Origin of the sequence: Clostridium sp. AM28-20LB (assembly GCF_003480665.1) — a bacterium.
Taxonomy (GTDB): domain Bacteria; phylum Bacillota; class Clostridia; order Lachnospirales; family Lachnospiraceae; genus Otoolea; species Otoolea fessa.
The window spans coordinates 1-51680 of the sequence record NZ_QUJN01000003.1 but is presented as its reverse complement, the minus strand read 5'-3'; the positions used below and the strand labels follow the sequence as shown (position 1 = coordinate 51680).

32 protein-coding genes, 6 tRNA genes and 1 riboswitch are annotated in these 51680 nt (G+C 49.2%); of the genes, 31 read left to right on the top strand and 7 right to left on the bottom strand.

Going from position 1 to position 51680, the window contains the following annotated elements; all coding sequences use genetic code 11:
• The 5 genes from DW739_RS07750 to DW739_RS07730 all read left to right on the top strand — a co-directional run.
• The coding region (locus tag DW739_RS07750) for a calcium:proton exchanger (protein WP_118742934.1) at positions 1 to 298 on the top strand (298 nt) is incomplete at its 5' end.
• A 127-nt stretch (positions 299 to 425) separates the two neighbouring features.
• Positions 426 to 2498 carry an aminopeptidase gene (locus DW739_RS07745; protein WP_118538148.1) on the top strand — a complete coding sequence of 691 codons (2073 nt, stop codon included), beginning with the start codon at positions 426 to 428 and terminating at the stop codon, positions 2496 to 2498.
• Positions 2499 to 2567: 69 nt separating this feature from the next.
• Positions 2568 to 3848, top strand: a complete 1281-nt coding sequence (locus DW739_RS07740) for a D-alanyl-D-alanine carboxypeptidase family protein (protein ID WP_118538146.1) — start codon at positions 2568 to 2570, stop codon at positions 3846 to 3848.
• Positions 3849 to 4072: 224 nt separating this feature from the next.
• Positions 4073 to 4666 (top strand): hydrolase, encoded by a 594-nt coding sequence (locus DW739_RS07735; protein ID WP_118491577.1) that lies wholly within the window; start codon positions 4073 to 4075, stop codon positions 4664 to 4666.
• Positions 4667 to 4680: 14 nt separating this feature from the next.
• Complete coding sequence (locus DW739_RS07730) at positions 4681 to 5700, top strand: glycosyltransferase family 2 protein (RefSeq protein WP_107000480.1); 1020 nt, start codon at positions 4681 to 4683, stop codon at positions 5698 to 5700.
• Positions 5701 to 5988: 288 nt separating this feature from the next.
• Here the strand turns inward: DW739_RS07730 and DW739_RS07725 are convergent, their stop codons facing one another.
• The 3 genes from DW739_RS07725 to DW739_RS07715 form a co-directional block, all read right to left on the bottom strand.
• Positions 5989 to 6654 carry a phosphatase PAP2 family protein gene (locus DW739_RS07725; RefSeq protein ID WP_107000973.1) on the bottom strand — a complete coding sequence of 222 codons (666 nt, stop codon included), beginning with the start codon at positions 6652 to 6654 and terminating at the stop codon, positions 5989 to 5991.
• A 332-nt stretch (positions 6655 to 6986) separates the two neighbouring features.
• Positions 6987 to 7060, bottom strand: a tRNA-Met gene (locus DW739_RS07720).
• A gap of 18 nt (positions 7061 to 7078) precedes the next feature.
• Positions 7079 to 7151, bottom strand: a tRNA-Val gene (locus DW739_RS07715).
• 241 nt (positions 7152 to 7392) lie between these two features.
• Here DW739_RS07715 and DW739_RS07710 point away from each other — a divergent pair.
• The 9 genes from DW739_RS07710 to DW739_RS07670 all read left to right on the top strand — a co-directional run bounded on the left by DW739_RS07710 (position 7393) and on the right by DW739_RS07670 (position 12582).
• Positions 7393 to 8340: a YegS/Rv2252/BmrU family lipid kinase gene (locus DW739_RS07710; RefSeq protein WP_243023750.1), complete on the top strand. Its 948-nt coding sequence runs from the start codon at positions 7393 to 7395 to the stop codon at positions 8338 to 8340.
• 97 nt (positions 8341 to 8437) lie between these two features.
• Positions 8438 to 9013: a 2-C-methyl-D-erythritol 2,4-cyclodiphosphate synthase gene (gene ispF / locus DW739_RS07705; protein WP_107000479.1), complete on the top strand. Its 576-nt coding sequence runs from the start codon at positions 8438 to 8440 to the stop codon at positions 9011 to 9013.
• Positions 9014 to 9031: 18 nt separating this feature from the next.
• Entirely contained in the window at positions 9032 to 10441 is a 1410-nt protein-coding gene (gene cysS / locus DW739_RS07700) for a cysteine--tRNA ligase (RefSeq protein WP_107000478.1), read from the top strand.
• A complete protein-coding gene (locus tag DW739_RS07695) occupies positions 10426 to 10863 on the top strand; it encodes a ribonuclease III domain-containing protein (protein WP_107000477.1) in 438 nt (145 codons plus the stop codon). Before cysS ends, DW739_RS07695 begins: the two co-directional genes overlap by 16 nt.
• A gap of 19 nt (positions 10864 to 10882) precedes the next feature.
• Entirely contained in the window at positions 10883 to 11647 is a 765-nt protein-coding gene (gene rlmB / locus DW739_RS07690) for a 23S rRNA (guanosine(2251)-2'-O)-methyltransferase RlmB (protein ID WP_022358985.1), read from the top strand.
• A 234-nt stretch (positions 11648 to 11881) separates the two neighbouring features.
• A tRNA-Thr gene (locus DW739_RS07685) sits at positions 11882 to 11954 on the top strand.
• A 103-nt stretch (positions 11955 to 12057) separates the two neighbouring features.
• Positions 12058 to 12130 (top strand) — tRNA-Ala (locus DW739_RS07680).
• Between the two features lie 277 nt (positions 12131 to 12407).
• Positions 12408 to 12487, top strand: a tRNA-Leu gene (locus DW739_RS07675).
• Between the two features lie 11 nt (positions 12488 to 12498).
• Positions 12499 to 12582: transfer RNA gene (locus tag DW739_RS07670), tRNA-Leu, on the top strand.
• Positions 12583 to 12731: 149 nt separating this feature from the next.
• On the opposite strand, the gene DW739_RS07665 is transcribed toward DW739_RS07670, so the two are convergent.
• Positions 12732 to 13067 carry a cyclic-di-AMP receptor gene (locus DW739_RS07665; RefSeq protein ID WP_022358984.1) on the bottom strand — a complete coding sequence of 112 codons (336 nt, stop codon included), beginning with the start codon at positions 13065 to 13067 and terminating at the stop codon, positions 12732 to 12734.
• Between the two features lie 188 nt (positions 13068 to 13255).
• On the opposite strand from DW739_RS07665, the gene DW739_RS07660 reads away from it, so the two are divergent.
• The 11 genes from DW739_RS07660 (at position 13256) to DW739_RS07610 (ending at position 42609) form a co-directional block, all read left to right on the top strand.
• A complete protein-coding gene (locus DW739_RS07660; protein WP_107000476.1) occupies positions 13256 to 13870 on the top strand; it encodes an HAD family phosphatase in 615 nt (204 codons plus the stop codon).
• Positions 13871 to 14174: 304 nt separating this feature from the next.
• On the top strand, positions 14175 to 14420 hold the full coding sequence (locus DW739_RS07655) for an NAD(P)H-dependent oxidoreductase subunit E (protein ID WP_107000475.1): 246 nt from the start codon (positions 14175 to 14177) through the stop codon (positions 14418 to 14420).
• 37 nt (positions 14421 to 14457) lie between these two features.
• On the top strand, positions 14458 to 16173 hold the full coding sequence (locus DW739_RS07650; protein ID WP_107000474.1) for a [Fe-Fe] hydrogenase large subunit C-terminal domain-containing protein: 1716 nt from the start codon (positions 14458 to 14460) through the stop codon (positions 16171 to 16173).
• Positions 16174 to 17358: a SpoIIE family protein phosphatase gene (locus DW739_RS07645; protein WP_107000473.1), complete on the top strand. Its 1185-nt coding sequence runs from the start codon at positions 16174 to 16176 to the stop codon at positions 17356 to 17358. It begins immediately after the preceding gene.
• Between the two features lie 15 nt (positions 17359 to 17373).
• Positions 17374 to 18825, top strand: a complete 1452-nt coding sequence (locus tag DW739_RS07640; RefSeq protein WP_107000472.1) for a 4Fe-4S dicluster domain-containing protein — start codon at positions 17374 to 17376, stop codon at positions 18823 to 18825.
• A gap of 925 nt (positions 18826 to 19750) precedes the next feature.
• Positions 19751 to 20980 carry a DUF6273 domain-containing protein gene (locus DW739_RS07635; protein WP_147353102.1) on the top strand — a complete coding sequence of 410 codons (1230 nt, stop codon included), beginning with the start codon at positions 19751 to 19753 and terminating at the stop codon, positions 20978 to 20980.
• A gap of 116 nt (positions 20981 to 21096) precedes the next feature.
• Positions 21097 to 24999, top strand: coding sequence for a peptidase A26 (locus tag DW739_RS07630; RefSeq protein WP_118742872.1), 3903 nt, complete (start codon positions 21097 to 21099; stop codon positions 24997 to 24999).
• 106 nt (positions 25000 to 25105) lie between these two features.
• A complete protein-coding gene (locus DW739_RS07625) occupies positions 25106 to 26050 on the top strand; it encodes a hypothetical protein (RefSeq protein ID WP_118742871.1) in 945 nt (314 codons plus the stop codon).
• 59 nt (positions 26051 to 26109) lie between these two features.
• Positions 26110 to 39705: a prealbumin-like fold domain-containing protein gene (locus DW739_RS07620; protein WP_118742870.1), complete on the top strand. Its 13596-nt coding sequence runs from the start codon at positions 26110 to 26112 to the stop codon at positions 39703 to 39705.
• Between the two features lie 142 nt (positions 39706 to 39847).
• Positions 39848 to 40831, top strand: a complete 984-nt coding sequence (locus tag DW739_RS07615) for a hypothetical protein (protein ID WP_107000467.1) — start codon at positions 39848 to 39850, stop codon at positions 40829 to 40831.
• A 120-nt stretch (positions 40832 to 40951) separates the two neighbouring features.
• A riboswitch (glycine riboswitch) is annotated at positions 40952 to 41056 on the top strand.
• A gap of 149 nt (positions 41057 to 41205) precedes the next feature.
• Complete coding sequence (locus DW739_RS07610) at positions 41206 to 42609, top strand: sodium:alanine symporter family protein (RefSeq protein WP_118742869.1); 1404 nt, start codon at positions 41206 to 41208, stop codon at positions 42607 to 42609.
• Between the two features lie 285 nt (positions 42610 to 42894).
• On the opposite strand, the gene DW739_RS07605 is transcribed toward DW739_RS07610, so the two are convergent.
• Positions 42895 to 43833 carry a DUF4392 domain-containing protein gene (locus DW739_RS07605; protein WP_118570162.1) on the bottom strand — a complete coding sequence of 313 codons (939 nt, stop codon included), beginning with the start codon at positions 43831 to 43833 and terminating at the stop codon, positions 42895 to 42897.
• Between the two features lie 533 nt (positions 43834 to 44366).
• Here DW739_RS07605 and DW739_RS07600 point away from each other — a divergent pair.
• The gene (locus DW739_RS07600; RefSeq protein ID WP_182427958.1) at positions 44367 to 44885 is read left to right on the top strand and encodes a MazG nucleotide pyrophosphohydrolase domain-containing protein; all 519 of its coding nucleotides are present in this window, start codon (positions 44367 to 44369) and stop codon (positions 44883 to 44885) included.
• A gap of 93 nt (positions 44886 to 44978) precedes the next feature.
• On the opposite strand, the gene DW739_RS07595 is transcribed toward DW739_RS07600, so the two are convergent.
• Entirely contained in the window at positions 44979 to 45407 is a 429-nt protein-coding gene (locus DW739_RS07595; RefSeq protein ID WP_118293863.1) for an Rrf2 family transcriptional regulator, read from the bottom strand.
• 549 nt (positions 45408 to 45956) lie between these two features.
• Here DW739_RS07595 and DW739_RS07590 point away from each other — a divergent pair.
• The 5 genes from DW739_RS07590 (at position 45957) to sdaAA (ending at position 51076) form a co-directional block, all read left to right on the top strand.
• Positions 45957 to 47240, top strand: a complete 1284-nt coding sequence (locus DW739_RS07590) for an O-acetylhomoserine aminocarboxypropyltransferase/cysteine synthase family protein (protein WP_107000465.1) — start codon at positions 45957 to 45959, stop codon at positions 47238 to 47240.
• A 348-nt stretch (positions 47241 to 47588) separates the two neighbouring features.
• Positions 47589 to 48461 carry a phosphoribosylaminoimidazolesuccinocarboxamide synthase gene (locus DW739_RS07585; protein ID WP_022359439.1) on the top strand — a complete coding sequence of 291 codons (873 nt, stop codon included), beginning with the start codon at positions 47589 to 47591 and terminating at the stop codon, positions 48459 to 48461.
• A 200-nt stretch (positions 48462 to 48661) separates the two neighbouring features.
• Positions 48662 to 49438: an SDR family oxidoreductase gene (locus DW739_RS07580; RefSeq protein WP_118570159.1), complete on the top strand. Its 777-nt coding sequence runs from the start codon at positions 48662 to 48664 to the stop codon at positions 49436 to 49438.
• 21 nt (positions 49439 to 49459) lie between these two features.
• Positions 49460 to 50119 (top strand): L-serine ammonia-lyase, iron-sulfur-dependent subunit beta, encoded by a 660-nt coding sequence (gene sdaAB / locus DW739_RS07575; protein ID WP_118742868.1) that lies wholly within the window; start codon positions 49460 to 49462, stop codon positions 50117 to 50119.
• Between the two features lie 42 nt (positions 50120 to 50161).
• On the top strand, positions 50162 to 51076 hold the full coding sequence (gene sdaAA, locus DW739_RS07570) for an L-serine ammonia-lyase, iron-sulfur-dependent, subunit alpha (protein WP_118742931.1): 915 nt from the start codon (positions 50162 to 50164) through the stop codon (positions 51074 to 51076).
• Between the two features lie 417 nt (positions 51077 to 51493).
• Here sdaAA and DW739_RS14995 read toward each other — a convergent pair.
• Positions 51494 to 51680, bottom strand: a 187-nt coding sequence (locus tag DW739_RS14995) for a hypothetical protein (protein WP_207662806.1), incomplete at its 5' end; no start/stop codon positions are given.

The window sequence follows — 51680 nt, the reverse complement described above, 5'->3', positions numbered from 1 at the left end:
TTATACCCAAAAGCCGATGGCAGAACACGGCTATCTCTGTCTGGGACTGGCGGGAGTCGGTCTGCTGCTGTGCGTGGCAGGGATGGCATTCAGTGTCCGCAGCCAGGGCAATACGCCGGTCGGCGCGCTGTCGATGTGCTTTTCGAGCATATTATTTTCCGTGGCGTCGCTGATGTACGGATGGAAATCTTTTAAAGAAGAAGAAAAAAATTATATATTCGCGAAAATTGGTACGATTTTGTCGGGGCTTCTGGTCATCTGGTGGATTGTGACGATTTTGATTGGCATCCGGGGCTAAGAATGAATGGTTTTTATGCGTGGCTTGCCTGGAATGCCGGACCAATGGAACGCCAGTAAGAGCCTTTGCGGCGGGCGTGGTTTGAAAGTGAAATTTGGCGATGGCAGAAGGAGGGAAATATCTGAACATGAAATATTGGGAACTTTTGAAAGAAGAAAATGAGGCGGTTGCGGAGCGCCATGAGCTCGCGATGGAGCGCATCGGCCATATGAAAGAAGAAGCGACGGTTGGCGAGCCATACCGGGCATTTTTTGAGCGCACCGTCCAGTTTATCGAGCTGATAGAAGAAACCTTCCAGAAACAGATGGATGGGACGCTGGCGGCGATGAGCCAGGAAGAGGCGGCAGAATTTAACCGGACACTTTATGCGGATATACTTCCAGGGGCGTATGGGAAGAGCTTTGCGAACCCGGACTATGCGGCAAAAGAGCTGGGAGAGAACTATGGTCCGTGGCTGTCATTTCTCTATACGGAGATCCGCAGCGCGATCGTTTACGCCTATGAAAGCCGTCTGGTGGATGTGACGGTGTTGGAGGAACTGTTTATTGAGGTTTACAATCTGTTTGAGGGCGGGACGCCGGAGCTGGCGGAGCTTCGCGAGCCGCTTTATTATTTTGTCAGCGATTACTGTGACCGGATGCTTCCGTGGCGGGTGCGTGAGACGCTGGATCCGTCGCTGGATTTTGGAAAATCGATCATCATGGACAGTGATTTAAACGATCTGCGTTATCTGTACCGGTTTGGCGAATATATCTCGGAGACAGAGCTTGCGACGGCACGTTTTATGAATGAGCTGCCGGAGGAGACGGTACGCCGGATGGCAGATACCTACACAGAAGGCTACCGCAAGGGATTTGCGGCGACCGGACGCAGCTATGAGGGCAAGAAAACGGTGCAGATCCGTTACCACATCGGATTTGAGCGCATGATCCGGATGGCAGTGGAAAATTTCCGCGAACTCGGTCTGGAGCCGATCATTGCCCGCGCCTCCATCGGCACGGTGAACCGGATGGCGGCGCGCACGAACGGTTACTATGGCACACCGGCAAACCGCCAGTACGAGTATGATCACCGCTACGACAATGCGGTTTACCTGGACAAGGCCTTTCGTGAGCGGAAACTGTCTATTTTGAAGGTGGCATATGAGACATACAAGGATCTGGCGTCGGTATATGCCGGTCCGGCAGTGGTGGAAACCTTCGGCGAGGCCGGATTTGAGCCGGTCAATGCAGCAGCAGCCTTTTCTTTAAGTGAAAAACAGGAGAAACTGCTGTTATCCTACAGCAATGAGGCGATGCAGATTGTGGACGCGTATATTCCGGGAACGGAGACGAGCTTCACAATCATTGCATTCCCGCTTCCGGAGATCGGAGCGGAGTTTGAGGCGATTTTTAAGGAGACGATCCGCATCAATACGCTGGACTATGAGCTGTACCGCGACATCCAGCAGATCATGATCAACGAACTGGATCAGGCATCGCAAGTCCACATCAGCGGACGCGGCGGCAACCGTACCGATCTGACCGTACAGCTTCACACGCTTGCTGAGCCGACGAAACAGTCGAATTTCGAAAACTGTGTGGCGGATGTAAATATTCCGGTTGGAGAAGTCTTTACCTCCCCGCAGCTTGCTGGGACAAACGGGCTTCTGCATGTCGGCAGCGTCTATATTGGGGAATTTCAGTTCAAAGATCTGGAAATCCGGTTTGAAAATGGTATCGCTGTCTCCTATACCTGCAAAAACTTTGAGACGGAAGAGGAAAATAAGGCGTTAGTGAAACAGATGATCCTCAAAAACCATGAGACGCTGCCGATGGGCGAGTTTGCGATTGGCACCAACACAACTGCGTATGAGGTAGCGCTGCGCTACGGCATTCTCGACAAATTCCCGATTCTGATTGCCGAGAAGATGGGACCGCACTTTGCGGTAGGCGATACCTGCTACAGCTGGATGGAGGACTGCCCGGTCTTCAACCCGGATGGACGCGAGATGGTGGCGCGTGAGAATGAGATTTCAGCAAAACGCAAAGAAAACCCGCAGGAGGCATATTTTGGCTGCCATACAGACATTACAATCCCGTACTCCGAGCTGGATACGATCGAGGCGATTCATCCAGATGGAACGAGTGTAAAGATCATCGCGGGCGGACGGTTTGCGCTGCCGGGGACGGAGAAGCTGAATGAGCCGCTGGAAAAATAAAAAGAAAAAGTCATAGAAAACAGGTTTATTCTCATATAATCTCCTGAAAAGGGATTCCGGAGCAGCCGGATGGGAGATAGAATCAGAAAATGGATAGCCGTTCTGCTGGCAGGAAGTATACTGGCGATGATTCAGTTGGTTCCGGCCGGCGGGGCGGTTTTTGTTCGTGAAAACATAGAAAATAAAGAGATTCTGGGAGAGAAAGAGACTTCTCTACAACAGACCCTTCACGCCCGCGCCTGGGTTCTCATGGATGCGGACAGTGGGCGTATTCTGGCGGAGAAAGATGCGGATACCGCTTATCCGATGGCAAGCACGACGAAGATTCTGACCTGCATTCTCGCACTGGAACAGGGAAATCCCGATGACTGGGTCGGGGTATCAGAGAAAGCGGCCTCCATGCCGGATGTCCAGCTCAATATGCGGGCGGGGGAGCGGTACCGCCTATCGGATCTACTCTATTCCCTGATGCTGGAATCCCACAACGACAGCGCCGTGGCGGTGGCGGAGCACATCGGGGGAAGCGTGGAAGAATTTGCGGAGAAAATGAACCGGAAAGCGCGGGAGATAGGATGTAAGAATGTTTGTTTCGTGACACCGAACGGTCTGGACGTTGCGGATGCGGATGGAAACGAACACAGCGCTTCGGCGGCGGATATGGCGCGGATCATGCGCTACTGCGCGTTCCAGTCGCCGTGCCGCGAAACATTTCTGGAAATTACCCGTACGGCATCACGGACGATTCAGGATGAGTCGGGAAACCGTTCATTTTACCTGGCAAACCACAACGCGCTTTTAAGCCAGTGCGCGGAGGTGCTGTCGGGCAAGACAGGATTTACCGGGAAAGCCGGGTACTGTTATGTAGCGGCGTTAAAAAAAGAAGGAAAAGCATTTACGGTGGCGCTTCTCGGCTGCGGGTGGCCGCCGCACAAGACGTACAAATGGGCGGATATGCGGAAACTCGATCAGTATGCATTTGATACATATAACTGGTATGATATATTTGACCGGGAGAAAACATTTCCGGAGGTGGAGGTGAGGCGGGGCGTGAAAGGAACGACGGCGCTCACACTGAATCTGCCATCGGAAAAACAGACGTTTCTGATGCTTCTGCGCGCGGACGAGAAGCCAGACATCCGTTATGAGTACCCGACCGAGCTGGAAGCACCGGTTCATGAAGGACAGGAGGTCGGGCAGGCATCCTATTATATTAATGACGAGCAGGTGGCTGCTTATCCGATCTATGCGGCAGAAACAGTGGAGAAGATTGATTATGGGTGGTGTTTAAGACGATGCGTAACTTATTTTGAAAGAGAATTTCAGTCAATGTGGAAGACGTGGGGAGTTTGAGTTGTTATTACTGGGCACGTATGCGTGAACAGCAACGACTTGTTCACAATACGTTTACAAAAATCTGCTTTATTTTGCTGGTTAATTTTGTTATAACTATAGATAGTGTGAATTACTGAGAATCTTGAAAAGAATGTATTTTTTGCACAGAAAAATATTTCCAATCAGGACTCAAACAAGGATCTGGACACGGAAACGTGGAAAGAGAAAGAGAGGCACGGAGGATGAAACAGACATCACTGAGCAGAGAACAGGGGCTTGCGCTCCTTCGCAAGTATAATAAAGAACCATTTCATATTTTACATGGATTGACCGTGGAAGGCGTCATGGAGTGGTATGCCGAGCAGCTGGGATACGGGGACGAAAAAGCATTCTGGGGCATGGCAGGACTGCTGCATGACATTGATTTTGAACTTTATCCGGAAGAACACTGCGAGCGGGCACCGGAGCTTCTGCGCGACGGAGGCGCAGAGGAAGATTTAGTCCATGCGGTTGTCAGCCACGGCTACGGCATACGGGTGGATGTGGCTCCGGAACATGAGATGGAAAAGGTGTTGTTTGCAGCCGATGAGCTGACAGGGCTTATCTGGGCGGCGGCGAAGATGCGCCCGTCCAAGAGCACCAAGGACATGGAGCTTTCAAGTCTTAAGAAGAAATTTAAGGACAAGAAATTTGCGGCTGGATGTTCCAGAGATGTGATCCGCCGCGGGGCTGATCAGCTTGGCTGGGAATTAGACAAACTGATGGAACAGACGATTCTCGCCATGCGCTCCTGTGAGGATCGGGTCAAAAAAGAGATGGAGGAACTGGAGTTTTGAGAGAAAATAAACCAATGAAACTGTTGTCGGTAGCGATTCCGTGCTACAATTCGGCGGCATATATGCGTAACTGCATCGAATCCCTGCTGCCGGGCGGCGATGAGGTGGAGATCCTGATCGTGGATGACGGTTCCACAAAAGATAATACGGCGGAGATTGCCGATGAGTATGAGAGAAACTATCCGGGGATTTGCCGGGCGATTCATCAGGAAAACGGTGGTCACGGCGAGGCCGTCAATGCGGGACTGCGCAATGCGACGGGCGTCTATTATAAGGTCGTGGACAGCGACGACTGGGTCAACGAAGAAGCGTACATGGAGGTCCTGGACACGCTGCGCAAATTCGTCCATGATAATGTGACGCTGGATATGCTGATCACGAATTTTGTCTATGAAAAACAGGGCGCGAAGCACAAAAAAGTTATGAACTACAACATGGCGCTCCCAAAACGCCAGCTCATCGACTGGAACGGTGCAAGAGGCTTCCGTCTGGGACAGTATATCCTGATGCATTCGGTCATTTACCGTGTGGAAATGCTTCGGAACTGCGGCTTGGAACTGCCAAAGCATACGTTCTACGTGGATAATATTTTTGTATATCAGCCGCTTCCACACGTAAAATCCATGTACTACCTGGATGTGAATTTCTACCGCTATTTCATCGGACGCGACGATCAGTCGGTCAATGAAAAAGTCATGATCAGCCGTATTGATCAGCAGATACTCGTCACGAAGCTGATGCTGGGATATTACGATGTGACCAAGATCAAGAATCCAAAGCTGCGCCACTACATGGTCCGCTATCTGGAGATCATGATGACAGTTACTTCAATTCTGGCGATTCGCTCGGAGACAGAGGAGAATCTGAAGAAGAAAAAAGAACTGTGGCAGTATCTGAAACAGCAGAATTTCACGCTGTATATGCGCCTGCGCTGGGGCTTCCTCGGACAGGGCGTAAACCTGCCGGGAAAAGGCGGACGGAAGGTGTCGATCGCCTGCTATAAGATTTCGCAGAAGTTTTATGGGTTTAACTAGAAATTCATTATAAAAATTGAAATAATATGGATTAGAAAACGAAATCAAATCTATCATAAAAGTGAAATTAAAAGATCCGATCGTCTGGAAAGTCGAGTGTTTCCAGATGGTCGGATTTTCTGATTCTATGTCAATCATTAGATATGATTCGATAAGGGATTACCACGTGATGAATGTTAGAGACCTAGTTTTCGTAATGGCTGCGGCAGGGGGGATTTATCGCAGATAAAAAGCTGGCACCTGTCATACTTTGGCGCCAGCTTATGTTTACTTGTCTTGAGAAATCCTTTAGCGAATATATTCTGGTTCGTTCTCTGTCTCTTCCTGCGTGCTTCCCGCATATACTAACGGATAGATAGCTGCGCTTAAAAGAATCGCGCCTGCGACGTCCAGAACCGAGTGCTGTTTCAGCGAGACAGTTGCCATGCAGATAGCGACCATCAGGATACCGGAAAGAATCCGGATTACTTTGTGCTTTTTCAGAGACTCACTCTTCATGACCGCGATGTGGGTTCCGATGGAATTGTACACGTGGATGCTTGGAAATACATTCGTGTTCGTGTCAGCCTGGTGGAGCATATAGACCAGACGGGAACAGAGGTTCTTGTCCGGGTTTACGGCGGTCCGCAGGTCAGTTCCATTCGGGAACAGGGTGCAGATTAAGAGTGACAGCGTCATACCGGTAAATAAAAATGCACATAACCGGTAATATTCTTCCTTGTTCTTGAAGAACAGGTATGCAATCGCAGCGGTCACATAGGCGAACCACAGTAAATATGGGATGACGAAGTATTCATTAAACGGAATCATATCATCCAGCGATGAGTGCATGATATGGTAATTGGAGGTCACGGTTTTTTCCAGATGCATAAACCACGGAAGATAGATAAATCCGTATCCCAGAATCCATATATGCCCGTATTTCTTCAGGAGTTCCTTCAGAAAATGTTTCATATCAATCAACCTCGATTTTCTTTTTATCATAAATAAATTAACATTATTTTAACATCTCTCCAAGTTCGTCTGATTATAGCACACTCACCCGCCAACTTCAAGGCTAAATAGGGATTGTTATAAATATTAAGAAAAAGGTTATGGAATGTGAAATTTGTTAAACAAAAATTTTATGGATGGACAGGGACTTTGGATTTATATATTTTATGCGGCTGTATATATGTGTCAACCGTGAGGGTATATGCGCTATCGCCTTTCACATAGGAAGTTAGTTTTAGAGTGAATTTAGGCAAAATAAAAACAGCTTGCTCAACTGCAAGCTGCTTCATCAATAGCGAGAGGGGGATTCGAACCCTCGACACCGCGGGTATGAACCGCGTGCTCTAGCCAACTGAGCTATCTCGCCATATTAAATTTTAAAAAGTGGGACCTACAGGGCTCGAACCTGTGACCCTCTGCTTGTAAGGCAGATGCTCTCCCAGCTGAGCTAAGATCCCGCTGACACTCGCACAAATCACGACTGCTTTGCAAGTATAATATAAATTTTCAAGATTGTCAACACTTTTGAGAAAATAATTTATAGAAATTTTCTTATCATTTAAAAGGAAGTATGGTATACTTATCTCATGCAAAATTGTAATGGCGCTGTATCCTGTGACAGGTATTCTGGCAGGGTAAAAGATAAAATATAACGCCCCGGCAGGGGAGTTTCTGTATTTTCGGAAAGCAGGGGACGTTATGGCAAAATATGAGGATGGAGTAATGTATTATTTCATTATTAATCCCGCTTCACAGAGTGGCCGCGGCTATAAGATATGGAAGAAAATAGAGCAGCGGCTTGTGCGGGACGGGGTTGAGTATCAGGCATATTTGACAGAATATGCGGGGCAGGCGACAGAGTATGCAAAGAAGCTGACGTCCCACTGCAAGGAGGCACGGGTGATTGTGGTCGTGGGCGGTGACGGGACGATGAATGAGGTCGTGGACGGAATCGTTTCCTGCGACATGGTGACGCTGGGCTATATTCCGGTGGGGACAGGCAGTGATCTGGCGCGCGGGCTCCGGCTTTCGAGAAGACCGATGCGCGGACTGCGCCGGATTTTTAAGGCGCGGCGGATCCGGCAGATCGATTATGGTGTGATTGCATACGGCGATGATGTGCTCCGACATCGGCGTTTTATCGTCAGCGCGGGGATCGGGCTGGATGCGGAAGTGTGCCAGCATATGCAGCGTTCGGCGATCAAAAATATCTGCAACCGGATTCATCTGCGGCGATTGTCGTACCGGATACTGGGATTTATACAGTATTTGAAGGCGAAACCGATCCGGGGGTATATTTTGCTCGATGGAACGCGCCGGGTGGAATTTAATTATATTTATTTTATCAGTGCACAGATTCAACCCTGCGAGGGCGGCGGATTCTGGTTTGCGCCGAAGGCGGACAGCAGCGACGGCAACCTGGAGGTCTGCATTGTCAGCCATGCCTCGAAGCGGCAGGTGCTTGGAACCCTGCTACGGGCGTTGTTCCGGCGCTCCCACAACCGGGGGCTTCGGTGCTTCAGCTGCCGGGAGGTCCAGATCTACACGGAACGCCCGATGGCAGTTCACGTGGACGGCGAGAGCTGTCAGTACCAGAGCAATCTGGAAGTCCGCTGTATTGAGCGTAAATTAAAAATTGTTGGATAAGTGTATATTTTTCAAAAGTATAAAATAATTTATCAAATAAAGTAACTGCGGGCAGTCCGGACAGTTACAAAATGACCAAGAAAGGAACTGGAATACGATGAGAATAGGACAGGGATATGATGTGCATAAACTTGTTCCGGATCGGGAACTGATTTTAGGCGGCGTGACGATCCCGTATGAGAAGGGGCTGTTAGGACATTCGGATGCGGATGTGCTGGTGCATGCGGTGATGGATGCGCTCTTAGGGGCGGCGGCACTGGGCGACATCGGACAGCATTTTCCGGACACGGATCCGGAATATGAGGGTGCGTCGAGCATCGAGCTTCTGAAAAAGGTAGGGAAACTTCTGCAGGAACGCGGCTATGTGATTGAAAATATCGATGCCACGATCATTGCGCAGCGCCCGAAGCTGGCTGCATACCGCCCACAGATGGCAGAAAATATTGCAGATGCGCTGGGGCTTCCGGTCAGCCGTGTGAGTGTCAAGGCGACGACCGAGGAAGGGCTTGGTTTTACAGGCAGCGGCGAGGGCATTTCCTCACAGGCGATTACCCTGTTGACGGAAGTGGAGAATTACTGTTATGATAGTGAAATGATGACGCAGGCAGCGGCTTGCGGTGGATGCGGCGGCTGTGGCGGCTGTCAGGCAGCACCGGAAGCAGATTTAAAATAGAAGAGGAGTAATGAGGTTATGAAAATTTTCAACACATTGTCCCGCAGAAAAGAGGAGTTTGTGCCGATCGAACCGGGCAAGGTTAAGATGTATGTGTGCGGACCGACCGTTTACAATTTTATTCATATTGGAAATGCAAGACCGATGATCGTATTTGATACGGTCCGCCGGTATTTTGAGTACAAAGGATACGAAGTAAACTATGTATCTAACTTTACTGATGTGGATGACAAGATCATCAGGAAAGCCATCGAGGAGGGCGTGGATGCGGAGACGATCTCCAAGCGCTATATCGCAGAGTGCAAAAAAGATATGGAGATGATGAACGTCAAACCGGCGACGAAGAATCCGCAGGCGACTCAGGAGATCGGCGGTATGATCGAGATGATCAATACGTTGATCGAAAAAGGACATGCGTATGTGGCAGCTGACGGCACGGTTTATTTCCGCACCAAATCCTTTAAAGAGTACGGAAAACTGTCCCATAAAAATCTGGACGATCTGCAGTCCGGCTTCCGTGAGATCAAGGTAACCGGCGAGGAAGGCAAGGAAGATCCGACCGATTTCGTTCTCTGGAAACCGAAAAAAGAAGGAGAGCCGTTCTGGGAGTCTCCGTGGTGCCAGGGCCGTCCAGGCTGGCATATCGAGTGCTCCGAGATGTCCAAGAAATACCTTGGCGAGTCCATCGATATCCATGCAGGCGGAGAGGATCTGATCTTCCCGCACCATGAAAATGAGATCGCGCAGAGCGAGTGCGCGAATGGCAAGACCTTTGCCAACTACTGGATGCACAACGCATTCTTAAATATTGATAACCGCAAGATGTCCAAATCTCTTGGAAACTTCTTTACTGTGCGTGAGATCAGTGAGAAATACGATTTGCAGGTTCTGCGTCTCTTCATGCTGAGCGCCCAGTACCGCAGCCCGCTCAATTTCAGCGCGGATTTGATGGAAGCTTCGAAAAACAGCTTAGAGCGCATCCGCACTGCGGCAGAGCATCAGGCAGACTGCCTGAAAGCAGCGAAAGAGGGCGAGATGACGGCAGAGGAGAAGCAGAATCAGGCAGCAGTCGAGGAGTTGGTTCAGAAGTTCGAGACGGCGATGGACGATGATTTCAACACCGCAGATGCGATTTCAGCTATTTTTGAGATTGTACGACTGAGCAACTCCACGATTTCGGAAGCATCGACGAAGGCATACGTTTCCTATGTTAAAGAGACGATGGATAAACTCTGCGATGTGCTCGGTATTATCACGGAGAAGAAGGAAGAGATTCTGGACAGCGAAGTAGAAGACTTGATCGCAAAACGCCAGCAGGCGAGAAAAGACAAGAATTTCGCACTGGCGGATGAGATCCGTGGACAGCTTCTCGATATGGGAATTATTCTGGAAGATACGAGAGAGGGCGTCAAATGGAAACGGGCTTAAATGCGTTTAAGGAAGCGCTGCATTTAAAACATGTTGAGGCGGGGGAGTATTCCCCGCTGGCGCTGGCGTATATCGGCGATGCGGTCTATGAGCTGGCGATCCGCACCCTTGTCATGAACCGCGGCAATATGCAGGTCAACAAGATGCACAAGAAGACGGCGAACCTGGTCAAGGCGGACGCACAGGCACATTTTTATCTGCTTCTGGAGGAAGAGCTGACGGATGCGGAGAAGGCGGCATACCGACGCGGACGCAATGCGAAATCTTTTACGATGCCGAAGCACGCGACGATGAAGGATTACCGGATGGCGACCGGATTTGAGGCGCTGATGGGCTATCTCTATCTGACCGAGCAGTTTGACAGGATGGCAGAACTTCTGGGAAAAGGGCTGGAACAGATGGGAGAATTAATATCGTTATAAATCATGATGAGGAAGATAGATGGAACAGGAAAATAAGCAGGAAAATAGATTTGAAGAGACGATGATCGAAGGCAGAAATGCCGTTTTAGAGGCATTCCGTTCGGGCAAGACGGTGGATAAGCTGTTTGTGCTGGATGGCTGCCAGGATGGACCGGTCAAGACGATCACGAGAGAGGCAAAAAAGCAGAATACGATCATCCACTATGTGGCGAAGGAGAGACTCGACCAGCTTTCTGAGACCGGCAAGCATCAGGGCGTGATTGCACAGGCAGCGGCATACCGCTATGCAGAGGTGGAAGATATGCTAAAGCTGGCAGAAGAGAAAGGCGAGCCGCCGTTTCTCTTTATTCTGGATGGCATTGAGGATCCGCATAATCTGGGTGCGATCATCCGTACTGCCAATCTGGCAGGCGCACATGGCGTGATCATCCCGAAACGCCGCGCAGTGGGACTGACATCGACGGTTGCGAAGACCTCGGCGGGAGCGCTGAATTATACGCCGGTGGCGAAGGTAACCAATATTTCAGCCACGATCGAGGAGCTGAAAGAGAGAGGACTCTGGTTTGTTTGCGCCGATATGGGCGGAGAGAGCATGTACCGCCTCGACTTAAAAGGACCGATCGGTCTGGTGATTGGCAATGAGGGCGAAGGTGTCAGCCGTCTGGTGCGGGAAAAATGTGATTTCATCGCATCGATCCCGATGAAGGGAGATATCGACTCCCTGAACGCATCGGTGGCAGCTGGTGTGCTGGCATATGAGATTGTGCGTCAGAGAATGATGTAGGGTAAGTGAAAGGTATCGGGCAACCGATTCCGCTACTCCCCTCCCCGTTGGAATCATATAAAAATATGAAAAGATAGGAAATGAGAATCGGATGTCTGCGAATGAAAACGGAGGCATCCGATGAAAAAAACGGGAAATTTAAAAAAATAAAAAAAATTCAAAAAAACCGTTGACAAAACGATTGTATCATGATAAACTAATCGAGGCTTAGAGATGAGCCAAAAACAAAAAGATGCTGCTGTAGCACAGTCGGTAGTGCGTCGCATTGGTAGTGCGGAGGTCACGGGTCCGATTCCCGTCAGCAGCTCTGCTAGAAAAGAACGGAAGCCTTTGATTTACAAGGGTTTCCGTTTTTTTTATTCTCTACTTGCAATTCATTCCAGTTGTGCTATAATGATAACAGTTTGGACGGGGACATAGCTCAGCTGGGAGAGCGTTGCGTTCGCAACGCAAAGGTCGCGGGTTCGAATCCCGTTGTCTCCATGATAGAGAAAGCCTTGAAAACACTGGTTTTTCCTTTGTTTTCAAGGCTTTTTTGTGTTTTTAAGATTTCAAGCGGAACAAAATATTCCGTTATAGGTACAAACTTTTCGGTACAAGGATCACACGAAAGATCACACGGACTTTCAGTATCGATGAATTTGCCGCACATTTTTTAAAAAAGAACTTTCGAAAAAATTCAAAAAAATAAAAAAAACTCTTCCATTTTGAACTACCCTATGTTATAATAAACTCACTTGTGAGTCAGAAAGACAAGCAAGCGGGCATGGCGGAATTGGCAGACGCGCCAGATTTAGGTTCTGGTACGAGAGTGTGCAGGTTCAAGTCCTGTTGCCCGCACTAGAAATTACGCAGAAGTGGCGGAATTGGCAGACGCGCACGGTTCAGGTCCGTGTGATGGCAACATCATGAGGGTTCAAGTCCCTTCTTCTGCATGATTAGCTGCAGAACCTGAGTGCAGCGTGGAACTCCCAGAGATGATTTCTCCGGGAGTTTTTCTTTTTCTATACAAGGAATCAAAAAGGGGCAGACGCGCAAGCGAAAGCCCCTTTTGTAATTCGAATTTGTAATATAAATCAAAAAATTAGAATTTCTGAAATTCTTCTACATTTATTACAAATACGGTTGCTCCGCCGACTTTCATGTTCATCGGAACGGTCATATTAACGGTCGGGCAGCAGTTTCCGGCCATGGTCGGCGGCGTGTATACAAGCTGCTCGCGGGCACCGGACATTTTTTTGATGATGGAGATGGCGTCCTCGACGCGTTCATCTTCGACACCGAGCATCAGGGTTGTACTTTTCTTTTTCAGAAAGCCGCCCATCGTGGAAAGCTTGGTGACAAAGAAGGAGTGCTGGTTTAATTCATATACTAAATCATCGGCGTCCTCACTGCCAATGATTGCGATAATCATTTTCATAAGCGGTACCTCCTGAAAAATTTTCTATTATTGTACCATTAATTTATGAAAATGGAAATAAAAAAATGAGAAATTTATGTTAAAATATAAATGATTATGATTGCTTGCAGGTGAGAATTTTTTGGACTGAAAATTCCATCTGCCGCAGGAATGGCGGCAGATTTGCGGGATGAGAGAAAGGCAGAAGTATGATTCGAAATATAGTATTTGATATGGGAATGGTTTTACTGGAGTATGATCCGGTCAAGGTGTGCTGGGAGTACACAGATAATCCGGAGGATGTGGAGTGGATGCACCGCGAATTGTTTGATTCGAAGGAGTGGTCGCTTTTAGACGAGGGAACGCTGACGGATGCACAGGCGCTGGAGCGGGTGCAGAAACGCCTGCCAAATGAACATCTGCGCTGGCTGGCGAAGGAAAGTCTGGAACACTGGCATGAGTACAACATCTGGGCAAAGCCGGGGATGGGAGAGCTGGTGAAGGAACTGAAAGAAAAGGGCTGCGGCATCTACCTCTGCTCGAATTGTTCCGTGCGCCTGCGTGTGTTCGAGTATGAGATTCCGGGCATTGAATATTTTGATGGCACGCTTGTCTCAGCGGAGGAGAAGCTGGCGAAGCCGAATCCGGCGATCTATGAGAGATTGTTTGAAAAATTTCATCTCAAAGCGGAAGAATGCTTTTTCATCGATGACCGTCAGGATAACATCGATAGCGCGAAGGGCTGCGGCATGGATGGTTACTGTTTTGCGGACGGGAATGTGGAGAGGCTGCGGGCGTACATGGAGGAGATGGAAATATTATAGAAAAGCAGTGCAAGGTGGCCGATAAAAAGATTATTTTCCTAAAAAACACCGGGAGAGTCATAAGCTGATGAAAAGAAAGTGAAAAGGTTTTGGAATCAGGCACTTATGGTCTAAAAAAAATACAAAATCAGCAAGAAATTTGATTGATAATAATATCACAATATGAGATAATGAAGAAGAATGGGGAAAGATGCATTTTTAGTAAATTCCCCTGGAAGATGCATGTGAACAGGCAGTTTTTTGACCGGGAATCTCCGGTGAAAGGCTGCGTCTGTTTTATAACGGATAGTGAGGAGGTCATTATATGAGAGTATCGATTTGTATCGGAAGTGCCTGTCATCTGAAAGGATCCCGTGAGGTAATCCAGAAGCTGCAGAAGCTGGTTTCAGAGAATCATCTGGACAGTGAGGTAGATTTAAATGGAGATTTCTGCAGCGGCAACTGCCGTAAAGGTGTCTGTGTGACGATAGACGGAGAACTGTATTCCGTAAAACCGGAGACAACCGAAGAATTTTTCCAGAAGGAGATTCTGGGACGCCTGAACGCGTAATCGTTTACATATAACGGCAAAAAGAGAGGGAGAGTCTATGCCGATTATTGATTTTAAGGCGACGATGTGTAAGCATTGTTATAAATGTGTGCGGGGCTGCGAAGTGAAATCAATCATGATCCGGGATGGTCATGCATATATCATGCCAAATCGCTGTATTCTCTGTGGGCAGTGCCTTTTGAACTGCCCGCAGTCGGCAAAACGTGTTCCGAGCGAACTTTCCAAGGTCAAAAAGCTGATTGAGAGCGGCGCACCGGTCATTGCATCGCTGTCGTCTTCCTATATGGGGGTTCTGCCGTATAAAAAGCGGGGGCAGGTCAAGTCAGCATTAAAAAAGCTGGGATTTACGAATGTTTGTGATGCGGCGGAGGGCGCCGCGCTGGCGACGGAAGAGTATGTCCGTTTATTAGAGCAGGGCGAGATGAAAAATATCATCACAACTGCCTGTCCGAGTATCGTGAACCTGATTGAGATTCATTATCCGGAACTCATCAAATATCTGGCACCGGTGCTGATTCCGTCGGGGATCCATACGCGCATGCTGCACGCGGAGTTCGGCGAGACGGCGAAGGTAGTTGTGATCGGACCGTGTATCGCGGAAAAAGAGAAAAACAGGGTTGTGAAGCCGGATGCAGTCCTCACATTTGAGGATTTAAAACAGTGGCTGTCAGAGGAACAGATCGAGATCGAAGCATGTGAGGAAGAACCGTTCGAGGATCGTGAACCGGGCGCGAACCTGCGTTATCCGGTCAGCGGCGGACTGCTCACGGCGGTGACGGCGACCCAGAAGAAACCGGACAAGTACCGCAAGTTCTACGTCAGCGGCGTGAAGGACTGTCTGGATGTCTGTGAGGCGATGAAAACCGGCGAGGTGGCTGGCTGTTTCATCGAGATGAACGCCTGTCATGGAGGCTGTGTCAATGGACCGTCCACGGCGACCTCGGTGTCGAGTTTTAAAGTTAAGCTGGATCTGGAAGCGATGCTTCCGAAGGAACCGGCAGATTTGTCCCTGATGCATGAGGCGGCGCGTCAGGTAGAGATTCACCGGACGTTTGCGGACCGTTCTCAGAAGGAGCGGATTCCGACCGAGGAAGAGATCCGGGAGATCTTGAAAAAGACGGGCAAGACGACACCAGAGCAGGAATTAAACTGTGGTGCGTGCGGTTATCCGACCTGCCGGGAGAAGGCGATCGCTGTTTTCCAGAAAAAGGCGGAGGTCGATATGTGTATTCCGTACCTGCATGACCGGGCGCAGTCGCTGTCCCATCTGGTGATGGATACATCCCCGAACCTGATCATGATCATCGACGATGATATGCGGATCCGAGAGTGTTCGGTGGCGGCAGAAATGTATTTCGGCGTCAAACCGGAGGCGATCAAGGGAAAACCGCTGGAGGACTTTATCAACGCCGAGGATGTACGCGAAGTATTCCGGACGCACACAAGCGTCCACAGCCGGAAGGTGATCTATCCGGATCGGAATCTTGTGACGCTTCAAAACATTGCGTATATCGATGACGGCAATTTTGTCATTGCCACGATCATTGATGTGACGCGCGAGGAAAAACAGGCAAAACAGGAATATGCCAAGAAAAAGGCGACCATTGATCTGGCACAGAATGTCATTTACAAACAGATGATGGTTGCACAGAATATTGCCGGACTCCTGGGTGAGACGACGGCGGAGACGAAGACAACCCTGATGAAGCTTTGTTCCCTGATTGACGATGAGAGCGAAAGTGAGGTCCGATAAATGGGAGTAACCGTAGATGTCACGTTTAAAAGTCTGAATAAGTATTCAGAGATCCTGTGCGGCGATACGGTAGAGTGCCTGAAAACGGAAGATTCGGACGTTATCATTCTGGCGGATGGCATGGGAAGCGGCGTCAAGGCGAATATTCTTTCGACGCTGACGGCAAAGATTCTGGGTACGATGTTTTTAAATGGAGCCACGCTGGAGGAATGTGTGGAGACGATTGTGCAGACGCTTCCGATCTGTCAGACGAGACAGGTGGCGTATGCGACGTTCTCGATTCTCCAGATTTTCAACAACGGCGAGGTATATTTAGTTGAATATGATAACCCGCGATGCATTTTTTTGCGCTGTGGTCATGTGGTGGAGCTGCAGAAATACAAGCGTCTCGTCAAGGACAAGGAGATCAGCGAGTGCCGGTTCCAGGTTCAGAAGGGTGATGCGCTGGTACTTGTCAGCGACGGCGTGACGCACGCGGGAGTCGGAAAGAGCGGCAAATATAAATTTGGCTGGCCGTGGGAGTCGGTGGCAGAGTTTGTTTCGGAACAATGCCTGACCTCTCTTTCGTCGGCACGTATGGCGGCGGCACTCTGTGCGGAATGCAGCCAGATTTACGAGGGAAAACCGGGCGATGATACGACGGTTGTGGTAGCTCGGATCATTGACCGGAAACCGGTCAACCTGATGACGGGACCACCGCTCGACCGCAACGACGATGAGACGATCACGGCGGATTTTATGAAAGATGAGTCGGCAAAGCACATTGTATCGGGCGGAACCAGCGCGACGATCCTGTCGCGGGAGCTGGGACGACCGCTGCGGGTATCAATGGATTACAGCGACCCGGATATTCCGCCGATCGCTTTTATGGAAGGCATCGATCTGGTGACGGAGGGAGTCCTGACGCTGCGGAAAGCGATCGAACTTCTGAAACGCTATCTGATCGAATGCGATTTAAGTTCTGAGTTTTTCAGCGAGTTGGACAAGAAAAATGGTGCGTCCATGATCGCGAAGATTTTGATAGAAGACTGCACGGAATTACATATGTTTGTGGGAACGGCGGCGAACAGCGCCTACCAGAATCCAGGGCTGGCGTTTGATCTGGGAATCCGCCAGAACCTGGTCAAACAGCTAAAAGAAGCAGTCGAAGGTATGGGAAAGAAAGTTACGGTAACGTATTATTAATAAGGAGGATAAAACATGGTAACGAATGACGCGACAATTCTGCGCATCAAACATGAGATACTTTATGAGGTAGCAAAGCTTGCCTGGAATGATCAGTTAGAGGACGGAAGAGACGATATTCCGTACAAAATCAGCCCTGGTCCGCAGGCACAGTACCGCTGCTGTGTATACAAGGAGAGAGAGATTGTCCGCCAGAGAATCCGTCTGGCAGAAGGTAAATGTCCGTCTGACCGCAATACAAACAACGTCGTACAGGTTATCAATGCAGCCTGTGAGGAGTGCCCGATTGCGTCCTACACAGTCACCGATAACTGCCGTAAATGTATGGGTAAAGCCTGCCAGAACTCCTGTCCGTTTGGAGCGATCAGCATGGGAAATACCAAGGCGCACATCGACCCGGATAAATGCCGCGAGTGCGGAAAGTGTTCCCAGGCATGCCCATACAATGCGATTGCCCATCTGGAGCGCCCGTGTAAGAAGGTCTGCCCAGTGGATGCGATTACCTACGATGAGTATGGTGTATGTGTGATCGATGAGAAAAAATGTATCCAGTGTGGCGCCTGCATCCATTCCTGCCCGTTCGGTGCGATCGGTTCCAAGACCTTCATGGTCGATGTGATCCGCCTGATCAACGCAGGCAAAAAGGTCGTAGCGATGCTGGCACCGGCGACCGAAGGCCAGTTTGGACCGGACATCACGTTTGCAAGCTGGAAAACAGCTTTAAAGAAGATTGGATTTGCAGATATGATCGAGGTTGGTCTGGGCGGCGATATGACCGCGGCAGCCGAGGCAGAAGAGTGGGCGGAAGCTTACAAAGAGGGCAAGAAGATGACGACCTCCTGCTGTCCGGCATTTGTCAACATGATCAAACAGCATTTCCCACAGCTGCTTGACAATATGTCCACGACGGTTTCCCCGATGTGTGCGGTCTCCCGTATGCTGAAGGCGCAGGATCCGGAGGTTGTCACTGTCTTTATCGGACCGTGTATCGCGAAGAAGAGCGAGACGCTGGATCTGAATATCCAGGGCAATGCGGACTATGCGATGACTTACGGAGAGATCCGTGCGATGATGCGGGCGAAAGACGTAAATCTGGAGCCGGAAGAGAACAGTATGCAGGAAGCCAGTGTATTTGGAAAACGCTTCGGCAACGGCGGCGGCGTAACAGCGGCGGTATTAGAATGTCTGAAGGAGTCTGGTGAGAATACCGATATCAAGGTAGCGCGCTGCAACGGTGCGGCTGAGTGTAAGAAAGCCCTTCTTCTTCTGAAAGTGGGACGTCTGCCGGAGGACTTCATCGAGGGTATGGCGTGCGTCGGCGGCTGTGTCGGCGGACCGAGCAAGCACAAAGCCGAGCTGGAGGCGAAGAAGTCGAGAGACAAACTCATCGCCGAGGCAGATGCAAGAGAAGTACATGAGAACCTGAAGGCGTATGATATGTCGTCGTTCTCGATGCATCGGCATTGATGTGGGATACCCTTGGGAGAATGTGGCTGAGATAAAATAAATAGGAATTTATATATGAGTTAGTGGGAAAGTGCCTGCTCTGGAAAATGAAATTTGGGATATGAATTTTATTTTCTGGGGCGGGCGTTTTTCGTTGTGAAAATTCCAAAAGAGTTCTTGCATTTAGAGAATAGATGTGTTAGACTCAATATATCTTATCGAAATGAACTGCGGTCGCAGGTGGTTTCGTTCTAATTTATCTTTTTATTCTGGTAATTTGTGAGGTGCGTTTCGCACAGAATTCGATGATTTAGGAAAATTTGGGAGAATCGGATAACTGTATCGTTATAAAAAATGTGCAATATATTATATGATATATGCAATGCAAAATGAAAGCTTTTTATAGACGGAAAGAACCGTTGTTTAACTCAGAGTGAGGATGTGTTTTGAATTAGAAGAATGAAAATAGAGAATAGAAATTTGATATAAATTAGAACTTATATAACTTGCGAAAGAGGATAAGAAAAGAGATGTGAAAAAGGTTTGAGGGGGGAGGTTTGAGTTGTTAAAAATAAACATGGGGGCTCATAAAGGGCGTCGCTGCCGGAATGGTACCATTTTGGGAATATCACTGATATTGATATTTTCATCCGGTAGAATGGCGCTGGCAGCTGAAAATGCAGTGAAACAGGCAGAAACAGCTGTCATAGTCGGCTACAGCGTCTCATTTATAGATGCTGAGAATGCAAATCATCTTATATTTCATACGCAAACGGGCAAAGTTTTGGAAGGAACTTCCCTGAATGTATCTTTCCCAGAGCAAATCATAGGGAGCGACGGGCATATCTGGAAATCAGCGGTACAGTCACCGCAAATATTTGAACTGTATGGAACAGGAACTGAAAAAATTTATATCAAATATGAAAGAGGCGGCAAGGTCCCAGAAATGGGAGCAGAGGAGGATGCCGCCATGCTAGCGCTTCGGAAACGCCTGGAACGATGGAAACAGAGGGCATGGGAGGCAGAGTGTGCCATATTTGGGCGCGAGGATGCGGCGGTATCGGGCAGCGATTCCGGTCTGACCGTTCAAAATCAGTCGGAAAATGATGCCAGGATCCGGAATCTGGTATCTGCGATCGGGGATGCAGCGTGGCATGAATTTTATCTGATTGGTCAGGATTTTACACCATCGGCAAAAACAATCGGGGTGGAATACGACGCGGTTTATTCTGAGGTGGAAGAGGATTCCTTTTCGGTGGATGGAAAGGAATATATCATCACGCGCATCCGGGTGCGGAGAAAATGGGATGACCGTACTTGTACGCATCAGTGGAGCCAATGGGAGTGGGAGGAAAATGATTGCTTAAAGAATGGGCGGGCAGTGTATGTCTGCGGACGATGTCAGAAAGAAAAGATAGAGCGCCTTCCGGCGCTGGGGCACCTGGATGAAAACGGGGATCAAATCTGTGACCGCTGTGGAAGCGTGGATTGGAGTGAAAGTGAAATGCCCGAAAAAGTGATCTGGAAGGAGGGCGATGTCCAACTGCGCGAGGTGGGCGGAGAGATTTTGTCATTTACCTGTATCGACGACGATTACCATGACTGGCAGAATGAACACCGGAAAGCAGCGCTGTTTCTCTGTGACCGCGTGATCCGGGCGGATGTGGACACGGCACCGGGAAAAAAGATGAAGATTTTCTCGTTTGGCAAAGACAATAATTATAAAACTTCGCAGGTGCGCGCATGGCTGCAGAAAAACAGTCAGAACAGCAGCTTCTGTCTGGAACCGATCCATACGGGAATCCAGACCGCGTACATGGGAAGCACGGCGGCTGGTGCATTTTCGCAAACGTCCGGGCGGGAACTGGCGCGTCATGATATTGGTTTTCAGCTTATGAACGACCAGCTTTTCTGCCTGTCATTGGAAGAGGCACTTGCGTACCGGGAATATCTATGGCGGTTTGATTCCGGGGATGATAACCCACAAAGTCAGGTCAGTGCCTATTCACAGGGATATTATCTGCGGACGCCTTTTTATTTGCAGGATGAAAACGGGAAATTCATTTATAATCAGCAGATTTATGGCGTTGATCTGGTAAATGGCTGTCTGCGTCCGGTGAGGACGGACAGTGAGACATATGGAGTACGTCCGGCATTTGCACTGTCACAGATGTAAAAAAGAATACTTGTTGAGCTTGGAAAGCGGGAGTGAAGCTGTTTGGCAGTTTGATTAGGAGAAAAGATTGGACAAGGGGAAATCAATCTAATGTTTGGGGAAAGAGGGGAACGTGTATGGGGAAAAAGAAGATGAAAAAAGTGATTCCATTTGCGGTGATGACGACGATGCTTTTGTCGGCGACGCTGCCGGCGTTTGCGGCGAGCGGGTTTGTGTTTGAGGATTGGGATTTGGGGATTGTTTCGGAAAGAAAGGAAAAGTTGGATGATACAGACGATGCCATAAAAAGTCAGAAAGAATGGCAGAAACTGGCTGCATCGTCCAGTGAGCTTATGAATGCGGATGTGAGGGCAACTCCCTCAGAATTACGTTCTTCCAAAGTCATAGAGGCAACTCATTCACAATTAATCATGCCGCGCGTTATCGTCAGCGCCAGCCTCGGAAATCTCTGGGAAAACTGGGATGTGGCGGATTTGAGCTTTCTGGATGGAACACATGGACTTGGAACGAAACAAAAACCGTATCAGGTACGCACGAAACATCAGCTGATGGGACTTAGCTTTTTGGCGGCATTTGGCATGCAGCCGGATCACGGCGAGGTGGAAGAAGAGATCGTAGGGGATTACCGGGGCGCATGGTTTGAGCTGACGGCGAACATCGATCTGGGAGGAATGGACTGGAATCCGATCGGTTATTACCGGGATGATTCGGAATTTTCAGGGGAGGTGACGCACCCGTTTATGGCAAATCTGGATGGAAACGGTTATAAGATTTCAAATTTCCGGTTTGCAGGAGGCAGTTCGCCGAATGTTGGATTTTTTGGTGCGCTGGATGGGGCGGAGATCCGAAATCTGACTCTGGAACCAGGAAAGCCGGTCAAGGGAGTGCGTCAGGTGGGAATTTTGGCAGGAAATGCGAAGAATTCCAAGATTTTTAATTGTCAGGTAAAAGGCGATGTGGAAGGAACCGGAGCGGTCGGTGGAATGATCGGGCACATGGAAGGCAGCACGGTGGAAAACGGAATGGCACAGGTAACCGTCCGAACGACGGGACGTGCAGCCGGAGCGCAGGCGCTTGCGGGCGGAATCGCCGGGGAAGCGGCGGATGATTCTCGTATCATTGACTGCCAGGTCCGCACCGGGGATAACAGTACCTCGCGGATTCAGGGAACGGATGCGACTGTCGGCGGAATTGTGGGGCTTCAGAATGGGGCGGCTCTCTACAATACCTATGTAAATGGCACGATCGGCGGTTCTGGCAGCCAGAATGTCGGAGGACTCGTTGGAGAACGAATCAGCGGAGACTTGAAAGTGGGGCGGTTTGAGGGAATGATCGGTCAGTCGGGAACCGGGGTTGCCGGACACAGAGGAACCTTCATCGGATACCGCGCACCAGCTAATTATTTTAAATATGGGGATGACATCGCGTACCTGTTTGCGGATACGGAAGCGAAAATCGCAAACAATGTCTGTGGAAGCGGCATTTCAGATGATAACCAGTATACATACGCGGCGCACATCGGATATTCCCACGCGAAGGACAATTTCTTCACGCTGGTATCCGGCGGTGTCACGCGGGATGTGGACGAGCGATATTTTTATGAAGAACTGGAACAGGGGATTCTCTCGATTGTGGATGAAGAGCTGGGCGGGGAGATGGATGCGGAGTCGGTCGGGTATGATCTTGACCATTTTGCACCAAATGATGCGGGACGCCCGGTCCGTGGTTATCTGATTACGATTCCGCAGGTCGATACCGTCTCCAATGGAACGAATTATTACGATGTGGCAGTGCTGGAAGCGCGGGGAAATGGCGCGTATTACCGGACACTCGATAAAAAACACCGCGGTGCGGTGGCACCGGGAAAGACGGTGACGGTCAGCACCTCGGCAAAGCAGGCGGAAAAAGCACGCTTTCAGATGGAGGGAGTTCCGACGTATACGCGTGGGAAGAGCCGGAAAGATACTACTTATGTAAACGGCGGCGAGTATTGTTTTACGATGCCGGAGGAAAATACGCAGGTGTCGGCGGTTTATAAAAAGGTGGCAGTTTCGGTCGGGCTGACGCCGGGCGTGACGAAATTCCAGGTGGTGCAGGAGCGGACCGGAAACCGGAAACATCCGACGAAAGTCACACGCGTGATGGATGGAAATGGAAAATTAATTGCGACGTACATCCATGGAAATCTGCAGGCGGGAACACAGGTGCAGCCGGTGACGGTGCAGGCGATTGTGGATCGGAATAATGATGTGGCGGATGCATCGGTGCGCTGGAGTATCGATGATTCAGATTTGATTACGTTACTTCCAAATGACGATGAGGAAAATGGTTATACGAAAAAGAGCGCGTCGGTTCAGGTAAATTTAAATAGTTCGTTTATCACTGATATAGTACGGAAGCTGGAAAAAGAGCAGGCAGACCGCGGATACCAGTATGCGATCGGAAGCGACATATACGGAGCAGGGTATCAGAACGGCGGCGTAGCGGTGCTGACGGCAGAGACGAAACCGGCGGCGAGCTTTGATGGGAAGCCGTGCCGGGGAAATGCGCGGATTGAGGTTACGTTCCAGATCAAGGATCAGACCTATGTAGCCAATGAAGGTGCGGCACTAAATCAGGATCAGTTGAAATTTGAGGTGGTGCGGACATTAAACGGAAATCGGAAACATCCAGATGAAATGATCCGGGTTACGGCACCGCAGGTCTTGAGTGCGTCTTTTACACCCGATTATTTTGACCGGAAAGATATATCGTGGACTGTCGGTGACGCAGCACTGATTTCGGTGGACGGCGAGGACAAGTCTGCCGGTGTGCAGGCGAAAAAGGATGCAAAATGGATCCGGGATCTGATCGCGGCAGATCAGGGCAGACATGTGAATACACCATATGAAATACAGACAGCTTCCGGCAGCCGCACGACGAAGGTGACAGTGATCGGCGATGATATGCTTGGAAACCGGCAGACGGCATCGTGCAGAGTACAGGTGGATTTCCGGACAGTGGACGAATCGAAGATTTGTGTGGAAGGCATCAGACTTATACCGAAAACGCTGCAATACGAGATCAAACGCACACGGACGGGGGCGGGTTATCGTCCGGTGGAGGCATGGACGGGAACCGGTGCGAAAAAGCTGGCAGCGTCGGTATTTCCGGCGCAGGCGTTTAACCAGAAAGTGACATATCAGGCAAGTGATGATTCGCTGTATGTATCATCGGATGGAACCGTGACGGTCAATACGACGGCTTCCTGGATACAGGAGCTTGACCGTCAATACTTAAAATCAGGCAGCCATACGGCATATGTGACCGTGAAAACCGAGGATGGTGGCTTCACGGACCGGGCGGCAGTCACAATTCAGTATGAGGCGGTCGATCAGACATACAGCGGAGGTTCCCATTCGGGCGGAGGTTCTCATTCGGGCGGCGGCTTGGGTGGAGGCTCTTCTTCTGGAAAGGGGGCAGCGGCAGGAAGCAGTGCAGCGAATGCAACCGGACCGGCATCGGGGTTCAGTGATTTGACAGGAGCGGGTATTGGAAATCTGACAGAAGGACAGGCAGGCCCCGGGCAGAATGCGGATGCGGCAGTCATACCGGAATATGTAGTAGCTGGAAACTGGCGGAAGAATGCAGATGGAAGCTGGCAGTTTGAAGCGGGCGGTAGAAGCTATGCTTCTGAATGGGCGGCTGTCCACAATCCATATGCCGATCCGGCAAAGGGGCAGAGTACGTTTGACTGGTTCCGATTTGATGCAGATGGCAGGATGGTGAACGGCTGGTATACGGATGTGGATGGAAACACATATTATCTCTGGAAGGAAATAGATGGAACACAGGGGCGTATGCTGACTGGCTGGAACTGGCTGCCGGGAAGCGATGGAGTGTTTCATTGTTACTATTTTCAGGAAAAATCTGATGGAATGAGGGGACGTTTGTATCGAAATACGCACACGCCCGATGGAAATTTAGTCAATGCGGATGGTGCCTGGGTGCTGGACGGAATAGTACAGACGAGAAGCTGAGAGAGGAGGAAAGAAGAAAACAGAGGTAAACAGGAAAAAGGAGGGATTTTTTCCATAAAAATGAAGTGGAATGAGACAAAAAGAATGAAAAATGGGGGTATAAAAAATGAAACAGGATAAGAAAACAACCAATAAATCGGGATGTACAGCCGTACTGGCAGCAGCCATGATCGCAGCCGGAGGTTTCAGCGCTTATGCGGGCAATCAGGGGACGCATGGCGGTGAATGGAAGGACACAGAAAGCCTGATATGGGAGTGGCAGAATGGAGAGATGAGTTTTTATGGAAATGGAAGTATTTTTTCAGAGCAGCACCCAGAGATCACCGATCCGGAATATTACCTGAAAGAGGCAGTCCGTTATCCGGGGGAAGCAAATCCAGGGTGGAATACGAAAGGGGAACCGAAAGCAAATTATAGCTGGGCTTCGCTCGAGGAACTGCAGAAATTTGTCAATAGCTTTGACTGGCTTCATTCGGATGAAAAAACGCGTCTTCTGTATGTGCATAACCGGATTGCAAACGGAGAGGGAGGCTTTAACCAGAATCATTACGGTTCACCGGAAGAAGCAAAGGATTTCCCGGTTTTGGAAGGAGGCGTTGGCGTCTGCCGGGATTTCGCGGAAGAATTTCAGTTCCTATGCCGGATCGTAGGGCTGGAGTGTGTGACCTACACGCCGGAATATCTCCATGATGCGTGCCTGGTGCGGATCGGCACACAGTGGTATGCGACGGATCCGACCTCCAGTCTGCCGCTATTTTCAAATGCGAAAACGTACCCGGTTGACTTTGAGACGGAGTTTTACCGCTATGAAAATAAGGAGCGGGAGCAGAGAAGAAAGGACTATGAAGCGGATCCAGACAGTCTTGCCAATGTGCTGGCGCTGACCTTGAGTATGCGGGGAGAGGGGACGATTTCCGAGGCTGCCTGGGAGAAAATACAGGCACCGATGGGGCAGATAGAAGAAAAGTGGGGACGACAGGAAATACCAAGACAGGAGTATGAAACGGGGATTATCTCGCTACTGAAATCAGTTTGGGGAACTGAAAAATAAAGAAAACGAGGGACTGCCGGTGTTAAGGGGCGCGGGCAGTAAAAATGAGGAGGAAGTTTATGGGGGAGTATCGGTACAGAGAGAATGTGAAACGGGGGATGGCGTTTGTACTGGCAATTATATTGGGAGGAATGGCTTTTTTGCCAGGATTCCCGGTTTTTCCGGCGAAAGCGGCACCTGCGAGCGGTCAGCAGACAACACTGACGACAGCCCATGGCGATACGCTGCTGGGACACAAGCTTTATTGTATCGATAAGGGCGGTTATGCGATCTGGGGAATTGCAGAAAAAGGGGATCTCTATGAAGCACACCGTCCCTCCCAGGCATCCGTTCCGCTGAGCAGTCAGGAACAGAAATATGTATTTTGGGCGATGCTCTCGCTCAGAGCAGCGCTGGGGGATGAAAAGGCAAATACATTTATCCGGGCGATCAATGTGGCAGCAAAAGCGCAGGGAAAACCGGAAATTATCAAGATGGTGTCCGAGGAAGATCTGAAAACAATCCTCTATGTTCCAGCTGTGCGGGCAAAATATCCGTGGCTGGAGGCAGCTGCGTCAAATAGTGAGGCGTACATGCAAATGGGAGGAATGCTGTCTGGCGGAGGCAGCGGAAAGGAAAATACCGGTGTCGGCGGCGGAAAGATTCCAAATGTGATAGCTTCCAGCACCTCGCTGGGAACGGCAAAACAGGTAGATGCGGCGACTCTGACGCTGTCGTTTGCGCCGGATGGCTCGGATTGGGATTTTATCCGTTCTGTACCGCTTGAATTTTCAAACAATAACGGTGTTTCATTCAGTCCGGTTCCGACCGATGGATGGACGTATACAAAAACCGACTCGCAGATTGTATTTAAAAATCCAAATCCAAAACCGTCGAAAGCCCTGATTCGTTTCCGGGTGGAAGGAACCCCATACGCTTCGGGCGGCGGGGGATATGCTTCGGCGGAGGAGGCGATTGACCAGTCGCTTCAAATCTGGGAGTGTGTGACCTGTTCGGGGACACACGGAGGCGGAACGCCTGCCAAAAGTGATCCGTGGATTCATCAGCGGATGGCATGGATGGAGCTCGGAATGGTTCCGGTCAATTATTTTGCTGCATTGGCGGGCGATCCAACCCCGGTACCGGAGCAGGGAGGCATTCAGTTTGAGGTATTTAGGCATGAAGAGGATTTTACTTCCACCTATAATCTGCAGATGTATAAATACGATCATGAGACAGGGAAAGCGCTGAAAGGGGCGCGGTTTGGCTTCTTTGAGCGCTTTGACGATAAAAACAGGGTAAATACTGAGCGGGACGGAGCTGCCGAATTGTATGAGGGCGGAGAACCATATGCCAGTCATTATCAGGATGAGCCGGTTCTCTGGGATGGTTTCAGACAAGCGGGTTCGGTGGTAACAGATGGCGATGGCTACGCCTCCCAGACAGTGGAACACGGTTATCACTATGATAAGACGTTCTGTGACGGTCATCCGGCACCGGCCTTTGTACCTGTTCCAGAGGAAGAGGAGGACGAAGAGGGAGAAGTCATCAATGAGGATGAGATTGAGGCGGCGCAGGCAGAAAATATCCGCCTGGCAAATAGCTGGCTTTTGTGTGAAGAGGAATGTGAAGGAAAGGCGGGCGGAGACTTTGAGGGCGTCCATTTCCACTGGATAATGGAGGAGGTCGATGCAGGGGAGATAGAAGGTATCGCGTCAGACGGCGGCTCCGAGGGAGAAACACCCGATGCGGGACCGACGACAGGGGCAGACGGGGAAACTTCGTATGCAAAGTCTGGCTGCCAGGAGGACTGTGGGCAGACGTATGAGAAGTTCATTTCCATGAAGTACAGTTATACTTGGAAAGAATTTAAAGCGCGGGATGGATATATTCTGCATGATGGACATGCAGATGACCTGCCGATTGAGATTATCACAACCGATGCATCTGAGCATGGGGCAAATGCAGCCTTTGGAGGCGGATATTCGCGTGATGTGGTGCTGGGAACGAAGAGTGTGAGAAAGAGTCAGGGCATCGGAGAGGCTTCCGAAAATCAGAATGGAGAAAGTGCGGGGAAGACAGGAATTTCTGGAAAAAATGGCTGGGAGCGTCGAAGTGCGTCTGGCTGGACAATCCGGGAAGATTTAGCGGCTTTTCTGGGGGAGAGTCCTGTATTTCCAGGGCCGTTAAAAATGCGTGCTTTGCCGCAGCGGATCGTTTTGTTTACGGCATTGGATGCAGCCCTTCTGGGGAAAGCGACACCGTCGGAGGCGGAGATAGGAGAAAAACCGCAAGATACAGGAAGCAAAGCGGGGAGAAATAGGAGTAAGACAAGTGAAAACGAACAGGACATAAATGAAAAAGGCAGAAAATTGACACAGGAGAAGAAGGACGCAACTGCCTCGGAGCTGAAAGTATCTATTTCGGACCATCTGGTAAATCGCGTCCAGAAAGGTTTTGTGTTTATTGATGAAGCGGATGATGATTTAGAAGAAGCAGAAAAAGCGGAACGTGAAAGTATTCGGCGATATATAGCAACCGGCTCAGATTTATTGACAACCGAGGCAGGTTTTTATACAAGCTGGCATTCACCTTCTTTGTTATATCAAAATCCTCAGTTGTCACAAAGAACGGAAACACTGGCGGGTGCGGCAGCAGAGTCTCTATTTTTCCCAGCCTATGAATCGGCGCTTGTTTCCGCGAGTGTGGGTTCAGCGATAGAGCCGGGAAGTGCTGGCAATTTCAGCCATTGCAATGGGGCAGACGGCGAGAAAGATGCCTGGAGGATCTACGATCACCGGACAGAGGGCGAGGTACATATCAATAAAAAGGATCTGGATCTGAAAAAGGGCGAAAATGAGTCTTACAATGCGCTTGGGGACTCACAGGGGGATGCAACGCTGGAAGGCGCAGTGTATGGCTTGTTTGCAGCAGAAGATCTGTTGCATCCGGATGGGAAAACAGGGGTAGTTTACCGGGCCAATCATCTGGTGGCGGTGGCGACGACAGACAAAAATGGAGATGCCTCGTTTCTGGCATGTACAGAGGCGCCGGGGCGAACCTATGATTATTCGAAAGGGTCGATTGCGGATGCAGCGGATGGATGGCGAAAGAAAGCGCCGGGAAATCTGTATACACAAGATGCGGCGATCGATGACTATACGGCAGATAAAGCCTGGGAGCGGATTTATTATAACAATACGTCAAAGAATGGGAATGCCTGGATTGGACGCCCACTTCTGATGGGGGAATATTATGTCAAGGAATTAAGCCGATCCGAGGGCTTTGAACTTTCGGTTGGAAATAAACTTCACGCAGTTACAAACCTGGGACAGGATCTGGAGGCGGCGGTCCTGGAACCGGGAGAAGGATATGCCCATATTTCCATGCAGATGTATGGGGAAGAGCAGGCAGGCGATGGCGGAGCTGACACGAATGAAATTTTCTTTTCGGCAGAGTCAAAGGACACGAAAGAGGGAGTTTATGAGATTGTGGTGTCAGGGCTGCCGGAGGGCGTGAGCTTTTATCGAAAAGACGAGGGAAAAGGAACGGTTTCGGTGGAAGCTGGGACAGGTGAGTATGAAAAAGTTTATACCGGGGAACTGGCAGTGGCAGAGAACGACTATCAGTATCCAAAGTACAATGCGGATGGCACGCCGATGAATAAAAAAGTTCCGATTGAGTATGCGGCGGGGTGGATGCGCCAGGTCCGGGTGCAGGAACTTGTGCCGGAGACAGTGGAATCAGTTCTTTTGCAGGCAGAAACGGGAATGACCGAGGAAGAAAATGCGGACAAGCTGGCAAAGATATTTGATGTGGATGACTTTTGTTATCTGAAAGGGAAAGCCGAGCGGGTACTCCGCAGACATGCGAAAATAACACCGAGGACACCGGGAGCAGGAGAAAATGCATATTCCAGTATCTATACCGGCGTATTTGACCGGGGCGTCCGGGAAGGAGAGCGGGACGTGTACGGCGTCAGCGGTGTGACACCGGGAGAAAAGGCAGAAAAAACGGTGTATGGTTCGCCAGTCCAGACGATTGCGGTGCCGAAAACAAAAGATGGAATCTCAATAACAGTGGGAGACGTGATCACTTCCATTCTGGATTTTTATCATACCCATCCATATATCAGCTATGGCGGTCTGGACGCGGTGCAAGAGTATTCGGATTCGTTTGAATTTACGGTATATGCAGGAATTTTAGGAATACCGGAAAATTTTATGGTACTGGGAAGTGATCCGGAGAAAGACAGCTTGATTTTTCACCGGGCAGAGTGGCTGCCGGAGAATATGGAAATGTGTCCGCGTTATGTGTATATACCATATTCAAATAATCGAGGTCGGGACGCATTTGGAACGTATACTGATTATAGGGAAACTACCGCTGGAAATCAGGTGATGGCGTCGGCACTTTTGCAGACAGATGCTGTGATTGAGGGAGATGGTACGATTGTTCCGAAGGAAAATGAGGTAAATGTCTATTACAAAACCGGGGAAATTCCGTATGATGCGGATGGGCAGCCGATCCAGGTAGTTGTTTACCGGGAAAAGACAGAAACACAGCAGCGGGAGGTAACGGAGACAAAATGGGTTCATCAGGCAGCAGCCCGGAATGCAGATGGGAGATACATACTGCGGGTCAACGCGAATTTTACCGACAGTTTTGGCGTGAAAAAAACAAATGCAGGCGTGCTGGAAGAGCTGGGATTTAAGGCGGTATTGAAAGAGAAGAAGGTTACACTGAACGAGGAAGAAGCCGCAATGCTTGGAAATGGTTTCTTTGCCGGCCACCAGATGAACAGTTCCAGCTATTACACGTGGATAAAACAGGCGCGGGCAAAGGCATATGTCGATTCTGGAGGTCCTGGCTTGACAGGGGATGATTCCTATGTGGTCCCGGTGGCACTGGCGTACCCAGGGCAGGAGACCACCTATCAGGATGCCGGGACAAGGAAAGAACCGCTGGGTGTACTGGAGCGAGTGATCCGCCAGAAGATAAAAATCGTCAAAAATATAGCGACGACATCGGAGGGCACCTATGCACATAACACTTATGCGGAAAGTGGGCACACCGATCTGTTTACGGAAAAAGAGGGAGGAAACGAAAATGTCGCTTCAGCACTGCCAAATTTCCGCTTTAAACTCTATTTGAAATCCAATCTGGAACGTCTGTACCGAAATACGGATGGCGAAATCGTGTGGATGAACCGGGATGGGGAAGTCGTCTCGTTGCCGGAGGTAAAAAAGAATTTTCCACTGCTTAGAGAATCCTTTGCTCCGGTTCAGAAAATTTTCACGCAGGTAACTCATAAAAAAGATTCCCAGACGGCTGGTTCCGTCAATAACAATGTCTGGGACAGCGCAGTGACGGCAAAGGAACGTCTGTACGAATATGGAAAAGACGGGCAGATCGCGGATTCGAAAGAGGTCAATCAGGGATATACAAGACTTCTTGAGACGGTCATGCGGACCAAGGAAGATGGAGCGGGAGCGGTACGGGAAGTTTCCGGCTATCAGTATGAGAAATTTTTCGATGCGATGGCGGTGGCGAACCGGGATAAATGGCAGCGGGCAGATGCAGCAGATACATCCTTTAAGCCGTTTGCGTGGATCCGTACGGGCATTTTTGGAACCGGTGGCGGAGAAATAAAAGATCCGGTGCATCATAACAATGCGGCGATACAGAACCAGAGCCGTACGTCAGAAGCAGCCATAGAAAATGCAAAACGGTCGGATGCTGTCCGTCAGTTTGCGATGGACTGGTATTTGAAGGATGAGGTAAAGAAGCAGAACATTCAAGCATCGGGCGGACAGGAAGGCTACCCGGATTATATCTATGATGAAGCATTACATCAGGCAATTTTAAAAGCAGAGGAATATTTGAAGCCGTTTTTCTCCTATGATTTGGACGATTTATACGCGATTGAGTGGGACAGCGCGGAAAATGGAGGTTCCGATCGGGACAAAACAACGTTGTCAGCAGAAAAATTAAAAAAATCCGAGGAAGGTTATTATTATGGCGTTTCGAAATACCTTCCTTACGGAACCTATGTGGCAGTCGAGCAGCAGCCGTATTCGGGAGCACTGGAAGATTTCAAAAACCAGCATTATCGGATCGACCAGCCGAAAGAAATAGAAGTCCCGTCGGTTTATGAGGCAGGTGGAAACCTCGTATCTCCGGAAAAAAAGTTAGCGGATTATCAATATGACGCCTCGGCATCGCCGGAAACGCTGGCGGCGAACTATCAGATCCGGATGAATGAAGAGTGGGGAGATACGAATCAGGCGGATTTGAGGAAATATGTGATCCGCGCACATGGACAGGATGGAAATTATGAGATTTATAAGTATGGTCTGGATGCGGATAAACGGCAGGGAACGATCTCCTATCCAGGCGGAAGCTATGACTACAGCGGATTTTCGCCCGCTCAGAGGGAAATGGCGCCGTACAAGGACATTTATCGGTCTGAAAATGCAAACAGCCGGTACCGGAGCAACGAGAAGGTAGAAAGCTATTACCGCTATGGTTCGGTCTCAGAGCAGGCAGGGTGGGCAGATTCAGTGGAATATCCGTATGGAGAGAAGACGGATGATAACAATCCGGCGGGATTTTATCTGAAAGATCATGTCAGGACAATCACCGGGGCGCTGACCGGGTTTGACGGGCGGTATTTTCAGGGATTGGTGCCTTACAGTGTGACAGAACCGGCGGCGGAGTCTGCCTATGATGCGTTGGGATTTACCGGCTACGCGGATGGAAAATACCGGAATACGTTTTATGCTGCAAAGCTTCGGATTGAAAAACTAGATTCGGAGACGGGAGAGAATATTCTGCATGATGATGCGGTGTTCGCTATTTATGCCGCCAGCCGGGACACGTCGAAGTACAGCGAGGGGGAGGTGCAGTTTTATGAAAAAGATACACAGGTGACAGCCAGCCGGGAATTTTTGGAGGCAATGGGGGCAAAGAAAATCGCGCCGGTTGATTTGAAAACGCTAATTCCGTCAAAATACCCCTGGAAAGCACCTTATACAGGAAAATATACAGGCATAATCCCGGCAGGAACTCCGATTTGCAGTGAAACCGATCAGGTGGTGATGCAGGATGCCTTTGGGACGCGGACGGGCACATTCCGGGTTTATTCGACGCTGCAGGATTTTGGTGGTTTGGGGGAAACTCTGCCGTCCAACCAGAATACAGGATATCTGATCACGCCGCAGCCGCTGGGAGCAGGAGCCTATGTGTTGTGTGAATTATCTGTACCGGAAGGATACGTGAGAACGAAACCGATAGCGGTGGAAGTGTATTCGGATGAAGTGACGTATTATCGGGACGGAGAGCGCGGTCAGCGGGTGGCAGCTGCCGTGTATAGAGAAATGGTAACCCGGATAAGCAGCAACGGAGAAGCAGTCCAGAATCCGGATGGAACGAAGCCAAATGGCAATAAGCCGCAGGACCGGGGGGATGTGGCGCGGATTTATGTAGGAAATACGCCGATCCGGCTGGAAATCGCGAAAGTAAAACAGGAGGAAAAGGAGATTTTGTTTGAGTTGAGCGATCGGCGAGAGGGAACTTTGACCGAGCTTTCGAACCGTTATGGTCTTGAAAATCTGGAACTGGCGTACAATGCGTCGGGAACGTTCCTTGGATATGGGTGGTCAAAGGGCTGGCTGGATAGTCTGAGGGCAAAACAGGAAGCCGGGGAGTGGATTGACCTGATTTATGAGGATCAGGTTTTTACTGGAAAGGCGATCTGGCATCGGGTTCCAGATACGGCGCACGCACTCAACCGCTATCTTCCAGGTGCATCGATGTGCCTGTATGATGCGATCGAGGTAAAGAAGAACGGGGACAGTGAGGATCGGGCGTATGCCGGTGTCAATGTGGTGCGCGATTCGTTTGGAAATGTGATCCGGATGTATGTGCAGAAAGGTTATGCGGGAAACCGGCTTCTGTATGTGAAGGATAAAGAACAAGAGGGGGAAGATAACAAAGGAGAAAATAACAATTATACACGATATACGCAGGATGACCGGTTCAACGACCAGGGGAAAGGCAGATGGATTCTCAAGTGGGTTGAACGCGAAGATACAGACATTTTATATTACGATCTCGGGGCTCTGGAGGTATTTACGACACTCCGGGGCGTGCGGTATGCCTATAACGAAAAGGGCGAACTGGTGCGTCCAAAAGACGGCGAACCGATCTATGCGATGAAAGACGGTGTTCCATTTCTGGAAATTGTAAGCCCCAGCTATGAAAAACTGGCGTACAGTCGGAAAGAAAGGCGGTTTGAATACGTTCCGTCTGGGACAAAATTCTATCATCTGGCATCAGACGGAAGCCGGGACAGCGAGGTAGAACCGTACACGGGAATGGCATATGTGACGGAGGAAAAAACCGGCAAAACATTGGTGTGGGCGATCCAGGTATCTAAGGATCACTATGGAAATGTGATTGCCAGGGATAAGATAAAGACCGGTCGTGTGGCAACGATGTATGCTGATACGGAACAGGAGTACACGATTGGAACATATGACGGAGGTCTGCTGCAGCCCCATGTCAATCCGGTTTTGAATGAAAATGGGCTGCCGGTTTATTACCAGCGTTCCGCTCAGACCTATATTAAAGGATATCCCGTTTATGATCGGGATGGCGATTATGTGCGTTACCGATACAGCGATCTTCTCAGAGCTTACAATGCCAATGCATGGGATCTGCAGTTGAAGGCAGCACTCTATGATATTGGAAATGATCCGGAAAAACGGGAAGATGATCGACCGCTGTACCACCGTCAGGGTGAGGCGTATCTGATGGAAAACAGCTGGATAACCGGGGATGAAACGCCAAACGATCCGTTCCATACACGGATCAGAGATGGGCAGGTGGATGTTTTAAAACGCGTCCCGGCGGGAACGTATATTTTAGAGGAGACACGCGCCCCATCCGGCTATGCGAAACGGATGCCGACAGGGCTTACGGTAGAGGAAACCTGTGAGGTACAGGAGCTGCGCCTTACTAACCGCCCGATCACGGTGCAGATCGAAAAGATCGACGCGCCAGAACAATATCAGCAGCCAGTCCGGGACTATGATCACATTTTGAACGAATCGGATTCTAAGACCTGGGAGGAAGGAAAAGGAGGTTATACGTTTTCAAGTGTGGAAGGAGCCGTGTTAGCGCTCTATCCAGCAAAAAGAGTTGCGAGTGATGATTTGGAAACACATCCGTCCGGGTATTATCTGGAAAAGAAAGGGGAACTTCCGGCGAACTGGACGGTACTAGATGAGAGAAACCAGAAAAAGACAGTGACTGCCAAATGGACCGTCGGAAAGACGCCAATGGCATGGGAGGGGATTCCGGCAGGCGATTATATTCTCGAGGAGATAGAGACGCCTCCGGGATATCTGACAAATCAAATGGAGGTGGAAATCCAGGAAACTTCTAAGCTGCAGCTCATCACGATGCAGGAAGATCATATAAAAACCGCCTTTTTCAAATATGAGAAGAAGGATGGAAAAAAAGAATGTCTGCCGAATGCATATGCGGCGGAGCTGACCCTGTATGAGGCAGTGACAGATGAAAATGGAATTGTCATGGAAGCGGATGGAACACCGCGCTATGACCGGGAAAAACGGGTGACGAGCTGGAAGACCGAAGATGCGAAAGCCTACAGCCAAGGAAGCGACAGCTTTGCAACCCGCTATCAGGAGCTGTATGCAGAATATCACACAAGGTTTAACACGGTTGCATGGTGTGGATATACCGCTGAAAAACAGGAAGAAACGGCGACAGAACAGGGCGAATCAGTGCGTCAGCTCTGGAATCTGGGAAATGGTTCGCAGGTGCTTGTTCAGGTAACGAAAAATCTGCAGCCGGATGGAAAAGCAGGCTGCAGCTATGATTTCCGCTGGAATTACCAGACGGAGGGGACTCTGGTCAGTTATGATACCTCCGATGGGATTCACCGGATTGATTATTTACCGCTGAATCCGACGAAAAATGATTTGGCTTCGAACAGAAAGAAAGGCTATTACGTTCTGGTGGAGACGAAAACACCAAGCGGCTATCAGAAAGCAGCACCGAAGCCGGTGATTGTCGAAGAAACTGCTGAAATTCAGCTTTACGGGCTGGAAAATAGGGCAAAGTCTGTCTATATTTCCAAGCTGGGAAGCTCAGGAGAGGCATCCGAAGAGGCAATTTATCTGGCAGGCGCAGAACTTGCTGTTTTCCGGGCGGCACAGGATGGAAGCCTGATGCAGGAAAAAGAATATTTAGTGGAACGCTGGATTTCTGGATCGGATGGAAAATTTACAGAGGAAGAAGCAGAAAAACAGGAGATTCCGGCAGGCTGGAAGGCAGGGGACTGGAAGCCGCATCGGATTTCTCCGATTGCCTATGGAGTGTATTATCTGGTGGAACTTTCGGCACCGGCAGGTTATCGCCTCATGGAACCTAAGAAATTTACGGTGGCGGCTGCTTCGGGGGAGACAATCGAAGCAGTTAATACGTTGAAACAGGGACGGGTTCGGGTTGAAAAGGTGGATGAGAGAAAGCCAGAGGAAAAACTGGCAGGTGCGGTGTTTGAAGTGAAAAACAGAGAGACGGGAGAAAAGGTTCAGATGGAGACAGACGAGAGCGGTCAGGCGGAAAGCCCATTGCTGCCAATCGGAACGATAGGGGGGAATGGAAGCTGGATTCCGTACCATTACGAAGTCCGTGAGACGATGCCGCCGGATGGATATCAACTTATTCCGCGCGTGTACGAGGTGCTGATGGAAGATCAGAAGGAATGCGAGGTGCTAACGTATAATCTGACGGTGCCGAATGAAACAACGAAAATCAAAATTTCCAAGCTGGATTTCGATACGGGTCTCTTTGTGTCAGGAGCAAAGCTGGCAGTGTATGAAGCGGGATTTTTGGATGGTGTGTACACTGAAGCGGGTGAGGCATTGGAAACCTGGATCTGCGATGGGAAAACACACGTGATAGAAGGAAAGCTGATTGCCGGGCACACGTATCTTCTGAAAGAACTGGAAGCGCCGGATGGATACACTGTGCAGAAACCGATGATTTTCACGGTGTCAGATACAGGCAGGGGGATTAACGCAGCCAGAGATGGTGTAAATGCGCTGGAGACAGAGACAGCAGACGGTTTATTTGACAGCATAACGTCTCTGCAGGTGCAGGGAAGAAAAGCGCTTCGTCTGGTGAGAACTCTGTGGGATTTGGACAGTGGGGAAGAATTTGTACTTTCTTCACTGATGGAAGCTTCTGTGCCTTATCTGGAACGAGAAAAATGTGAAAAAGAGGGGGTGGCGGAAGGACATCGTTTCGAACTGCGGGAGATCATTGAGTTCAGTGACGGCAGCCGCCGGACGATAGGAAAAAATACATTCCGTCTGAATTGGGATGAGAACGGACATTATCCGCTGACGCTTCGAACATTAAAAGGAACGAGGTATCGTCTGGAAGAATATCATCAGAAAGAGACAGATGGCAGGGAAGTGGAAAGCTGGATCCCGGAAAACAGAGATGGCCTGGGATATATCCATGAAATACGAAATCCGGAATACAGCGACCCTTGTGGCATCCGCGCCGTTTCCACGATTGGAAAAGACGGAGCAGCGGTGCTGCCGGGAAGTGTAATTGTATATGAAATTACATATCGGAACCAGTCAGATAAAAAAGAAAATATGAAGATTGGACTGGAAATTCCAGCTGGGTGTGAACTAATGACAGCGGCTTCGATGGGCGGAGCGGAACAAATAGGTGAATCCTGGTATTGGAATATAGAGAATGTGGCAGCCGGATCAGGAGGCATTTTGCGGGTGGCTGTTCTGGTTGGAGAGCATATAAATGAAAACGGACAGGAAAATCATTCTGGTATGACGGTAACGGCAACGATATGGGGAAAAACGGGCAAAAGCTATGAATCCTTCCATCCAATTCTATCTCCGGGCGCAATTGCTATCGCCGGGCGGGTGACGGGAACTGCTGCGGCGTTGTTAAGGCAGGTAGATATAACATATACGTTATACTTAAAGAATGCGGAGGGAAAAGAGCTTCCAGGCTTGATTTCGTACACAGGTTCTAAATCGGGAACGCTGCGAAGTGGAGGAAGCCTGACGCTTTCTTGTGGCGAATCGGTTGTTTTGACAGGAATGCCGTGGGGCACAAACTATGAGGTTCGGGCACAAGTTCCGGCACAGACTCCGGATGGACTGCCGATCGAGTGGAAGAGTACAGGAAGCACGGGACGAACCTCTCGGCAGGGAAATACAGCGCTCTGGGAATTTCATCAGAATGATCGGTCGGTGCGCGAAGTGCTCAAACGTGGGAATAGATACCGCCTGGTTGAACTGCTGGAACTGGACGGTGGAAAAACGGAAGAGGTGGAGTCGAATCAGATGATTTTTTCTCTGGGGGACGATGCACAGATAGATGGAATTGGAATGATAGATTCCCCGACAAAGCTGGTCTTTTCAAAGACAGATCTGGGCGGAACGGAGCTTCCGGGTGCTCAGATAGAGATTCTGGATCAGTCTGGAAATGTAATCGAATCATGGATTTCTGCGGATCATCCTCATGAGATAATTGGAACGTTGACACCGGGAAAGAGTTATATAATGCGCGAGACGGGAGCGCCGGATGGATTTGCGTATGCGGAAGAGATTCCGTTTACTGTTTCCGAGGATGGAACGGTCGAGCGGATTTCCATGCAGGATAAGCCGACGCACGTGGAAATCACAAAATACAGTGTGACGGGAGAAAAGGAACTGCCGGGGGCGCGGATGGAACTCTGGGAGGAGAAGGAAGGCGGAACCTTGGTTGATTCGTGGGTATCTGATCGGGGCGCCCATGTGATAAAAGGAAAGTTAAACGCTGGAAAAAACTATGTGCTGGTAGAAAAAATAGCGCCGGATGGGTACTGGAAAGCAGAAAAAGTGACATTTACGGTATCACTGGACGGTCGAGTCGATCAGGTGAAGATGTATGACAGGCCGACGGAAGTGCAGGTGGAGAAGCGGAAATGGAGGGAGCAGAAAGGAGATAGCGAATTTGTAAAAGGTGCCCGCCTGAGGATTTCTGATGAGACTGGAAAGGTAATATTGGAATGGATTTCTGAAGAAAAGGAGAAATGCATACAGGGCATTTTAAAGGAGGGCTGCCGCTATATTCTGGAAGAGCTGGAAGCGCCGGAGGGCTACGAAAAAGCCGAACCAGTTTCATTTACGGTTTCAGAGGGCGGAACGGTGACGGTTGTGCGGATGTATGACTGCTTGAAGCCGGAGAATCCGGGGCGACCGGGACACGGTCAGCCGGAACATCCAAAGAAAGTGATAGAAGATCTGAAAGAGGGCTATTTAACAGTTCATGTGCCAGAGTCGATCTGTGGAGATGGGAAAATTGTTCTCGACGGCAGACAGATGAAGCCGCTTCCGAAGATGGGATATGGAGAATCAGCCACCTGGGAAGTAGAAGGTGCTTATCAGGTTGAGGACGAAAAAGAGCGTCTGAATGAAGTGATTTCACTGATTTGGAAGTGGAAACTGGTGATTGGACTGATATGTATGAGCGCTGGGGCTGGACTGGCGCTCGTAGAGCGGCTAAGAAAGGAGGAAAATATAAAAAAGAATATGGAGAGGAATGATAAGGGCAAGGAGGAGTAAAAAAATAAGAGAAAAATGAACAGAAGAAAGATGTACTCTCGGAGTCTTTTCTGCACTTGCTTTTGCGGCTAACAAAAAACATTTTACAAAATCAAGCACAGAAAGATTTCGAGAGCACATAAAGTGGGAGAGGAGGAATTTTATGAATCAGATGGCGAAAGGGCTGCTCTTCGGAGCAGCCGTACTGAGCCAGACGGCTGCGGGATGTTTCTCCGCTGCCGCAGCATCCATCGATCGGGTCAGGATTCGGCTGGCAGCAGAAGAGCTGGATGAAATGGGAATGCCTGTTTTGGAGGCGGAAAGCCGGGACAGGGCATATAGCGTCACTGGTGTGGAACGAATCTCCGGTGATCCGGCAAGCGGACCGGCGATGGATGGGGCAGAGGTGGGAAAAAAAGAAAATGAACAATATAAAGGGAGCATACAAGCCGACTCTGAAAATATAGGTACCAAAGAAGTTTCTTTAGAAGAACGAAAGATAGAAGAAATCCATGCAGAAGAACCTGCTCCGGAAATTCTATACGAAATAGAACTGGAATCCGACGCAGATGATTCTTTTTCCGTCCTTCGCCAGGAGGACATCCAGTTTTCAGGGCTTGGCGCGGTATGCAGCAAGGCAGTTCGGAAAGATAATGGCACTACGTTGCTTTTGACGATCGAATTACAGGATGCCGGAGAGATAATAGGAACGGTGGATGCAGCAGACTGGGAGAAAAGAGGAATTGGCAGGTGGAAGAAAGCGCCGGGGGCTTCGGCATATTTGGTGATGCTTTACCGGGATGCGAAGCGTGTCGGACATCCGCATCGGACGAGTGCTGAACAGTACGATTTTGTACCGTTGATGCAGACTGCGGGCGTATATCATTTTAAAGTGATTCCTTTGACAAAGCAGGGAAAGCGTGGTCAGGCAGCAGAATCGGCATGGAGGAAAGTGACGGAGGCAGAGGCAGCTCAAAACCGGGAAGAATGGGGAGGGAAAAAGCCGGGATGGCAGCCAGAAGGGGAAATTCCATCGTATATTTTAAAAGATGGTGCATACCCGCAGATGGATTCTCTTTTGATTGGGGAAAAGTATGAGCAGTTTAATGAAAAGGGGGAAAACGTGTCGCGAACCGTAATATTTTGAGGATTTTCGTATAATTTATAAAAATCAGTTGAAAAAGCAGAAGAAATGTGATAGCATACCTCACATAAGTTCGTTCCTGTTTACTGAACCGTCCTGACGAGTGATCGAAGGTCAGTCAGGCAGGGACACTCTGGAGAGTCTCCAAGAAGGAGCGCCGAAGGTGTAAGACGGATGCACGTCCATGGTATTCGTTGATCTCTCAGGCAAAAGGACAGGGCATACAACCAATCACAATGGAACCAGGGGATGAGTTCTATTGTATGCATATGTTCTACTCTTTGGAGAGCTGATTTGTATCAGCTCTTATTTTATTACTCGATCCCGGATTTACAAAAGAGCCGGAATCGTAACGAAAACATAGAGGAGGATAAAAAATGGACACGATTTTGACACTGGTAAACAAAGGCAATGATTTTCTGTGGAGTTTTCTTCTGCTGATTCTGCTGTGTGGAACGGGCATCTATTACACGATTCGTCTCAAATTCATCCAGGTAAGAAAATTTGGCGAGGGCTGCAAGCATGTGTTTGGACATTTCAGCCTGAACGGAGAAAAACATGAAAAAGGGGAAATGAGCCCGTTTCAGTCGATCATGACGGCGATCGCAGCACAGGTTGGTACTGGTAACCTGGCAGGTGCGGCGACAGCGCTGTTTGGCGGCGGTCCGGGTGCAATCTTCTGGATGTGGCTGAGCGCGTTCTTCGGAATGGCGACCATCTACTCCGAGGCGGTTCTGGCACAGACCTACAAAACAGAGGTAAATGGTGAGGTGACAGGCGGACCTGTCTACTACATCAAGGCGGCATTTAAAGGTAATTTTGGAAAGGTATTATCCACTCTGTTTGCTATCTTTATTGTTTTAGCACTTGGGTTTATGGGCAATATGGTACAGTCCAACTCGATCGGTGCTGCGTTTACAGAGGTATTTCAGGTATATGGAATCAATATTCCGCCGATCACGATCGGTCTTGTGCTGGCAGTACTGGCAGGATTCATTTTCATTGGTGGAACCAAACGTCTGGCAGCTGTGGTAGAGAAGGTTGTGCCAGTTATGGCAGGCGTTTACATTGTAGGAAGCCTGATTCTGATTGGTCTTCATATCAATTACGTGCCGACAGCATTTATGATGATCATCAAGGGCGCGTTTGATCCGAAAGCGGTAATGGGTGCTGGTGCTGGTATCACCGTCCGCGAAGCAATCCGTTTTGGTGTAGCGAGAGGACTTTTCTCCAATGAGGCAGGTATGGGTTCCACACCGCATGCTCACGCACGTGCGAAAGCAGAAAGCCCGCATCATCAGGGGCTTTGTGCGATGATCAGTGTCTTTATTGATACATTTGTTATTTTAAATCTGACCGTATTTGCAGTCCTGACAACGGATGCGATGAGCTCCGGCAAGGATGGTACAGCGCTGACACAGGCGGCATTCATGCAGAGTTTTGGAAACTTTGGTTCTATTTTTATTGCGATCTGCCTGCTGTTCTTCGCATTTTCGACGATTCTGGGATGGCATTTCTTTGGTCTGACGAATGCGAAATATCTGTTCGGCGAGGGCGCGGCAAAGGTTTATTCCTTCATCGTTGTGATTTGTATTGTCATTGGTTCTATGTTAAAGGTAAATTTAGTATGGGCTCTGGCAGATTTCTTCAACGCGCTGATGGTTATTCCGAACGTTTTGGCATTACTTGCATTGAGTCATGTGGTTGTGGCGGCTGACCGGAAAGCGGAAGCGATCACGAAAAATGTGACACAGGCATATCGGGCTGCAGAAGAAAAGTAAGAGCAAATAAAGAGAAGATAAAAGGTAACTGTTCAGTAGGTCTGCGCATTTACTGCGCTGACCGTACGAAAACATGGGCCAGCAGGCAAAAATCCCATTGCCGTAGGCAATTTTTAATGGATTTTTGCGTGTGACTGTGAAGGTACTGAACAGTTACGATAAAAGTGAATTGTAAGCGTAAAAAGCGAGCGTTAAACAAGCATTCAAAAAAGACCTGCTTATGTAGTGAAATACATAAGCAGGTCTTTTTTATGAAAATGAAAACAAATAAAAAACCAAAAGTCCCTAAACAGCTGCCATTACCTTCCGCTCTCTGTAAAAATAAGGAGTTTCTCTCTTTGCTGTCTGCTTTTTAAGTGTTTCATCGGTCAATTTGCGGACAGACTGCAAAATCCTCAGATGCGTCTCCAGAGGGAGTGCATCAACGGTCAGTTCCGCTTTTTTCGTGCATCCATCCACACCGCCTGCTGCCACAACCCGGCGGAGCAATTCTGTCTCGGTGCGGTCAGAAGGGAGAAGATTCCGTCCTAATTCCAGGGAGAGCAGGGAGGCAATGCCCCAGCCCCACCAGTTGGAAACGCCGCTTGCCAGCGTCAGGTCTGCTGCTTCTGCGGTGCAGATAAGTTCGCCGTGTGGAACACCTGCGAGAATTTCACGGCGGAAGGTCCCCATTCCCATCTCGTTGCCGCCATCTCCGATGGAAATGACCGTGGCACCAGCTTCTCTGGCAGCAGACAGGAAAAGAGCCGAATCCGTGATCATGTCGTCGAGCTGTTCACCGCGCATGCTATGATAATGTCCGTTTTCAGCTTTACCTGGGCGCTCCAGGCTGATCAGATGGGTCGGTTTTGCATCACGGATAAAGGTGCGGATAAAGTTATCCGTATTCTGTTCCGGCAGACGGATCAAGGTTGCCTGCGGAGCGCGGAAGCGGAGAGCCGCTTCCAGATGCGGATAAGAAGACCAGTCGGTTACGACTGACACGCCGCAGCCAGCTGCCGTCAGCGCTGCTGCGAGGTTGGCAGTTCCGGAAGGTCCATCCGTCTCGCCGGTAATAGAACCGTCTGGCATTCGAACCGGGAAACCGGTCAAAAGAACGGCTCTTTTCGCATGGGCGAGAGAAGCAGACACAGCCGCAAGTGGGGAAGCAGGCAGAGATGCTAAAAGTCCGCGACCGCCAAAATCCTGTTTCATAATTGAATCTAAAGTTTCATAAAAAGTCATGGTATCAATCCTCCAGGTATACTGCATTGTGCAGAAATTGACAGGGGATTTTCTATCTGGATGATCCGAGCGCTTATTTACTGGATAATTTCCAAATCAAAAAAGATTGGAAGTAGTCCGGTATGGTAGCTGTATCGGAATCATGTGCAATAAAAAAAGACCCACGTATCCTGTAAGATTCATGGCTCTTATTTACGAAGGGAGCATCCGGGCAGGAGTCCCGATAAATAAAAGAATCTGTTTTGTTATACTTATATTGTAAATGAAAAATATCAGACTGTCAATTCCAAATTTATTTTACGGCTGACAGAAAGCAAAATTTGGAATATAATAAAAAATGGGGTAACTGTTCAGTAGGTCAGCGCATTTACTGCGCTGACCGTACGAAAATATGGGTCAGCAGGCAAAAATCCCATTGCCGTAGGCAATTTTTAATGGATTTTTGCTTGTGGCTGTGAAGGTACTGAACAGCTACAAAATAGGCATATAAACAAGCTCAGAAATAAAAGCAGACAAGAAAATGGATAGAGAGAATGAAACGAGAATCAAATGAGATAAAAAAAGAAAATGACCGCGCCGCATCGTTCATGCGCTTCTGCGAGGTAGTCCGCCATCTCCGTGCCGAGGACGGCTGTCCGTGGGATCGGGCGCAGACGCATACATCGCTGAAACCGTACTGCATTGAAGAAGCGGCAGAGGTGATTGGCGGTATCAATATCTGGGAGGCGACCGGCGATGCGGAGAACCTGAAAGAAGAACTGGGGGATTTAATGCTGCAGATTCTTCTTCACGCCCAGATCGCGGAGGAAGAAGGACTGTTTACGATACGGGAGGTCATGGATGGCGCCAGTGAAAAAATGATCCGCCGCCATCCGCACGTGTTTGGTAAGTCGATGCTGTCCGAACAGGGAGAATCGGTCACGGATTGGGATGCAATCAAGAAGCAGGAAAAAGCCGGAAAAGAGTGGACGGAAGCGTATCTTCCGGGAGCACTGGAAGAGGCGGGGAAACTGCTCGAGCGGGCAAAAGAGCGGAAAGGCATCAAAAAATAACATTTGAGATGCTTCAATACTGAAATAAATAGAAAAATCTATATATAAAAAGGCATTCGGTCAAAATGGAATGCCTTCGTTCATTTATAAATGCTAATTCGTACTTTTCGGCAAAGACTGACTTTCTTTTACCAGATCTTCTAAAGTAATATTATAGAAGAAATTGTGTACAACCTGATCAAAGCGTTTCCACATCGGCAGGGTCACGCAGCTTGTCTGACGTTCGCACGGCGGCGCATCCGGTGCAAGGCAGGCAACGGAAGAGAGAGAGCCTTCGGTCAGTTCCAGAATCTCTCCGGCGGTATATTCATTCATCGGACGGGTCAGACGGTAACCGCCGCCTTTGCCGCGCTGTCCTTCCAGTAATTTATTTTTGACCAGAACCTTCAAGATGATTTCCAGATACTTTTCAGAAATCTGCTGACGGGTGGCAATTTCATTCAGTGGTATATATCCAGCAGAATTTTGTTCCGCCAGATCGATCATAACGCGCAGGGCGTATCTTCCTTTTGTTGATATCATTCGGTAACCTCCTTACTATTAACCAATTATAACGCAAGGTAATAGGACTTTCAAGGAGAAAAGCGTGGAAAACAAAGAAAAAAAGTTTTTTCCTAATACCTATTGACAAAGTTGGTTTATAAGAGTATCATTAAGCCATCGAGTTCGGAAAGAACATGAAAATGAAAAGGAGGCAGATACAATGGCAAGACAGAATATTGTATGGAACGGAAATCTGATGTGTTGTTGTCGAATGTGTAATTCCCGGGCATTTTATATGGTCAGGTAAATTTGCATATCTGCCGTTCAAGAGAATGACAACGATTTAAGATGCAAGCCATTTGCCCGGGAGCTTAAAGGAGATTAAGCGGTCCGGCTTTTTATTTACCCAAAAAGCCAAATATACATTTGCATAAGCAAATATCATATTGCGGAAAAAGCAATTATTTTATAGAAAGCTTGAAAATAAATGGAAAAACGCTTGCTCAAATAAAAAAATGAATATAAAATAAAAACGAATTTACATACTAGGAAATAAACTTCCAGAAAAAGAAAGAGAGGTATTTTGAGATGGGAAACTATAGATTTGAGACTCTTCAGTTACACGTAGGTCAGGAGCAGCCGGATCCGGCAACCGATTCTAGAGCCGTTCCGATTTATCAGACCACTTCTTATGTATTTAAAAATTCCGCCCATGCGGCAGCACGTTTTGGTCTGGCAGATGCCGGTAACATTTACGGACGTCTGACCAACTCCACACAGGATGTATTTGAGAAGAGAATCGCAGCACTGGAGGGCGGCGTTGCAGCACTGGCAACCGCATCCGGCGCAGCTGCTATTACATATACAATCGAGGCACTGGCAGCAGACGGCGGTCACATCGTAGCACAGAAGACCATCTACGGCGGCAGCTATAACCTTTTAGAGCATACACTTTCCCATTTCGGTGTATCTACAACTTTCGTAGATGCTCATAATCTGGAAGCGGTAGAAGGTGCAATTCAGGAAAATACCCGTGCTATCTATCTGGAGACTCTCGGAAATCCGAATAGTGATATCCCGGACATCGACGCGATCGCTGAGATTGCACACAAACACGGACTTCCGTTAGTCATTGACAATACATTTGGTACACCGTACCTGATTCGCCCGATCGAGCATGGCGCAGACATTGTCGTACATTCCGCTACCAAGTTCATCGGCGGACACGGAACCACTCTGGGCGGCATCATCGTAGATTCCGGTAAATTTGACTGGAAAGCAAGCGGCAAATATCCGGCAATCGCAGATCCGAATCCGAGCTACCACGGCGTATCTTTCGTAGAGGCAGCAGGTCCGGCAGCATTCGTTACCTACATCCGTGCGATCCTTCTGCGTGATATGGGCGCTACGATTTCCCCGTTCAACGCATTCCTGCTTCTTCAGGGAACTGAGACATTGTCTCTGCGTATCGACCGTCATGTGGAAAATACCAAGAAGGTTGTTGAGTACCTGTCCAAACATCCGTTAGTAGAGCACGTAAATCATCCGTCTCTGCCGAATCATCCGGATCATGCCCTGTATGAGAAATATTTCCCGAACGGCGGCGCTTCTATATTCACCTTTGAGATCAAGGGCGGACAGGCAGAAGCTCATAAGTTCATCGACAACCTGCAGCTCTTTTCCCTGTTAGCAAACGTAGCAGATGTAAAGAGCCTGGTTATCCATCCAGCAACAACAACCCACTCCCAGCTGACCGACGAGGAGCTGGCAGATCAGGGCATTAAGCAGAACACCATCCGTCTGTCCATCGGTACCGAGCATATCGACGATATCATCGAGGATCTGGAGCGTGGATTTGCAGCTCTGAAATAAGTAAGAGTGTGTCGGGCTGAGAATCCGAGGCATATACATAATAAATGGTAAATTGATAAAATGCGGTGTCATCTGCCAGCTCTTCTTTAAGCAGGGAAGAACGGCAGATAACGCTGCATTTTTACTATTCCATTTTGGAAGAAAACGGCGTAGAAAAATTCATGCCAAACTGCCCTTTACAGGGTAAAATGCTGAATTGTTGGGATTTAAGGGGGAAACGGGGAGGCGAGTCTTGACAATAAGGGCGGATAAGTGGTAATTTATCAGATAGAAGGATACAGAGCTGTACATTTGTGATATAGGGGGGCTCTGGATTCCACCATAAAATTTAAGAATGAGGTGCGAAAAATGCAGGAGATGAAACCGATTAAAGAAGGAAAAGTCCGTGAAATCTATGACAATGGAGACAGTCTAATTATGGTTGCAACGGATCGTATCAGTTGCTTTGATGTTATCTTACATAATGAAGTGACAAACAAAGGCAAGGTACTGACACAGATGTCTAAGTTCTGGTTTGACCTTACGAAAGATATTATCCCGAATCACATGATTTCCGTAGATGTAAAAGACATGCCGGAATTCTTCCAGCAGGAGAAATTCGAAGGAAAGAGCATGATGTGCCGTAAGCTTGAGATGCTTCCGATTGAGTGCATCGTCCGCGGTTATATCACAGGAAGCGGCTGGGCAAGCTACCAGAAGACCGGAAAGGTTTGTGGAATTGAACTGCCGGAAGGCTTAAAAGAGTCTGACAAACTGCCGGAGCCGATCTACACACCGTCCACTAAGGCAGAGATTGGCGATCATGATGAAAACATCTCCTATGAGCAGAGCGTAGATCATCTGGAAAAATACTTCCCGGGCAAGGGAAAGGAGTATGCAGATAAGCTGCGTGAATACACGATAGCACTTTACAAAAAATGTGCGGAGTACGCACTGGAAAAAGGTATCATTATCGCAGATACCAAGTTTGAGTTCGGTCTGGATGAGAATGGCAACATCGTTCTTGGTGATGAGATGCTGACTCCGGACAGCTCCCGTTTCTGGCCGGCACAGGGTTACGAGGCAGGACATTCCCAGCCGTCCTTCGACAAGCAGTTTGCACGCGATTGGCTGACCGCTCATCCGGGCAATGACTGGACACTCCCGCAGGAGATTGTAGACAAGACCATTGAAAAATATCTTCAGAGCTATGAGATGCTGACCGGCGAAAAGCTGGCATAAGCGGATCGCTCGATGCAGCCGGTCAGGTAGCGGAAGAAAATGCATTGAATAAAAGAAAAAAAGCTGCTGTGAAAAGGATGAAATTCTTGTTTCGCGGCAGCTTTTATATATAGAAAATAGAAAACAAATGTATCGATAGTTCGCGCTCAGCAGCAGGGGGACTGTTTACAGATGGGTGTTTTTGAAAGGGGAAATGAAAGATGCGCGATTTTATGGATTTGTTTAGCTTAAAGGGGAAGAAAGCGATCGTCACGGGTGGAACCAGAGGGCTCGGCTATGGCATGGCAGAGGGACTGTGCAGAGCGGGGGCGGAGGTTGCCATTTTGGGAACAAGTGAGAAGGTGCGGGAGAGCGCAGATGCGCTTGCACGGATAACCGGGGCGGTGGTTCACGGAATAGTGGGAGATCTGGTAAGAGAAGAGGAGGTTCCGGATATCTATAAGCATCTGGTGGAAAGCCTTGACGGTCAGGCGGATATACTGGTAAACTGTGCGGGAGTTCAGCACCGGTGCGTGGCAGAAGATTTTCCGATGGAAGAGTGGAATCGGGTTCTGCGAGTAAATTTAGGTGCTATGTTCCAGATGTCTCAGCTGGCGGCGCGGGATATGCTGCAGCGTGGATACGGCAGAATTATTAATGTGGCATCGATGACATCCTTCTTCGGAAGTGTGATGATACCGGCATACGCGGCAAGTAAGGGTGGCGTGGCGCAGCTCACGAAAGCCTGCTCTAATGAATGGTCGTCGCGTGGTGTGACCGTCAATGCGATCGCACCTGGTTATATGGAGACAAAGCTCACATCGGATATGAAAGCCAAAAATCCGGGTCAGTATGAAGAGGTAACGGCGCGGATCCCGATGCACCGCTGGGGGAAGGCGGAAGATCTGGCAGGAATTACCGTGTTTTTAGCGAGTGACGCGGCAGAATATATAACGGGAGCGGTAATCCCGGTGGATGGCGGCTACCTGGCGAAGTAAACGAGAGAAAAGGAAAGAAATATGAATCTATTTGATATAGTAGGTCCGGTGATGGTCGGACCGTCCAGTTCCCACACAGCGGGCGCGGTTCGGATTGGATTTGTGGCGCAGAAGCTTCTTGGGGAACCGGTTAAGCGGGCACGGATTGGTCTGTACGGCTCATTTCTGGCAACGGGAACCGGACACGGAACCCAGAAAGCACTGATTGCGGGACTTTTAGGGATGGCGCCGGATGACATGCGGATTCCGGACAGCTTCCACCTGGCAGAGGAGAAGGGGATTGAGTTTTCCTTTGAGGAAGCCAATTTAAAAGAGGCGCATCCAAATTCAGCGGAACTGGAGCTTGAGGGCGTTTCTGGGCGCAGCCTGACGGTAGTAGGTGAATCCCTGGGTGGCTCACGGATTAATATTGCGAAGGTTGATGGGATCGATGCTAATTTTTCCGGCAGTTATCCAACCTTGGTTGTCCACAATGACGATCAGCCGGGACATGTGGCGGATGTGACGGCGATGCTGGCGCACAAATCGATCAACATTGCGACGATGCAGCTCTACCGTGCGGCGCGCGGCGGCATGGCAGTGATGGTTATTGAGTGTGATCAAGAGATTCCGGAAGAAGGGCTTGTGTGGCTGCGCCGCCAGGAGGGCATCAGGAAGGTAACGTATTTAAGTCTTCGATAGGAAGGGTTCATATAAGAAAAGGAATGGAACGGGAAAATGGAAATGTTATATCATTCAGTGAATGATCTAATCCGCTTAGCGAACGAATATCAGATTCCGCTTTGGAAGGTGGTTCTTCTGGCGGATGTGCAGGAACGCCAGGTGACGGTGGAAGAATCGTTTGAAACAATGCGGCAGATGTATCAGGCGATGCGCCAGGCAGATCAGGAATACGACGGCTCGATCGTCTCGGCAAGTGGAATGGCGGGCGGCGACGGAGAAAAACTGCACGCATACAATGCCTCCGGTCGCAGCCTGGCGGGCGGATACATGGGGCTTGTGATGGAAAAAGCGGTGAAAATGGGAGAGTCCAACGCCTGTATGAAACGAATCGTGGCGGCTCCGACGGCGGGCGCATGCGGGGTGATTCCGGCGGTATTTTTGTCGTATGAGGAATATTGTAAGGAAACGGAGAACCGGATGGTCGAGGCGCTCTTTGTCAGTGCAGGAATCGGTGCGGTTATTGCAGAAAATGCGAGCATCGCCGGTGCATCGGGTGGATGCCAGGCGGAGATTGGTTCAGCAAGTGCGATGGCAGCAGGGGGGCTGGCATATCTGCAGGGCGGCGATGCGGAGTGTATCGCGAATGCAGCGGCATTTGCCCTCAAAAATATGTTGGGACTAACCTGTGATCCGGTCTGCGGTCTGGTTGAAGTTCCGTGTATCAAGCGGAATTCCGCTGGCGCCGTCAATGCGGCGGTCAGCGCGCAGATGGCAATGGCGGGAATCAAGAGCGCGATCCCGGCAGACGAGGTCGTCGATTCCATGCGCCGGATCGGCAATGCGCTTCCGGCTGCTTTACGCGAGACGAGTGAAGGCGGTCTGGCAGTGACCGAGAGCGCCAGAAAGATAGCAGAACGGATGGGAAAGAAGGAACACATTGCTAAGAAAACCCGGGAAGGCAATGAAAATCAATAGAGCCAGACAGCACGCGATTGCAGAACCTGTCAGAACTGTTCCAGCTGCTGATTAGAAAATGAAATTGTAGAAGAAAGAACAGCAATATAGAAATAGCTCTGTTTAAATGATGCCAGAATATTCTTAAAAATCACAAAAAAACATATAAAATAGCAAATTTAGAAAAATGCTTGACTTTCCGGGAATGCTCTGGTATCATAACATACGTCTTCGAGACAAGGACAAAAACAAAACACGAAACGAAAGAAATGATTTGAAGATTCTTGATGAACTCAGAAAAATTTCGAAAAAACGTGGATTTGTAAAAAATAAAAAAGTGTTGACAAAAGCAAAAACTTTTGATAAACTATAAAAGTTGCTGCTGAGGCAACAACAAAGAACCTTGAAAACTGAACAGTATGTAAAACCCTGAAAATTCTAAGAACAAAGGCTTTTGGTTAAGCCTTGAAGTTCAAGAGAACATTCAGAACATTCGCGATAAAAACGAGTCCATGACTGCTTGCAGGCATGAGCGAGTTGAACGCGATGAGCAAAATGCAAATTTTGCGAAGAACCAAAACAACAGTAATAACGGTTAAAATTAGCCAAGCGAATTTTGACTGGA

Excerpts from the sequence above, each read along its gene's own strand:
- DW739_RS07745 (WP_118538148.1), top strand. The coding sequence starts at position 426 with ATGAAATATTGGGAACTTTTGAAAGAAGAAAATGAGGCGGTTGCGGAG.
- DW739_RS07740 (WP_118538146.1), top strand. The coding sequence starts at position 2,568 with ATGGGAGATAGAATCAGAAAATGGATAGCCGTTCTGCTGGCAGGAAGT.
- DW739_RS07735 (WP_118491577.1), top strand. The coding sequence starts at position 4,073 with ATGAAACAGACATCACTGAGCAGAGAACAGGGGCTTGCGCTCCTTCGC.
- DW739_RS07730 (WP_107000480.1), top strand. The coding sequence starts at position 4,681 with ATGAAACTGTTGTCGGTAGCGATTCCGTGCTACAATTCGGCGGCATAT.
- DW739_RS07725 (WP_107000973.1), bottom strand. The coding sequence starts at position 6,654 with ATGAAACATTTTCTGAAGGAACTCCTGAAGAAATACGGGCATATATGG.
- DW739_RS07710 (WP_243023750.1), top strand. The coding sequence starts at position 7,393 with ATGGCAAAATATGAGGATGGAGTAATGTATTATTTCATTATTAATCCC.
- ispF (WP_107000479.1), top strand. The coding sequence starts at position 8,438 with ATGAGAATAGGACAGGGATATGATGTGCATAAACTTGTTCCGGATCGG.
- cysS (WP_107000478.1), top strand. The coding sequence starts at position 9,032 with ATGAAAATTTTCAACACATTGTCCCGCAGAAAAGAGGAGTTTGTGCCG.
- DW739_RS07695 (WP_107000477.1), top strand. The coding sequence starts at position 10,426 with ATGGAAACGGGCTTAAATGCGTTTAAGGAAGCGCTGCATTTAAAACAT.
- rlmB (WP_022358985.1), top strand. The coding sequence starts at position 10,883 with ATGGAACAGGAAAATAAGCAGGAAAATAGATTTGAAGAGACGATGATC.
- DW739_RS07665 (WP_022358984.1), bottom strand. The coding sequence starts at position 13,067 with ATGAAAATGATTATCGCAATCATTGGCAGTGAGGACGCCGATGATTTA.
- DW739_RS07660 (WP_107000476.1), top strand. The coding sequence starts at position 13,256 with ATGATTCGAAATATAGTATTTGATATGGGAATGGTTTTACTGGAGTAT.
- DW739_RS07655 (WP_107000475.1), top strand. The coding sequence starts at position 14,175 with ATGAGAGTATCGATTTGTATCGGAAGTGCCTGTCATCTGAAAGGATCC.
- DW739_RS07650 (WP_107000474.1), top strand. The coding sequence starts at position 14,458 with ATGCCGATTATTGATTTTAAGGCGACGATGTGTAAGCATTGTTATAAA.
- DW739_RS07645 (WP_107000473.1), top strand. The coding sequence starts at position 16,174 with ATGGGAGTAACCGTAGATGTCACGTTTAAAAGTCTGAATAAGTATTCA.
- DW739_RS07640 (WP_107000472.1), top strand. The coding sequence starts at position 17,374 with ATGGTAACGAATGACGCGACAATTCTGCGCATCAAACATGAGATACTT.
- DW739_RS07635 (WP_147353102.1), top strand. The coding sequence starts at position 19,751 with ATGGGAGCAGAGGAGGATGCCGCCATGCTAGCGCTTCGGAAACGCCTG.
- DW739_RS07630 (WP_118742872.1), top strand. The coding sequence starts at position 21,097 with ATGGGGAAAAAGAAGATGAAAAAAGTGATTCCATTTGCGGTGATGACG.
- DW739_RS07625 (WP_118742871.1), top strand. The coding sequence starts at position 25,106 with ATGAAACAGGATAAGAAAACAACCAATAAATCGGGATGTACAGCCGTA.
- DW739_RS07620 (WP_118742870.1), top strand. The coding sequence starts at position 26,110 with ATGGGGGAGTATCGGTACAGAGAGAATGTGAAACGGGGGATGGCGTTT.
- DW739_RS07615 (WP_107000467.1), top strand. The coding sequence starts at position 39,848 with ATGAATCAGATGGCGAAAGGGCTGCTCTTCGGAGCAGCCGTACTGAGC.
- DW739_RS07610 (WP_118742869.1), top strand. The coding sequence starts at position 41,206 with ATGGACACGATTTTGACACTGGTAAACAAAGGCAATGATTTTCTGTGG.
- DW739_RS07605 (WP_118570162.1), bottom strand. The coding sequence starts at position 43,833 with ATGACTTTTTATGAAACTTTAGATTCAATTATGAAACAGGATTTTGGC.
- DW739_RS07600 (WP_182427958.1), top strand. The coding sequence starts at position 44,367 with ATGAAACGAGAATCAAATGAGATAAAAAAAGAAAATGACCGCGCCGCA.
- DW739_RS07595 (WP_118293863.1), bottom strand. The coding sequence starts at position 45,407 with ATGATATCAACAAAAGGAAGATACGCCCTGCGCGTTATGATCGATCTG.
- DW739_RS07590 (WP_107000465.1), top strand. The coding sequence starts at position 45,957 with ATGGGAAACTATAGATTTGAGACTCTTCAGTTACACGTAGGTCAGGAG.
- DW739_RS07585 (WP_022359439.1), top strand. The coding sequence starts at position 47,589 with ATGCAGGAGATGAAACCGATTAAAGAAGGAAAAGTCCGTGAAATCTAT.
- DW739_RS07580 (WP_118570159.1), top strand. The coding sequence starts at position 48,662 with ATGCGCGATTTTATGGATTTGTTTAGCTTAAAGGGGAAGAAAGCGATC.
- sdaAB (WP_118742868.1), top strand. The coding sequence starts at position 49,460 with ATGAATCTATTTGATATAGTAGGTCCGGTGATGGTCGGACCGTCCAGT.
- sdaAA (WP_118742931.1), top strand. The coding sequence starts at position 50,162 with ATGTTATATCATTCAGTGAATGATCTAATCCGCTTAGCGAACGAATAT.